This window comes from Okeania sp., from assembly GCF_035285525.1.
In the GTDB taxonomy this organism is placed as follows: Bacteria; Cyanobacteriota; Cyanobacteriia; order Cyanobacteriales; family Microcoleaceae; genus Trichodesmium.
In genome coordinates this window covers 1-52,670 of record NZ_JAYKGW010000186.1, presented here as the reverse complement: position 1 = coordinate 52,670, position 52,670 = coordinate 1, and the positions used below count along the sequence as shown (strand labels likewise).

General features: G+C 35.1%; 50 protein-coding genes and 2 pseudogenes. 31 read left to right on the top strand and 21 right to left on the bottom strand.

What is annotated here, in order from left to right:
- The first annotated feature begins 208 nt into the window (after window positions 1-208).
- The 5 genes from VKJ25_RS18400 (at window position 209) to VKJ25_RS18380 (ending at window position 3,624) form a co-directional block, all read left to right on the top strand.
- Window positions 209-1,114 (top strand): ATP-grasp domain-containing protein, encoded by a 906-nt coding sequence (locus VKJ25_RS18400; protein WP_324238089.1) that lies wholly within the window; start codon window positions 209-211, stop codon window positions 1,112-1,114.
- Window positions 1,115-1,136: 22 nt separating this feature from the next.
- Window positions 1,137-1,703: a Uma2 family endonuclease gene (locus tag VKJ25_RS18395; protein WP_324238088.1), complete on the top strand. Its 567-nt coding sequence runs from the start codon at window positions 1,137-1,139 to the stop codon at window positions 1,701-1,703.
- Between the two features lie 44 nt (window positions 1,704-1,747).
- On the top strand, window positions 1,748-2,971 hold the full coding sequence (locus VKJ25_RS18390) for an AAA family ATPase (protein WP_324238087.1): 1,224 nt from the start codon (window positions 1,748-1,750) through the stop codon (window positions 2,969-2,971).
- 92 nt (window positions 2,972-3,063) lie between these two features.
- Window positions 3,064-3,240 carry a hypothetical protein gene (locus VKJ25_RS18385; RefSeq protein ID WP_324238086.1) on the top strand — a complete coding sequence of 59 codons (177 nt, stop codon included), beginning with the start codon at window positions 3,064-3,066 and terminating at the stop codon, window positions 3,238-3,240.
- Window positions 3,241-3,624: a DUF4276 family protein gene (locus tag VKJ25_RS18380; RefSeq protein WP_375340347.1), complete on the top strand. Its 384-nt coding sequence runs from the start codon at window positions 3,241-3,243 to the stop codon at window positions 3,622-3,624.
- Window positions 3,625-4,094: 470 nt separating this feature from the next.
- On the opposite strand, the gene VKJ25_RS18375 is transcribed toward VKJ25_RS18380, so the two are convergent.
- Together VKJ25_RS18375 and VKJ25_RS18370 are read right to left on the bottom strand one after the other, a co-directional pair.
- Window positions 4,095-4,385: a hypothetical protein gene (locus VKJ25_RS18375; protein ID WP_324238084.1), complete on the bottom strand. Its 291-nt coding sequence runs from the start codon at window positions 4,383-4,385 to the stop codon at window positions 4,095-4,097.
- A gap of 167 nt (window positions 4,386-4,552) precedes the next feature.
- Complete coding sequence (locus VKJ25_RS18370) at window positions 4,553-5,884, bottom strand: hypothetical protein (RefSeq protein WP_324238083.1); 1,332 nt, start codon at window positions 5,882-5,884, stop codon at window positions 4,553-4,555.
- 250 nt (window positions 5,885-6,134) lie between these two features.
- On the opposite strand from VKJ25_RS18370, the gene VKJ25_RS18365 reads away from it, so the two are divergent.
- The 3 genes and pseudogenes from VKJ25_RS18365 to VKJ25_RS18355 all read left to right on the top strand — a co-directional run.
- Window positions 6,135-7,688: an NAD(P)/FAD-dependent oxidoreductase gene (locus VKJ25_RS18365; protein ID WP_324238082.1), complete on the top strand. Its 1,554-nt coding sequence runs from the start codon at window positions 6,135-6,137 to the stop codon at window positions 7,686-7,688.
- 215 nt (window positions 7,689-7,903) lie between these two features.
- Complete coding sequence (locus VKJ25_RS18360; RefSeq protein ID WP_324238081.1) at window positions 7,904-8,467, top strand: Uma2 family endonuclease; 564 nt, start codon at window positions 7,904-7,906, stop codon at window positions 8,465-8,467.
- 483 nt (window positions 8,468-8,950) lie between these two features.
- Window positions 8,951-9,232: pseudogene (locus VKJ25_RS18355) on the top strand (DUF4276 family protein); the annotation flags it as partial.
- A 138-nt stretch (window positions 9,233-9,370) separates the two neighbouring features.
- Here the strand turns inward: VKJ25_RS18355 and VKJ25_RS18350 are convergent.
- On the bottom strand, window positions 9,371-10,054 hold the full coding sequence (locus tag VKJ25_RS18350; RefSeq protein ID WP_324238094.1) for a M41 family metallopeptidase: 684 nt from the start codon (window positions 10,052-10,054) through the stop codon (window positions 9,371-9,373).
- A gap of 255 nt (window positions 10,055-10,309) precedes the next feature.
- On the opposite strand from VKJ25_RS18350, the gene VKJ25_RS18345 reads away from it, so the two are divergent.
- The 3 genes from VKJ25_RS18345 to VKJ25_RS18335 all read left to right on the top strand — a co-directional run bounded on the left by VKJ25_RS18345 (window position 10,310) and on the right by VKJ25_RS18335 (window position 11,161).
- Window positions 10,310-10,462, top strand: coding sequence for a hypothetical protein (locus VKJ25_RS18345; protein WP_324238080.1), 153 nt, complete (start codon window positions 10,310-10,312; stop codon window positions 10,460-10,462).
- Between the two features lie 275 nt (window positions 10,463-10,737).
- Window positions 10,738-11,046 (top strand): HNH endonuclease, encoded by a 309-nt coding sequence (locus tag VKJ25_RS18340; RefSeq protein ID WP_324238079.1) that lies wholly within the window; start codon window positions 10,738-10,740, stop codon window positions 11,044-11,046.
- Complete coding sequence (locus VKJ25_RS18335) at window positions 11,033-11,161, top strand: hypothetical protein (RefSeq protein ID WP_324238078.1); 129 nt, start codon at window positions 11,033-11,035, stop codon at window positions 11,159-11,161. Before VKJ25_RS18340 ends, VKJ25_RS18335 begins: the two co-directional genes overlap by 14 nt.
- A gap of 1,494 nt (window positions 11,162-12,655) precedes the next feature.
- On the opposite strand, the gene VKJ25_RS18330 is transcribed toward VKJ25_RS18335, so the two are convergent.
- On the bottom strand, window positions 12,656-14,065 hold the full coding sequence (locus tag VKJ25_RS18330) for a UDP-N-acetylmuramoyl-tripeptide--D-alanyl-D-alanine ligase (RefSeq protein ID WP_324238093.1): 1,410 nt from the start codon (window positions 14,063-14,065) through the stop codon (window positions 12,656-12,658).
- 826 nt (window positions 14,066-14,891) lie between these two features.
- On the opposite strand from VKJ25_RS18330, the gene VKJ25_RS18325 reads away from it, so the two are divergent.
- The gene (locus tag VKJ25_RS18325) at window positions 14,892-16,187 is read left to right on the top strand and encodes a hypothetical protein (RefSeq protein WP_324238077.1); all 1,296 of its coding nucleotides are present in this window, start codon (window positions 14,892-14,894) and stop codon (window positions 16,185-16,187) included.
- A 230-nt stretch (window positions 16,188-16,417) separates the two neighbouring features.
- Complete coding sequence (locus VKJ25_RS18320; RefSeq protein WP_324238076.1) at window positions 16,418-17,863, top strand: GTP-binding protein; 1,446 nt, start codon at window positions 16,418-16,420, stop codon at window positions 17,861-17,863.
- Between the two features lie 146 nt (window positions 17,864-18,009).
- Here the strand turns inward: VKJ25_RS18320 and VKJ25_RS18315 are convergent, their stop codons facing one another.
- Window positions 18,010-18,747 (bottom strand): hypothetical protein, encoded by a 738-nt coding sequence (locus tag VKJ25_RS18315; protein ID WP_324238075.1) that lies wholly within the window; start codon window positions 18,745-18,747, stop codon window positions 18,010-18,012.
- 122 nt (window positions 18,748-18,869) lie between these two features.
- On the opposite strand from VKJ25_RS18315, the gene VKJ25_RS18310 reads away from it, so the two are divergent.
- Window positions 18,870-19,109, top strand: a complete 240-nt coding sequence (locus VKJ25_RS18310; protein ID WP_324238074.1) for a hypothetical protein — start codon at window positions 18,870-18,872, stop codon at window positions 19,107-19,109.
- Window positions 19,093-20,091 carry an RNA-guided endonuclease InsQ/TnpB family protein gene (locus VKJ25_RS18305; protein ID WP_324238073.1) on the top strand — a complete coding sequence of 333 codons (999 nt, stop codon included), beginning with the start codon at window positions 19,093-19,095 and terminating at the stop codon, window positions 20,089-20,091. The genes VKJ25_RS18310 and VKJ25_RS18305 overlap by 17 nt, the downstream gene beginning before the upstream one ends.
- 332 nt (window positions 20,092-20,423) lie before the next feature.
- Here VKJ25_RS18305 and VKJ25_RS18300 read toward each other — a convergent pair whose 3' ends face one another.
- Window positions 20,424-22,061: a mechanosensitive ion channel gene (locus tag VKJ25_RS18300; RefSeq protein WP_324238072.1), complete on the bottom strand. Its 1,638-nt coding sequence runs from the start codon at window positions 22,059-22,061 to the stop codon at window positions 20,424-20,426.
- 89 nt (window positions 22,062-22,150) lie between these two features.
- Here VKJ25_RS18300 and VKJ25_RS18295 point away from each other — a divergent pair, with 89 nt between their 5' ends.
- The gene (locus VKJ25_RS18295; RefSeq protein ID WP_324238071.1) at window positions 22,151-22,606 is read left to right on the top strand and encodes an SRPBCC family protein; all 456 of its coding nucleotides are present in this window, start codon (window positions 22,151-22,153) and stop codon (window positions 22,604-22,606) included.
- A 132-nt stretch (window positions 22,607-22,738) separates the two neighbouring features.
- On the opposite strand, the gene VKJ25_RS18290 is transcribed toward VKJ25_RS18295, so the two are convergent.
- From VKJ25_RS18290 to mutL, 3 genes are all read right to left on the bottom strand, one after another.
- Window positions 22,739-23,386, bottom strand: a complete 648-nt coding sequence (locus VKJ25_RS18290; RefSeq protein WP_324238070.1) for an alpha/beta hydrolase — start codon at window positions 23,384-23,386, stop codon at window positions 22,739-22,741.
- 260 nt (window positions 23,387-23,646) lie between these two features.
- A complete protein-coding gene (locus tag VKJ25_RS18285; RefSeq protein WP_324238069.1) occupies window positions 23,647-24,471 on the bottom strand; it encodes a SirB1 family protein in 825 nt (274 codons plus the stop codon).
- Window positions 24,472-25,145: 674 nt separating this feature from the next.
- On the bottom strand, window positions 25,146-26,909 hold the full coding sequence (gene mutL, locus VKJ25_RS18280) for a DNA mismatch repair endonuclease MutL (RefSeq protein WP_324238068.1): 1,764 nt from the start codon (window positions 26,907-26,909) through the stop codon (window positions 25,146-25,148).
- Window positions 26,910-27,040: 131 nt separating this feature from the next.
- Between mutL and VKJ25_RS18275 the strand changes: the two genes are divergently transcribed.
- From VKJ25_RS18275 to VKJ25_RS18250, 6 genes and pseudogenes are all read left to right on the top strand, one after another.
- On the top strand, window positions 27,041-27,262 hold the full coding sequence (locus VKJ25_RS18275; protein WP_324238092.1) for an element excision factor XisH family protein: 222 nt from the start codon (window positions 27,041-27,043) through the stop codon (window positions 27,260-27,262).
- 423 nt (window positions 27,263-27,685) lie between these two features.
- Window positions 27,686-27,820, top strand: a pseudogene (locus VKJ25_RS18270) (fatty-acid synthase); the annotation flags it as partial.
- A 70-nt stretch (window positions 27,821-27,890) separates the two neighbouring features.
- Window positions 27,891-28,022, top strand: coding sequence for a hypothetical protein (locus tag VKJ25_RS18265; RefSeq protein WP_324238067.1), 132 nt, complete (start codon window positions 27,891-27,893; stop codon window positions 28,020-28,022).
- 73 nt (window positions 28,023-28,095) lie between these two features.
- On the top strand, window positions 28,096-28,212 hold the full coding sequence (locus VKJ25_RS24705; protein WP_375340346.1) for an element excision factor XisI family protein: 117 nt from the start codon (window positions 28,096-28,098) through the stop codon (window positions 28,210-28,212).
- A 605-nt stretch (window positions 28,213-28,817) separates the two neighbouring features.
- The gene (locus VKJ25_RS18260) at window positions 28,818-29,135 is read left to right on the top strand and encodes a hypothetical protein (protein WP_324238066.1); all 318 of its coding nucleotides are present in this window, start codon (window positions 28,818-28,820) and stop codon (window positions 29,133-29,135) included.
- Between the two features lie 337 nt (window positions 29,136-29,472).
- A complete protein-coding gene (locus tag VKJ25_RS18250; RefSeq protein WP_324238065.1) occupies window positions 29,473-29,715 on the top strand; it encodes a HigA family addiction module antitoxin in 243 nt (80 codons plus the stop codon).
- Window positions 29,716-30,024: 309 nt separating this feature from the next.
- On the opposite strand, the gene surE is transcribed toward VKJ25_RS18250, so the two are convergent.
- Window positions 30,025-32,124 carry a 5'/3'-nucleotidase SurE gene (gene surE, locus VKJ25_RS18245; RefSeq protein WP_324238090.1) on the bottom strand — a complete coding sequence of 700 codons (2,100 nt, stop codon included), beginning with the start codon at window positions 32,122-32,124 and terminating at the stop codon, window positions 30,025-30,027.
- Window positions 32,125-33,419: 1,295 nt separating this feature from the next.
- Here surE and VKJ25_RS18240 point away from each other — a divergent pair.
- Window positions 33,420-36,155, top strand: coding sequence for a valine--tRNA ligase (locus VKJ25_RS18240; protein ID WP_324238064.1), 2,736 nt, complete (start codon window positions 33,420-33,422; stop codon window positions 36,153-36,155).
- A gap of 182 nt (window positions 36,156-36,337) precedes the next feature.
- Here VKJ25_RS18240 and VKJ25_RS18235 read toward each other — a convergent pair whose 3' ends face one another.
- From VKJ25_RS18235 to VKJ25_RS18225, 3 genes are all read right to left on the bottom strand, one after another.
- Window positions 36,338-36,829, bottom strand: coding sequence for a PIN domain-containing protein (locus tag VKJ25_RS18235; RefSeq protein WP_324238063.1), 492 nt, complete (start codon window positions 36,827-36,829; stop codon window positions 36,338-36,340).
- Complete coding sequence (locus VKJ25_RS18230) at window positions 36,826-37,155, bottom strand: hypothetical protein (protein ID WP_324238062.1); 330 nt, start codon at window positions 37,153-37,155, stop codon at window positions 36,826-36,828. Before VKJ25_RS18230 ends, VKJ25_RS18235 begins: the two co-directional genes overlap by 4 nt.
- 119 nt (window positions 37,156-37,274) lie before the next feature.
- Window positions 37,275-37,430, bottom strand: a complete 156-nt coding sequence (locus VKJ25_RS18225; RefSeq protein ID WP_324238061.1) for a hypothetical protein — start codon at window positions 37,428-37,430, stop codon at window positions 37,275-37,277.
- On the opposite strand from VKJ25_RS18225, the gene VKJ25_RS18220 reads away from it, so the two are divergent.
- Window positions 37,424-37,666 (top strand): DUF4160 domain-containing protein, encoded by a 243-nt coding sequence (locus VKJ25_RS18220; protein ID WP_293086702.1) that lies wholly within the window; start codon window positions 37,424-37,426, stop codon window positions 37,664-37,666. The two genes, VKJ25_RS18225 and VKJ25_RS18220, sit on opposite strands and share 7 nt — an antisense overlap.
- On the top strand, window positions 37,641-37,916 hold the full coding sequence (locus VKJ25_RS18215) for a DUF2442 domain-containing protein (RefSeq protein WP_324238060.1): 276 nt from the start codon (window positions 37,641-37,643) through the stop codon (window positions 37,914-37,916). The genes VKJ25_RS18220 and VKJ25_RS18215 overlap by 26 nt, the downstream gene beginning before the upstream one ends.
- Here the strand turns inward: VKJ25_RS18215 and VKJ25_RS18210 are convergent.
- Entirely contained in the window at window positions 37,895-38,041 is a 147-nt protein-coding gene (locus tag VKJ25_RS18210; protein ID WP_324238059.1) for a hypothetical protein, read from the bottom strand. The two genes, VKJ25_RS18215 and VKJ25_RS18210, sit on opposite strands and share 22 nt — an antisense overlap.
- 63 nt (window positions 38,042-38,104) lie before the next feature.
- On the opposite strand from VKJ25_RS18210, the gene VKJ25_RS18205 reads away from it, so the two are divergent.
- Complete coding sequence (locus VKJ25_RS18205; protein WP_324238058.1) at window positions 38,105-38,386, top strand: type II toxin-antitoxin system ParD family antitoxin; 282 nt, start codon at window positions 38,105-38,107, stop codon at window positions 38,384-38,386.
- Window positions 38,387-38,451: 65 nt separating this feature from the next.
- Here the strand turns inward: VKJ25_RS18205 and VKJ25_RS18200 are convergent, their stop codons facing one another.
- The 5 genes from VKJ25_RS18200 to VKJ25_RS18180 form a co-directional block, all read right to left on the bottom strand.
- Window positions 38,452-40,581, bottom strand: a complete 2,130-nt coding sequence (locus tag VKJ25_RS18200) for a DNA methyltransferase (protein ID WP_324238057.1) — start codon at window positions 40,579-40,581, stop codon at window positions 38,452-38,454.
- Between the two features lie 90 nt (window positions 40,582-40,671).
- Window positions 40,672-41,484 carry a hypothetical protein gene (locus VKJ25_RS18195; RefSeq protein WP_324238056.1) on the bottom strand — a complete coding sequence of 271 codons (813 nt, stop codon included), beginning with the start codon at window positions 41,482-41,484 and terminating at the stop codon, window positions 40,672-40,674.
- 135 nt (window positions 41,485-41,619) lie between these two features.
- A complete protein-coding gene (locus tag VKJ25_RS18190) occupies window positions 41,620-41,826 on the bottom strand; it encodes a type II toxin-antitoxin system HicB family antitoxin (protein ID WP_324238055.1) in 207 nt (68 codons plus the stop codon).
- Window positions 41,823-43,565 carry a DUF262 domain-containing protein gene (locus VKJ25_RS18185; protein WP_324238054.1) on the bottom strand — a complete coding sequence of 581 codons (1,743 nt, stop codon included), beginning with the start codon at window positions 43,563-43,565 and terminating at the stop codon, window positions 41,823-41,825. The genes VKJ25_RS18190 and VKJ25_RS18185 overlap by 4 nt, the downstream gene beginning before the upstream one ends.
- A gap of 136 nt (window positions 43,566-43,701) precedes the next feature.
- A complete protein-coding gene (locus tag VKJ25_RS18180) occupies window positions 43,702-47,691 on the bottom strand; it encodes a magnesium chelatase subunit H (RefSeq protein WP_324238053.1) in 3,990 nt (1,329 codons plus the stop codon).
- 301 nt (window positions 47,692-47,992) lie between these two features.
- Between VKJ25_RS18180 and VKJ25_RS18175 the strand changes: the two genes are divergently transcribed.
- Window positions 47,993-48,262 (top strand): hypothetical protein, encoded by a 270-nt coding sequence (locus tag VKJ25_RS18175; protein ID WP_324238052.1) that lies wholly within the window; start codon window positions 47,993-47,995, stop codon window positions 48,260-48,262.
- Window positions 48,263-48,768: 506 nt separating this feature from the next.
- On the opposite strand, the gene VKJ25_RS18170 is transcribed toward VKJ25_RS18175, so the two are convergent.
- Window positions 48,769-48,942: a hypothetical protein gene (locus tag VKJ25_RS18170; protein ID WP_324238095.1), complete on the bottom strand. Its 174-nt coding sequence runs from the start codon at window positions 48,940-48,942 to the stop codon at window positions 48,769-48,771.
- Window positions 48,943-49,326: 384 nt separating this feature from the next.
- Here VKJ25_RS18170 and VKJ25_RS18165 point away from each other — a divergent pair, with 384 nt between their 5' ends.
- The gene (locus VKJ25_RS18165; protein WP_324238051.1) at window positions 49,327-49,881 is read left to right on the top strand and encodes a Uma2 family endonuclease; all 555 of its coding nucleotides are present in this window, start codon (window positions 49,327-49,329) and stop codon (window positions 49,879-49,881) included.
- 402 nt (window positions 49,882-50,283) lie between these two features.
- Here the strand turns inward: VKJ25_RS18165 and VKJ25_RS18160 are convergent, their stop codons facing one another.
- The gene (locus VKJ25_RS18160; protein ID WP_324238050.1) at window positions 50,284-50,502 is read right to left on the bottom strand and encodes a hypothetical protein; all 219 of its coding nucleotides are present in this window, start codon (window positions 50,500-50,502) and stop codon (window positions 50,284-50,286) included.
- A gap of 52 nt (window positions 50,503-50,554) precedes the next feature.
- On the opposite strand from VKJ25_RS18160, the gene VKJ25_RS18155 reads away from it, so the two are divergent.
- From VKJ25_RS18155 to VKJ25_RS18145, 3 genes are all read left to right on the top strand, one after another.
- Window positions 50,555-51,097 carry a Uma2 family endonuclease gene (locus VKJ25_RS18155; protein ID WP_324238049.1) on the top strand — a complete coding sequence of 181 codons (543 nt, stop codon included), beginning with the start codon at window positions 50,555-50,557 and terminating at the stop codon, window positions 51,095-51,097.
- 102 nt (window positions 51,098-51,199) lie between these two features.
- A complete protein-coding gene (locus tag VKJ25_RS18150; protein ID WP_324238048.1) occupies window positions 51,200-51,472 on the top strand; it encodes a XisI protein in 273 nt (90 codons plus the stop codon).
- Window positions 51,473-52,113: 641 nt separating this feature from the next.
- Window positions 52,114-52,670, top strand: a 557-nt coding sequence (locus VKJ25_RS18145; protein ID WP_324238047.1) for a serine/threonine protein kinase, incomplete at its 3' end; no start/stop codon positions are given.

Sequence of the window (52,670 nt, the reverse complement as noted above, 5' to 3'; positions counted from 1 at the left end):
CAATCGGGAGATTTAATTGCGATTATAGAAAACTTACCATCTCTAGATAATTTGAGGATTAATTTTGTTTAGTTAATTGGGTGGATTTCATATTTGCCAAAATACTTGATTTCTTCTATATCTATTTTTTTCATACCTGTTCCCGGTTCCTTAATAGCAATAAATCTTGGCTTTAATTAAAATTGAGATGTAGCCAGTTAATTAAATTATGAAAATTTTAATTTTGAGTAGTAGTGAAGATATTCATGCTGCTCATTTAAAACAATCTCTGATAGAAAAAGGAATAACTGTTGAATATTTAGATACTCGTTTATTTCCGACTAAATTAAAAATATCTTGGCAACCTATTATTCAGACAGGATGTTTAACATTTCCAGATGGTAAAAAATGGGATTTAGCAGATATCAATAAAATTTTCTGGCGGACTTTTTCTGGAGTAAATGTTCCTAAATCAACTAATTCATATCCAAACACAATAGCAATAAATGATTCTATTAGTTTGTTACGTTCTTTTATGCGCTCAAAACCAGAGAAATGGGTGAATGATTGGGAAGCTTACCAATTTCATAAAGAGAAACCATTGCAATTAAGTTTGGCTAATAAAATAGGTGTGAATATTCCAGCGACATTAGTAACTAATGATGCGGAGGAAATTCTCAATTTTTATCAATCTTATTCGGAGGTAATTTTTAAACCTGTTTATGGTGGTTCTCATGCTCAGTTTTTAACGAAAGAACATTTAGAAATTAATCGAATGAATTTAGCTTTAAGCATTTCTCCTGTAACTATTCAAGAATATATTCCTGGTACAAATATTCGCAGTTACGTTATTGGGGAAAAAGTTTATTCTGCTGAAATTAGGAGTAGTTCTTTAGATTTTCGGGAAGATAAACAAGCAAAATTAATCTATTTAGAAACACCGAAGGATATTAAAAAACAATGTTTAACTATTACTAAAGCATTCGGTTTAAAATGGACTGGTATTGATTGGCGATTGCAACCTAATGGAGAATATATTTTTCTAGAGGCGAATTTTAGTCCGATGTTTCTTCATTTTGAAAAGCAAACAGGTTGTCCGATAACTCAAAATTTGATAGAGTTATTAACAAGTTAAAGTTATTTTCAAGGAGTCTGTAATGTCTGTAGAATTATTGCGACAACTATTTACTGTAGACGACTATTATAAAATGCTGGAAGCAGGAATTTTAACTGAAAATAAACGAGTAGAACTAATCCGAGGAGAAATTATCAAAATGTCCCCAGTTGGTATTCGTCACGCAAATTGTGTGAAACATCTTGCCGAACTTTTCATTTTGGGTTTAGCAAAGACTGTTACTGTTGGGATTCAAGATCCTATAAGATTGAACGATAATTCTGAACCAGAACCAGATATCAGTGTGCTGCAACGAGGGCCAAGTTTGTATCGGACTCAACATCCTCAACCAGAAAATGTATTTCTCCTGATAGAGGTTTCAGATACAACAATTAAATATGACAGAGAAGTAAAAGTTCCTTTGTATGCTGAGAATAATATTGTTGAAGTTTGGTTAGTAAATCTAACTCAAGAATGTCTGGAAGTTTACCGAAAACCTACTGCAAATGGTTATGAAATTGTGCAGAATTTTCAAAGGGGTGAAACTGTGAAAATTCAAGCTTTGCCTAATGCAACTTTTACTGTTGATGAAATATTGGGAGAATCTTGAGCCGTAAAAAAATCGGATCAAAAAAGTAAAGTTAAACTAAAATAATGGCTAAACAATCTATTCCCAGAATTGAATATCTACGAGTGCAAAACTATCGCGCTTTGCGTGATTTAGAGCTAAAAAAAATAACTCCATTAACTGTATTTTTAGGTCCTAATGGTAGTGGTAAATCTACCATATTTGATGTCTTTGCATTTTTATCGGAATGTTTTACAGATGGACTCAGGAAAGCTTGGGAAAAAAGGGGTAGATTTAGAGAATTAAGAACTAGAGATTCTGAAGGAAATATAGTATTTGAACTTAAATATCGAGAAACAAAAGACTCTCCTTTAATTGTATATCATCTTGCCATTGCGGAAAGAACAAAAGGTCCTTATGTTGCCGAAGAATGGCTACAATGGAGAAGAGGAAAAAGAGGAGGAATTTTTAAGTTTTTAAACTTTAAAGAAGGGGAAGGAAAAGTAATTACTGGAGAAATGCCTGATGAAAAAGATGAACGTATAGATGAAAAGTTAGAATCTGCTGAATTTTTAGCAGTAAGTACCCTCGGACAATTTGCTAAACATCCTCGTGTTAGTGCCTTGAGAAAATTTATTACAGGTTGGCATCTTTCCTATTTAAGTGCAGATAATACTCGCACCACTCCTGAAGCTGGTGCCCAAGAAAGATTATCATCAACAGGTGATAATTTACCTAATGTTATTCAATATCTTAGTGAACAGCATCCAGAACGACTCGAAAAAATTCTTAATATTCTTTCTTGTCGAGTTCCTCGTTTAGAAAATGTTGAAGCTTCAATGATGCAAGATGGCAGACTTTTATTACAAATAAAAGATGCTCCTTTTGCTACACCAATCTTAGCAAAATTTGCCTCTGATGGTACTTTAAAAATGTTAGCTTATCTCACTTTTTTACATGACCCAGAACCACCACAACTTATTGGTATTGAAGAACCAGAAAATCATTTGCATCCTCGTTTATTACCGGAACTTGCTGAAGAATGTCGTGCAGCTTCAGCTAATACTCAACTTATGGTAACAACTCATTCTCCATTTTTTATTGATGGGATTAGATCCCAAGAATTATGGATACTTTACCGAGATGAAAATGGTTATACTCAGGCTAAACGTGCTAGCGAAATGCTAGGTATTAAAGAATTTATTGAGCAAGGTGCATCTTTAGGTAATTTATGGATGGAAGACCAATTTGAATTTGGAAATCCTTTAAAAAATCAAGGCGCACCGCGTAAAAATCAAGCTAGAAATTAGTGATTATAGGAGTAACTAACGAGTGCATATTGAATTTCTAGTGGAAGATTTTTTCAACGAAGCAAACTCTCTGTAACTTATTACCAAAAATTATGGGTGATTTGATAAGTTTTGATACCCACTCTTTTCAGGGTAAACAAGATTTACTTTCTAAGCTACCAGGACGGTTAAAAGGATATAAAAAATGGATACCTAATGATTGGATAATTATAGTTTTATTAGATAGAGATAATCAAGATTGTCAAAAATTGAAACAACAGTTAGAATAAATTGCTATCAAAGCTGGATTTTTCACAAAATCTCTGGCAAATAGTCAAAGTAAAAATAAATATCAATTAATTAATAGAATTATGATTGAAGAATTAGAAGCTTGGTTTTTTGGAGATATTCCAGCTTTGACTAAAGCTTATCCTAAAGTATCTAAAAGTCTCAGTCAAAATGCTAAATATCGTGACCCAGATGACATTAAAGGTGGTACTTGGGAAGCTTTAGAAAAAGTGCTTCAAGGAAAAGGTTATCATCAAGGAGGATTAGAAAAATTGAGAGCTGCTAGAGATATTTCACCCCACATGAATCCTACAGAAAATACCTCAAAAAGTTTTCAAGTTTTCTATCGTTGTTTATTGGAAATAATCGAATATGAAAAAAATTAATTTGATGGATTTGAAGAAGCGATCGCCTGTAACTTTTACTGTTTATGAAATATTAGTAAATTAATACAAATTTCCAACATTAATTACTGAATACTATATAAATGTCTTCTATTTTGTAACCATACTTTTAAGTCAAATCCTGTAGTTTTATTTATGTAATTAAAGGTATCATTTCCTGACATTACTTGCCAACCTGCTATAGAACAAGTATTGATAGTTTGCCTCAAGCTATCATTTCTGAGTATTAGTAAAACAGGATTATATCCTAGAGTATTTAGTCTAGCTGCATACTGCCTGAATTTCTTGAGAGTTCCTGAATCTCCTGAACCAATTCTATATTTTGTATCTATTGTATCTAACCCAACGATAAAGTCACATAATTCATCATTATCGAAAAATTTGGTCTAAAGTCTCCCCTTTTAAGGGAATGAAAAAAAATTAACTTCAGTATTTCAAGTTTCTGGCAACAACTACGAGGTACTGATAACTGATAACTGATAACTGAAATGACCATCTCGAATAGCTTCATTAAAATGATAGCAAGTTTGTCTACAAATTTCTTTAACTATTCTTTCCCAACACATTCCTAGTTCTCTTCCCCAATATTGTTTATTTCTAGCTTTAATTTCTTGATTTAATCCAAATACAAGCATCAAATCATCTGCCTCTAAAGACTCTTGAGGAAATACTTTGCTGGCAAAAGATTGGCTATATTTTTGTAAAATTATATCTAAAGAATTATTAAGTTGATTATTATTCATTATAAGCATTCAGCAGTAAGCATTTAGCCATCAGCTATTTATTTTAGTTTTAGATAAAGGCTTTATTAATTAAGTCAAATTAACAGCCTCTCCTTGTCAATGGGAAAAAATTTATTTTTTTTTCCTTTTAGTCAATTTTATCCTTTTTAGAGATAGGCAATTATCAATTATCCATTATCCATTAATGAAAGAGGTTTTTCTAAAACAACTATCGTATCATGTTTGATTGTACTTGCCCAATTTACATTTCTAGGAATATTCAATTTGCGGTTTTTCAACAATAAATGAAAATGAAATTCTTCCTGAAAACCAACATCACAAGCAATTTCTGTTAAAATACTGGCAACTGGAATATCAACTCCACAAATTTTACTCAAATCGCCGATGGAAAAACAATAATATCCTCCCGGTTTCAAACAGGAAAAACAGCTTTTAAAATGTTGCTGCATATCCATAAAATATTTGTATACAACTCTTGCTCTAAGTTGATTTTGTCCTTGAGAAGCTTGATACTTTTTACCAAAGAAAATATCTTCTATTAACTTATCGAGATATTCATAACCAGTTTTACCAAGCTCTTTACATTCTTGTTTGGGTATTCTTTCTGTACCTATTTCTTGAGAATATAAATTAAGTCTCTCTTGATTACTTTTTACCATACCTAACCAGTGCAGTTCAAATTTTGAAGCCCACACATAATCTATGGCATTTATATAAGGTGGAGAGGTAATTATTGCATCATATTTATCTCCTGTAATTTTTCTAGCATCTGCTATAGCTAATTGTTTTACTAGAGAAATATTTCTCTTAATAAAAGGATGCCATTCAATAACTGCATCTATTGCTTTATTGCCATAAAATTCAAAATATTTAAACACATCTGAACTAGATAAATTTGGTATTTCTTTAATATGCGATCGCCTAGCTGCTAGTAACATTCCATCGTTCATATTTGATGTTTTTCTGACAGTAGAAGCGAATGCTAACCACAGAATAGGTTCTATAGTTTTGGGAGAATTTAAAATATAATATCTGAGGATTTCTAAACCTTCTTGTACTCCCTGTTGAAACCAAAAATCTTTATTGGCAAAGTCTATAGTTTCTGGTGCTTTTTGATGGTTATAAGCACTCTGAAGGATTTTATTTATTTCCTCTTTAACTTCGGTTACTGAAAATATAGTTGTTTTAACTTGGCAAATTAAACGACTCAGTGGATGATAATCTAGCCAATCAATTGATATTCCAGATTTAATTGATTCTATGATTGTGGTTCCAGATCCGGCAAAAGGTTCTAAAACTTTAAATGGAAAAGAGGCATATTTTTGCAGAAACCAACGAGGTATTTCTGGTATTGATTTTGCTGGTTGAAACCCTAAGTTATAAATTTTCATTGGGGTACTTCTCTGTAATGAAATTAAAGTACCTTTCTTTAAACCTTGAGGTATATCTCCGTCTATATGTAAATATAAATTTTGCTTTTGTTCGAGTTGATTTATCATAAAAAACTAGCTAGTAGAGAACCAAGGTTATTTCAGTTATCAGTTATCAGTATCTCAAAAAAATATTCTCCATAAATAGAATATTATTTTTATTATAGTTGATTAATTAGGACTTACACATAAAATAGGTTGATCCACGAAATTTATTGTCGGTAAGTTCTATTAACAAGACTTGATATAAATGATAAAATGCTAAGTACATAAATACAACCAAGTTTAATAACTAATATTATTAATAATAAAAAAAATTATGTCTTTAACAGAACAAATTCTTTCTCAAATTCCCGGAAACCCTTTAGAAACTCTACGACGAGTCGATAAAATTTGGCAAAAACTTCGAGCCGAAAATATACCTATTCCTACTACTGTTAAAACTGAATCTAAATTATTAGAAACTTCTGACTGGGATGTAATAATTTGCGGAGGAACTTTAGGTATTTTAATTGGTGCTACTTTGGCAAAAAAAGGTTGGCGCGTTGCCCTTTTAGAAAGAGGCATTCTCAAAGGTAGAATCCAAGAATGGAATATTTCCCGCAAAGAAATAGAAACATTTGTAGAATTAAATCTCCTCTCTTCAGAAGAACTAAAAAAAGCGATCGCTACTGAATATAACCCCGCTCGCATCAGTTTTCCCAATACTCCTGACATCTGGGTAAAAGACGTTCTCAATATTGGAGTCGATCCTGTTTATTTATTGGAAACTCTGAAACAACGATTTTTAGAAGTAGGAGGTCAACTATTTGAAAATACAGCTTATCAAACAGCAACCATTCATCCAGATGGAGTCAATATCCAGACTAGCAATGGGCGATCGTTCAAAACTCGACTACTCCTGGATGCCATGGGGCATTCTTCTCCTATTGTGCAACAAGCAAGGAAAGGCAAAAAACCTGATGCTGTCTGTTTAGTAGTTGGTACTTGTGCGACTGGATATCCGAAAAATGATACGGGAGATATTTTTGCTTCCTTTACTCCGATAGAAAATCAATGTCAATATTTTTGGGAAGCATTTCCTGCCAGAGACGGGCGCACTACTTATTTATTTACTTATTTAGATGCTCATCCAGATAGATTTTCCTTAGAATTTTTCTTTGAAGAATATCTACGTTTATTACCAGAATATCAAAAAGTCGAACTTAGTCAACTTACATTCCAACGTGCTTTATTTGGATTCTTTCCTTGTTATCGTCAAAGTCCTCTGCAAACTCCTTGGAATCGTATTTTGCCAGTGGGCGATAGTAGTGGCAGTCAGTCACCTCTGAGTTTTGGCGGTTTTGGAGCTATGGTACGTCATTTGCCACGTCTAACTTTGGGTATTGATGAAGCTTTGCAAACTGATAATTTATCATTAAAATCTTTGACACTTTTACAACCTTATCAACCTAATGTATCAGTTACTTGGTTATTTCAACGTTCTATGAGTATAGGGGTAAATCAAAAAGTTGCATCAGAGCAAATTAATCAATTATTAGCAGGTGTTTTTCAGGTAATGGAACAGTTAGGTGAACCTGTTTTGAAACCTTTTTTACAAGATGTCGTAAAGTTTCCTGCTTTGGCAAAAACTTTATTTGTTACTTCCTTAAAACAACCAGGTTTAGTAATAAAAATTATCCCTCAAGTTGGAGTAGGAAATTTATTAGACTGGATGAAACATTATGTTAATTTAGGAGTTTATAGTTTGTTATATCCTGTAGGGGGAAAAATGGAAAATTTGATAGCAAAAATGTCAGAAGAACAGAGATATTTTTATCGTCGTTTAATGGAACAATGGAAATATGGTTCAGGAGGAGATTATGTTGAATAATTTGTAAGCATTTAGCTGTCAGCATTCACCTAGAAGAAAGATGAGAGCTAACTACTTACAATAATTTTATCAACTTAAAAAAAAACTAAGTTTTACATTATTAATAGTAACACAAGCATCTTGCTTGTTACAGCCTTCTAGGCTGTGTTACGATTAGAATAAATATAAATTTTCACACTCAACAAATTCATGTAATTATTCTCAAGGAGTTAATAATGGTTGTACAATTATCACGAAAACTATTCACTGTAGATCAGTATAATAAAATTCTGGATGCAGGAGTATTTACTGAAAACGAACGAGTAGAACTAATTAGAGGAGAAATTGTCAAAATGTCCCCTATGGGTATTCATCACTCAGCTTGTGTGAAATGTCTTGCCGAACTTTTCATTTTGCGTTTAGCACAGACTGTTACTGTGGGAATTCAAGATTCTGTAAGATTGAATAATACTTCTGAACCACAACCAGATATAAGTTTGCTGCAACGACGACCAGATTTTTATCGGACTCAACAACCTCAACCAGAAAATGTATTTCTCCTTATAGAGGTGTCAGATACAACAATTAAATATGACAGAGAAGTAAAAGTTCCTTTATATGCTGAGAATAATATTGTGGAAGTTTGGTTGGTAAATCTGAATGAAAAATGTCTGGAAGTTTATCGACAACCTAAAGGAAATGGTTATGAGAATATGCAGACTTTTAAAAAGGGTGAAACTATGACTATTCAAGTTTTCCCTAATGTGACTTTTACTGTTGATGAAATATTGGGAGATTAACAGAAATTTTCGACATGAATTACTAAATACTATATAAATTTATTCTATTTTGTAACCATAATTTCAAATAAAATCCTGTATATCGTTCAACCCAACAAAAGCTTACTATTGTTGGTGTTGTGTTGGGTTTCGGTTCCATGCTGCGCAACCCTAACGGGAACAACAATGGCCTACGCTTGTTGATGAAATATTGGGAGATTAACAGAAATTTTTAATTAGAATATTTAGAATAAATATAATTTTTCACACTCAACAAATTCATGTAATTATTCTCAAGGAGTTAATAGTGTCTGTACAATTATCGCGACGATTATTTACTGTAGATGAGTGTTATAAAATGCTGGAAGTAGGTGTAAAAAATTAAAGAAAGACTTAGAAGAAATTGCTATAGAAGCTGGATTTATGACAAAAACTCTGGCAAAAAGTAAAGCTAAAAAGAAATATCAATTAATCAATAAAATTATGATTTAAGAATTAGAAGCTTGGTTTTTTGGAGATATTCTAGCTTTGACTAAAGCTTATCCTAAAGTACCTAAAAGTCTCGATAAAAAATCTAAATATCTTGACCCAGATAACATTAAAGGTGGTACTTGGGAAGCTTTACAAGAGGTGCTTCAAAGAAAAGGTTATCATCAAGAAGGATTAGAAAAATTGAGAGCTGCTAGAGATATTTCACCATATATGAACTCTACGGAAAATACCTCAAAAAGTTTTCAAATTTTCTATAGTTGTTTATTAGAAATAATAGCATCTGAAAAAGATTAATTTGATGAAGTTGAAGAAGCGATCGCCTCAACAAAAGTTTTTTTATTTCAGTGTCGTACTGTCAGACAGAAGTAAGCTACAACCGAACCTACATTTTTAGTTAGATGTGCAGCACACCTCTCTCTGCCCCCCTATTCTCTACTCTTCACTCCCTGTATTCTGAATAACTTGATAGCAATCAGAAACAGACGCTCTTTCTGTCATTGCTTTCACTAAAGCTTCATAAGCAGAATGATTATTTTCTAGTAAAGTACGAGCTTGGGCAGATGCCCAACTTTGCTTAATTTTAGATTGTCCAGGACGTTTTAATTGTGTCAAAACTGCTGTAATTTTAGTTCTATCTTCTGCTCCACCTTGAGAGTTACCATAAACAAAATCTTCTGCTGCCATACCTGCCATCCAGACAGTAAAATATTTGTTCAAGAGTTCCTCGGAAATCATACCTTTATTTAATTGAGCAGCTAACTTTTCGTCCTCGAACCTAACTCCCCCTTGAGCTGACTGTCCTTGGCGAAATGCTTCCCATGCACTCAAAGCATAACCACTAATAGGAATTTCTAACAAATAAGCTACTAAAAAATGTCCTGCTTCGTGACGAACGATCCGCTCCCGTCTTTCTGAAGATGTTCCTTCTACTAAATCTACAATAATTGTACCTCCCTGTCCTTGCCATCCCAAAACATCTATAGTTGCTAATACCAGGATAGAAAAAGTAGCGATCGCTGGTATTACTGGAGATACATTAAACATTGGTCCAAGTAGACTAAACATGGTCAGAACAAAAATACCAATGGCAATAATATTAAGTGAAGTTTCTCTCATCATTAAATTAGTTTTTTTTGTATTATAGCGCTGCGCGCAGGGAACAGGGAACAGGGAACAGGGAACAAGGAGAATAAAATTGCCGATGATAGAAGGAAGAAGCAAGAAGCAAGAAGCAAGACAAGGGAGACAAGGGAGACAATCTAATGCACAGTTTTAGATGAAACAGTCTACTACAAATTTTACTGGATTAATATTATCAGATTTAATATTGTACCATTAGTTAATAAAAAAGATAATTTCTGACTAAAAAATATGCAAACACAAACAGTTACTTTAGAAATTCCAGAAGCAATTTATCAACGTTTAGTTAACACTGCCATAGGAATGAAATCTTCTGTGGAAGATATAGTAATTCCTACTTTTAAAGTAGAAAATACTACTATTAATGAGGATATTGCAGAGTAATTTTTAGTAGATATTGCTGGATTATATAGACTAGATGATGATAGTTTATGGCGGATTATTTACATTCAAAAACAGACGTATAAATGAAAAAAATATAATAGTTTACTTGAGGCTAATTATAGTAGATGATTAACATAAAATGAACAATTAGAATTAAGAAAATGAGACAGGAAGCAGATTTATTTATTTTAAAAAAAAGCCCAGGCAGTAGCTTTACTTCACTGGCGGAGATATAAAGTTTAGCGTCTTAATTAATTAACGAAAAATCAAGAATTATGTCTTCTTACATTTCTCAAACTCTACGACTTCAGATAGCAGAAAGCGATCGCCACTCTTGCTGTTATTGTTTAACCAGTGAAATAAATAGTGGTATTCGTATGACATACGACCATATTTATCCTCTTTCAAAAGGTGGAGAAACCAACTTTGAAAATGTTTGTTTAGCTTGTCAAAGCTGCAATGAATTTAAAGGTAATACGATTGAATGTATCGATCCTTTGACTGGGGAAAAAGTATCTTTATTTAATCCACGTCAACAAGAATGGTCGCATCATTTTAAATGGAGTTCTGATGGAAAAAAATGAAGGTATAACTGCTGTTTCCAGAGCTAGAGTTACAGCTTTAAGAACTAATAATCTAGTTATAGTTGCTGCTAGAAAACCTTGGGTATATGTTGTTTGGCATCCTGCTTTAGATTAGACTTTTCCCAAAATCAAAAATAAAATTAATTATTATTTATAAGTTATCAATAAAGTTCCATAGTTTTTAGTAAGGTATGAGCGATCGCCTTAGCAATTTGCTATTAAACTGGTACTAAAATAGTAAAGTATTTGTTAAATTCCATTCAACCATAAATATTTAAACATTAAAATAATAGCTCGTAAATATTATATATTTGTCGCACGCAAAATACGAAAACCAAAATGAATAACTTGCAAAAATTAGAATCTGAGTTTTCTTCACTTATTTCTGAAAAAAAAACAAATAGAAAATGATATATGGCATTTAGAATGTAAAAGAAATCCACCATTTGCTATTAATGAAAATTCTCCTGAAAAAAATTATGAAATAGAGCAAGAAATAAACCATTGGAAAGGACGACTTCATCAGGTTGATTTAAAAATTCACAGAAAAGAAGCTGAAATTAAAAAAGATGAAGAAAAGCAAGAAGAAAAGCGAGAACAAAAAAGGCAAGAGCAAAAGCGAGAACAAGAAAAAAAGGCGAGAACAAGAAAGAATAAATAGATTAAATAAAATAGCAGAAGATAGAAAAATATCTTCAAGAAACCTGACGATAGGGGAAATTTGGGAAAGAATAACGTTAACGATAACTTGGCAAGTAAAAGCTTTTTTTCATCATTTTATTTGTTTATATTCTAACAGGGTTTATTTATGTATTTATGCAATCTCCTGACATCGTAGCTACATTTCCCAGTAGCATTATAAGTCTTTCAGAAAATTTGTTCTTTATTTCATTAATTATTTTCTCATTATACCTGGTTTATTTTTTCTTCTACTCAGCAATAAATCTAATAAAAGCAGTTATCGGAACAGTACTTTTATGTGTAATATCTTATTTTGTGCCATTTCTATTATTAACACCACTAAATTCAAGAAATCCTTCAATTCTTGATTTGTTGGGGGATAGCCCTCAAATATTTTCTCAAAGGATTATAATTGGAATAATTTTTGTTAGCATAATCAGATTTTTTTATATTCTAGGGCAAAATAAAAACACAAGAAATAGCAGATTTTTTTGGGCTATAGTTACACATATACCTCTAATTTTGATGATGTGTTGTTTTACAGGTATTTACAGTTCTTTTTACCAAGAAAAAACTGCTGATGTTTTTTTATGCTTCACATGGCAATATTTATCTATTATTTTTATATTAATACGGTAACTTTTGTTATGTGTTATTTCGATAACTATTCTATTTTTGATATTCCAGAATATATTTTACGTTTTTATACGATAATTGGAGGTTCTTATGGTACTGGACTTGCAATGTCATATATAAATTATAAAAAATATGACGGTGCATTTAAGCGAACTTACACAATAATTTTGGTGATACAAGTGTTATTTTTGATGATGTTTTTTCTTATATGATTTAATGGATTTAATGTTGCAGGGTGTTTCAGATAAGATACACCCATGACAGGCAAGATGCCTGTGCTACAGAAAATATATTACTTATTAATTAAAAGTTCGACTACTTTATTTAACCCTACAGCATTAGAAGCTTTAAAAAGAACTCGATCGCCTGCTCTTAAAAACTCTTGTAAATGTCTAGCTAAATTCTGGTGAGCATCATCAGCAGCAATATTTTCTACTTCTATAAATTTTAAACCAGCAGCACCTTTAACGATTGCTTTTCCTTCTTCAAAATCAGCTAAAATAAATAAACCATCTATCTTTAAATTTCTCACAACATTGCCAACTTGTTCATGGAATAAAACTGATTGATCTCCTAATTCTTTCATAGTTCCCAAAACAGCAATATGACGTTTACCTGGAGTTTCAGCTAATAAATTTAAAGCAGCTATCATTGATTCTAATCCAGCATTATAACTTTCATCTAAAATCACAATATCATTGTCTAAATCATATTTTTTTGCCCTACTTCCTGGTAACTGAACTGAGAAATTATTAGTCAAAGGTTCAAATAAATTTTTTGTCGAAATATTTTTTCCATGCAAAACTTTCAACACTGCTAATGCTGCTAAATAATTAGAAGCATTATGACTGCCAGATAAAGGTAAAGGTAAATCTAAACCATCAACATTTATAGTTTGAGAATCAATTAATTTTCCTTGTAAATCTCCACCTTCTAAACCATAAGTAAAAGTTTCTCCAGACCAAAATTTAGCAGCAGTTTCTATCAACCTTTTATTATCATAATTTAGAATCGCAATACTATCCTGAGACATTTCTCTTAATAACTCACACTTAGCTTTAGCGATCGCTTCCACAGAACCTAAACGACCAATATGAGCAGTACCAACATTTGTAATTAAACCAATAGTTGGATTAGCAATATTTGTTAATTCTGCAATTTCTTCAGGTCCTCGCATTGCCATTTCTATCACCGCATAATTATCATTATCAGAAAGTCGTAATAGAGTTTTAGGTACACCTATTTCATTATTATAATTAGCTTCAGTTTTGATAACTTGACCTTGAGTTCCCAAAACTGCAGCGATTAATTCCTTAGTAGTAGTTTTACCTACAGAACCTGTGATAGAAATTACAGGAATATCAAATCTATCTCGCCACCAACGAGCAATTTTTTGATAAGCTTTTAAAGTATTTTCTACTTGTAATATAGGTATATTCTTTGATAGTTCTTTAACTTCATTATTTAAGATATATTCTTGTTCAACAATTATACAACCAGCTTCCTTTTCGATTGCTTGCTTAACAAAATTATGACCATCAAAGTTTTCACCCTGTAATGCTAAAAATCCTTCACCAGATTTTAAACTACGAGTATCTGTATTTATACCTGTAATTAATGTTTTTTCTGGAACATCAAAACCTGTAAGTGTTGTAGAAGTTAATATTTTAGTCAGTTGGAGTAAAGTAATATGACAAACCATAGTTATTGGTAGTTCTCCTGAAATATTTGTCATAATTATATAAGAATATTTGTTATTGTTGAACTCAAATTATTTTTTGGGGTTTAAAGGCAAAATTAAAGGGTAAATCTCAATTTTACAGAAAGCCAAAAATTTATCGCTTTTAGGGAAAAGCGGTCGAAAGATGGTCAAGTTTCCTGACCATATCTAATCGACCAAGACAGGGAATAGGTATGGAGGGAATAGGGGATAAGAAAAAAAGTATTTTGGCACGCTATGACATACACCGAAATCAAAAGTTCTAGAGAATATTTTTGGTGCTGGTGGCAAGTAGGGAACAGGTGCTAGTTTCCATAAGTCAGGAAAACTTAGAAAACTTTGATTAACCACTTGAAATAAAATTGCGATATAATTTCTTTTGAGGAAGAAACTATCTTTAGTAAGTAAAATAGCCCTGTTTGTAAGAAATCCTACAGACAGCTATCTCAAAACTCAATATTAGTTATTTTTCCTATATATCAGGGTAATGGAATACAACAAAACCTAAGTAATCAACTATTACTTGAGCTGCTATTAAGATTAACTTAAATCTTACTACAAAAGCAAAGTTTTATTTTTGAGAACTGACGGTTAATATAGCAATCCTAAATAAGTTGTAACGTAAGGATTCAGCAGGAAATACTTATGTAACCAATTAAAAAGTAAATAAAAAAAACTAAAATTCCCGCCTATTCATTTTTCACCATTTCCTTTTGCCTATCCTAAAAGCAACGAAATTTTGTAAACGACTTAAATGGGATTGCTATAGCTAAATGCTGATAAAAAACTAAATTCCAACATCTATAAAATGAAAAACTCTCTAGATGAATATAAACAAAATAAATCTCATTATGAGCAATATATCTATAACCATTTTCTTCAGTTAATAGATATAGAATCATCAGAAGAAATAATTGAAAGATTTAGGATTTTATTTCTTAATAGTTCTGGATATCCCGATCAAAAAGTAGCTAAAGCACTAATAAAAATTATCCCATTATTACAAAATCAAGAAGAATTTAATTTCATTCTAAATCGCTGTTGTTATATTGTTATTAATAGAGAGCGCTATATCTATAAAAAAGATGTATTGCTAGACTTAATTAAATTATTTGATAAAATCAGTAATAAATCAATGCCACCTTACTACGGTTCGCGGAATAGTAAAAAACTATTTGACCTAGTTCAAACATTCACAACAAGTCAGCAATATTTAGCTTTAAAACGTTTAGCAGAAGTAATTAACCAAGAAGGAAGAAGTTATAGAAATAGTCATAGTGCTTTAGCTCAACCTTTAAGAACTCTAATTCCACGTTATCCTTACCTATACCAACATTGTTTAATTACTTCAGACAATAGCTATGAACATCAAAAAGCTATTAGAAAAATCCAACGACAAGAGCAGAAAAAATTTGAAATAGACTTATCCCACTATGTGACTTATCAAATTAGACATGGGATAATAACTACTTCAGAGTTGACACAATCTAGTTGTCAAAATCTCAACAAAATTCAAAATCCTACTCTTTTAAACGATCGAGAACTCTTATCAGCTATTAAACAATTTGTCGGCAAAGTTGAAAATGGTTATAACTACCAAGATTATGCTAAAAGTTTCATAACTTATACAAAACAAATTCAGTCCTATAGTTGCTTTAAAGATAGTTTTTATCAATACTTGAGTACATCATTTAATGCAGATTCTAGGAGCTTTAGTTATCAGTTTAAAAACAAATTATATAAACAATTAAAAAATACTATGCCTCATAATAATGATAAACCATTTAACGATTTTTTACTGATGAGAACCTGTGACCAAATATTAGGGTTTTTAGTTGTCGAAAGCGTTCAAAAACCACAGCATTTTTTATTTCTTAATCTAATGTCGAATATAGGTCCCATCGCAACTACTTGTCTCCTTCTAAAAATAGTTTTGGTTTGTCATAAAGTTAAGCCATACTTGGAAAAGAGATTTGCAATACTATTTAATCATTATGAAAGCTCTACCAGAGATGGAGTAATTTGGCTGGTGAAAGCATTAGAAAATACACAAGTTGCTTTAAGTACAAATTTTGGCAAGATTGATTTATCTTTTCTTCATTAAAAAGGGAGTAGGGAGTAGGGGTTTAGTCTCCAAACCCTCTACACTCTGCTGTAGTGGGGGCGGGTCTAGCTACCTTAACATGAAGACTCGTTAACTTACTGACCAGACCCGCCCCTACAGGGATGCTGAAATCCGCCCTTTTTCAGGACTAAAAAAAGTCTAAAACCTTTATCTTTTAAGACTGTTAAATTTAATCAGCAAGCCCTAATTATCCATTATTAACTATTAAAATGAATTTAGATAAAGAACTAGAAAAAACAATCTCAAGTTTTACTGATATTCAAGCCGAACTTAATATCTGTGACGCTAAAGATGCTCTGAAAGAAATAGTAACTAATCTCGATTTAACTCCAGAAGAAAAAGTAGGTTTAGACTCAGAAATTTCTGGGTTAGAATCAATGTTAGAAAAGTTAGAAAAAGCTTCTGTTTATATTGCTGTATTTGGCATGGTTGGTAGAGGTAAATCTTCTCTTCTTAATGCTTTATTAGGAGAAAAAGTATTTGCCACAGGTCCGATTCATGGTGTGACTAAAACCACTACAATTAAACAATGGGAATTAGGAAAAAATAATTTAACTGAAATAGAATCACCTTCTACAAATTCTCTAACTTCCTATAGAATATCTCAAGTTGAATTAATTGATACTCCTGGTATAGATGAGGTAGATGGAAAAACTAGAGAATTAATGGCTCGCCAAGTTGCAAAACAGGCAGATTTACTTTTATTTGCTGTAGCAGGAGATATTACTCAAGTAGAATATGAAGCTCTTTCTTTCCTGCGAGATGCTGGTAAACCAATTTTACTGGTGTTTAACAAAATAGACCAATATCCAGAAGCAGATAGGTTAGCCATATATAATAAAATTCGTGATGAACGAGTCCGTGAGTTACTTTCACCAAATGAAATAGTTATGGCTGCTGCTTCTCCTCTCGTCGCTAAAGCGGTGCAACGTCCCGATGGTAGTCTTAAGGTAGAGATGGTAAGAGGCGAACCTCAAATAGAGGATTTAAAACTGAAAATATTAGAAATTTTAGAACGAGAAGGTAAGTCTTTAGTGGCACTCAATAGTATGCTCTATGCTGATGATGTGAATGACCAGTTGGTACGCCGGAAAATGGAAATTCGCTCCCAAAGTGCAGATGGGGTTATTTGGAGGGGAGTAATGACTAAGGCAATGGCGATCGCTCTTAATCCTGTAACTGTGGTAGATATTCTCACTGGGGCGATAATTGATGTGGCTATGATATTGACTTTATCTAAGTTATATGGTATCAAGATGAGCCAAACTGGAGCAGTAGATTTATTACAAAAGATAGCTATTAGTATGGGTGGTATAACTGCTGGTGAATTATTAGCAAATTTGGGATTAAGTTCTGTGAAAGGATTATTGGGTTTAGCTGCACCTGTGACTGGTGGGTTATCTTTAGCACCCTATTTGTCTGTAGCAGTGACTCAAGCAGCAGTGGGAGGTTTATCATCTTATGGAATAGGGCAAATAACTAAAACATATCTTGCTAATGGTGCATCTTGGGGAGAGGAAGGTCCGAAAGCTGTGGTGAATAATATCTTGGAATCTTTGGATGAAAATTCGATTATGAGTCGGATTAAAGATGAGTTAATTAATAAGTTGAAAATTAAAGATTCTAGTTTTGAAAAAGGCAATAGGCAAGAATAAGTAAGGAGGATAAGAAATCTTTCTATATCTTTGGTGTAAGTTCTGTACAATTTGAATATCTAGAAGTATTATTATCTCCAGAAACTTTGAGTATTTCTTGAGAATTACAACATTTTTTATTTACTGACATTTTTTATTTTTATGAACTACGAACAATTTGAGCTTTGGCTAGAAAAAAAGACTTGACTAGGTTGCTTTGTCTGTGTTGATTTCTTTGTATCTCCCTGACTAACTGAAGGTTTAGCGGATTTAGAGGGGGGTTGAGAAGGTTGAGAAGATTTGCTAGTACCTTGTTGACTTTGATCAACTCCTTTTTTGAGGTTCTGACCTTGTTTTGGCTCTTCTTTGCCTTTAGAGCCATTTTTTTGTTGTAATTGTCCTTCACTCTTTTGCCTTTGCTGATAACTTTGATGGGTATTCTTGGCAAGTTCTCGCATGGTTGTTGGATTTTGTTCTGGATGATATCTTCTTAAATCGTTAAAAATACCCATCTCACTCTTACCAGCTTTAGCCGAACGAAAGGCTGTTATTTTGGGTTGGTCTTGACCTTGACTTAGATTAGCGTTTATACCTTTTGGTGATTGAGAATTTTTAATCCCAGATTGAGACGGAGATGTAGGAACATAACGTTGGCCTCGTCCTACAGCTTTCGGTGGAGTCCAACCCTCTCTTGCAGTTCTTGGATCGTACCACTTATGTTCTCCTGCGTGTTTTCCTGAAACGACTTTACTATTTTGCTGTCTTTCAACTGGATTTATATTGTATGCCCGCTCTTGAGGGCTATTTGGATTGATGCGTGGTCCTTCTCTTTTCTGCGTCCAAGTTATTGTTTTTTGAGCTTCTCCATCACGGGATGGATGATTTTCGTCATTGTTATTTCCCATTTGATTTTTGACAAAACACTATTCACAATATTACCCTAAAGATACGAGTTTTTACCTTTTTATGGAATCAGAAGAAGAACAAGGAAAACAGAATAGCTCGTTAAATGTTTAAAGGAGGGATAATGCAGTTAGTAGAACGTACTATTATTAAAAAAAATCATCCCAATTATAAATCACTTGATGCTCTAGCTTTCTTGTCGAAAAATCTCTATAACATGGCTAACTACATAGTTAGACAAGAGTTTATTAATAAAGGAAATTATCTAGATTATAAAAAAGTTCAAAAATTATTACAATCGGGAGTAGATTATCAAGCAATACCAGCCAAAGTTACGAGCGCAGGTTTTGATTCTTTTAGATAAAAATTGGCAAAGTTTTTTTCAAGCGATAAGAGCTTATAATGAATGCCCAAGTAAGTTTAAAAGCCGTCCCAAACTGCCAAAATATAAAGATAAAAAGAAAGGAAGGAATATTCTAGTCTATACAAAACAGGCGATTAGTAAACCTCAATTAGTTAAAAATAAAAAGATATTACTATCAAAAAGTGAGCTATTTTTTGACAGTAAAATAAATTATGATTCTCTGCAACAAGTAAGGATTATTCCTAAGCTGAATTACTATGTGATAGAAGTGGTTTACGAATGCCTTGAAGTCAAATTAGATTTATCAGAATATCATGTAGCTTCTGTAGATTTGGGAGTGAATAATTTGGCGACTGTAACATCAAATAAAAAAGGTTTTCAACCCTTTATTATTAACGGCAGACCAGTCAAATCAATTAATCAATTCTATAATAAGAAAAAGGGTAAACTACAATCAGAATTAAAAGAAGCTAAAAGTAGTAACCGAATCAAAAGATTATCGACAAAAAGAAATTTAAAGATTGATGATTATTTGCATAAGACTAGCAGATATATTATTAATCGTCTCATAGAGAACCAGATAGGAATTTTAGTAATAGGAAATAACCCTAACTGGAAACAAGGTATAAATCTGGGAAGAAAAAACAATCAAAATTTTGTTCAAATTCCTTTTTTCAAGTTAATTGAACAACTAAAATACAAAGCTAAATTAGTAGGAATCAAAGTAATAATCAATGAAGAAAGTTATACGTCAAAAGCTAGTTTTTTAGATTGGGACGATTTACCAGTTTATCAAAAAGGTGTCAAACAGAGATTTAGTGGTAAACGAGTGAAAAGAGGACTTTATCAAGCTTCAAATGGTGTCAAATATAATGCTGATGTCAATGGCAGTTTAAATATATTACGAAAAGCAGTCCCAAACGCTTTTAGCAATGGGATAGAGGGTGTTGTAGTTCACCCCATTAAGGTAACACTTAATTAAAACTAAGTCAAAGAATATTTTTCTATAGATTTAGTAACTATAGAGGTAGCGATAAATCCTGACTTACACGGTAGGTACTATATATAGAGTCAAAAAACTAGATCGTTACAGTTTTAAGCGCTATATTTAGTGGTATCATTCCTATTGATATAAAAATAGGGAGAATAGGTTACATTTTAAAATTTCCCTATTCTCCCAGAGTTAAAATTTTGACAGAACTTTGAACTAGCTATTAGCTTTTAGCTATCAGCTATCAACTTTTAGTGGAAATTTCCTCCAAGGGCTTCTGCCAAAAAAATTATGCTGACTGCTGAACGCTAACTGCTGACTCCTTATTTCTTCGTCTTAAACTGTTCTAACCAATCTTGAATTTGAGAAGAAGCAATATCTCGTCCTCCCAAACCAAATGCCAAAGCAATAGCTACTGCCATAGCTCCCATAAACAATCCAAAAGCTAAATTAACAATACTAGGAGCAATACCCATTTGTTGCAGAGCCATAGCTGAGACTAAAACAATAATTCCAATCCGAGCAAGTTGGCCTAAAAGTTTAGCCTGAGAATTACCAGAACTGGTAATTAAATTATAAGCAAGGTTAGCCAAATATAGACCTATAGCCAAAACTACCAAACCATAGAAAACCCGACCACCAATTCCAATTACTACATTGACTATTAAAGTCAAAGCTTCAAGCTGCATAATTTGAGTAGCTGAAACTGTAGCAAAAAGAATAATACCTACAAAAGCTACTAGACCAGCAATTTCTGAGGGAGTCCGTTGAGTAGTACCTTCTTTCTGAAGTACAGTTGCACTTGGATCGCTAGATGGGGTTGAATTTAAACCAAGCCAATTGAAAAGATTATTAAAACCAACACTGGTAAGAAGATTGGTAATTAAATCTTGCAGAAATTGACCAACAAAATAAGCAATAACCAGAACTACAGCAGCCGCAAAGATTTTAGGAACAAATGTCAGAATATTGTTAAGCATTGCCACTGCTGGAGTAGTAATAGCCTCAATATCCAAAGCACTCAGAGCAGCGATCGCTATAGGAATTAATATCAATACATAAACAAAAGTACCAATAATCCCAGAAAGATTTTGACTACCACTCTCTTGACTCATACCGAACTTATTACCCATTTGGTCTAAACCAGTAGCAGCAAGTAAATTAGTAACAACTTTCTTGACTACAGTAGCAATTAACCAACCAACTGTAACTAGGATAACAGCCTTGAGAATCTTAGGTAGAGCTTGTAAGATTTGGTCTACAATGTTTTGCACAGGTTGCAGAGCAACTTGTAGTTGTAAAGCTTCTAAGATTGCTGGTAAAAATAGCAAGAAAATCAGCCAGTAAATAGCATTAGCAATGGTATTGCTAATATCTACTTGACTGTCTAATTGTCCATCACTAACTTGTTGACTCAAACGGTCATTTAGACCAAATGTTTTAAGTCCTTTGTTTACTGCTAATTTAGCTATAGTTGCTATTAACCAGGCAATACCTAGCCAAATTAGGGCAGCAGCTATACTAGGTAAGAAGCTAGTAATTTCTGTAAGGAAAGCATTTAGAGGTTCAGAAACTGCTGTCAGGTTCAGTTTGTCAAAGAAAGCAATCAGAACAAAGATCATTACGATCCAGAACACCAAAGAGGATATCCATTTCTCTACAGCTAGACTTTGAGCTTGTTCCTGATTACCTGAAACCCAACCAGCAATTTTATTGTCAATATTGGTCTTCTTGAATAGTCCACCAATTATGCTGGCAATAATCCCAGCAACTATCCAACCTATAACTAAAATTACAATAGCTGCAACTGTGTCCCAAATTCTAGCTTGATTAATACTTTGGGACAGTTCTAGTGGATTTAGATTAGTTTGTGCCAAAAAATCTGAAACTAAGATCGAATTAGCTTGGATTGGCTCCATAATATTGATTGATTTTGCAATAATTTGCCAAGTGCCATTCATGGTTTTTTTGAGTTAATGTAAGTTTTAATTAGCAATTATTTAAAGTCCACCTAGAAAGGCGAGACTTTACACCCAATTTTTCGGTAACTATGCCATTTAGTCAAGTTTTCGAGCAAAATATTTTTATCCATGCTAGTGCCACGACTGTAGAGCGTTGTATTACAGATAACATTCTCATGCACAAGTGGTTAAATCCCATGCTACGTTGTGAAGCTATAGGTAGTTGGAATACTTTTGTCGGGAGTCGTAGTAGATTTATTATTAATATTCCTTTTTTGGAACCATCTTTATATAGTATCGTGGTGGAACGAGAACCTGGTTTAATTGTTTGGGAATTTCAGGGTTTTTTCCAAGGTCGTGATCGCTGGGAATGTCAACCTGAACTTGAAGGTACTCGTTTATTCAATCGTTTTGAATTTGAGATACCTAATTCTATAATCAGATTTGGTTTTAATCAGTTTGCTGCTTCATGGACTAAAGCAGATATGGAAGCTCAACTACGACGTTTGAAGAGAGTAGCAGAAGAGCAGTATTTTTATAATTAGGGAGTAGTCGAGGAGTGAGGGAGTAGGGAGTGGGTAGGAAAGTTATATACAAAATTCCTAGATAGTCAAGATAAAATAGTTTCTACCAGCACTTCCCACAGTCATTATACTTCCCACACTACTTAAAATAAGTTATTCACAGATAACTTCTTGTACTTGTGGTTGTTCTTTCAAAAATTCTACTCCTCTTTTGGCCAATTCTATAGCTTCTACAAAGAATGTTTCAATACCTTTAGCATTAATGACCACTTTATCAGTCCACTTAAACTTTTGTACCAGTTCTAAAAACGATACTTCTCCATCATCAATAATTTCGTCAATTGTAGCCAAAATATCATCGGTTATTTGAGAGACATCACTATCTGGAGCAAAATAGCGACTAAATTCTACAACAGCAAGTCCTCCATAACGTGATTCTAATAAATTCGTTATAAAATCAGGTTCAACCTTTAACTTATAAGTTAAAATTTGCCGGACTGTTTTAATATTTTCCTGGGTAGCATCCGCTGTTAAAAATAGTGATTTTAATTGCTCGGACTGTTCTCCTGTATCGGCAAATTTCTCTAAATCAGCAATAGCTAAAGGTATATTAATAGAGCCATAGGTAATTTTAATTTCATCTATCGCATTTGCTGGTTGAGAAGTAAAAATTAAAATACTAGAAATAATTGTTAAAAATCCTGCTAAAGAAATGTATAACAATTTGGATGATTGTTTACTGAAACCAGCAAATTGAAATAATTTTTTGATAGATGCTCCTAAATTTAAAAGACTTTTCATGGTGTTATTCCTCACAATTTTAATGATTACATTACTGTTCAATAGTTTTTTTTGGTAAGCATTCAGCCGTCAGCTATTAACTATCAGCTATAAGTTATTAACTCATTATCCTGGTAGAAGGAATTAGTAGTCAAGGTGTGAATAATAATGAAACATTTCTGTCAGCTAACCTTCGAAAATTAAAAGTTATGTTTGCGGAAAGCGTAGCATCCCGTAGGAAAGTATTCCGCAGAAAATGCTGATAATAAAAGAGGTTAAAATCAGCTATCAGTTATCATTTTAGCCAATAATTGCCTAATTATCTCTGCATCCTCAGCTTGAGGAATATTAACTACATAACTTTCTAAATCTTGACGAGCTTCTGCCCAAAAATTTAGCTGACAATATAATACGCCTCGGTCTCGCTTTTCGACAACTGCATTTGGAAATAATAGTAAAATTCGGTCAATGGCTGCAATAGCTTTTAACCCTTCATTTCTGTTTAAATATATTACCTTAAGATTTGTCAAAATTCGTGCTAGAAACTGCTTATTACTTATAGTTGCGAAAAACTGAGGTTGCAGTTCCACTGGTTGACCATAAATTTGGGCCAATCTTTCTTGACAATCTTGAGGAAAAAGAATTTCTCCTTGGTTAAAAGCATCTACAAATATACCAGCTTCTTCAAAATCAGGTTGAATTAAGAAATGTCCTGGCATTCCAATACCAACCATAGGAAAATTAATTCTTTTAGCAATTTCCAGATAAACTAGGGATAAAGTAATTGGGATGCCAGTACGTCTTTCTATTACTTGATTGAGGAAACTATTTTTAGGGTCGTAATAATTAGTTGTATTTCCAGTCAAGCCTAAATCATTATAAAGATACTTATTTATACTTTTAATAATTCGTAAAGGATAGAGAGATTCTGGCAATGTTTCTTGCACTTCATTTGCCATTGTATCAAGAGCGTTTAGATATTCATCGGGGTCAAATTCTCTATCATCTTCTAATGCTAAATAAAGAGCAGCTTTAGCTAAATCTATTTGTTCATCAGATTGATTAATTTCTGAATAAAATAACTGTCGATATGGAGAATCATTCATATTTAGTACCCAATTATAATTAAAATTATTTTTGACTAGGTTATAATCAAGCTTTAGCGTAAATTTACAGTCAGCTAATTGTCTTACTATAATTTTATAATTACATCATTTATCAAACTACCTAATTATGAAATCGTCAGAATTATAATTGTACCATGAAGCGATCGCTAATACTATTAAACCTTATTGTCAGCATTCAGCCGTCAGCTATTAGCTATCAACCATTATTTTTGTTTGAGATTTCAACCCCTGTTTTAAAACTATACTTTAATAAACATCTCTATTGACATAGAACTTTATAATCGATAGCTTTAAGACAGAATATTATTGCTGACCGCTAATAGCTGAATGCTTACCTTCTTACTTTGAGTTTGGTAAGGAAAGCCCTAAGAAAAAATCTGACAAATTTCTGACTTATTCTCCATTATTTCTGTGGATTTGGAAATCAAAAATATATAAAAAAATTTGAAAGTTTTTTAATTTATTCTACTAGACTGACACAGTTAAAAATGTGCATGAGGGCGGGTTTATATAAATCTGAGATTAACCATTAAAGTTCTAGCAAAAACCTGCCCCTACTATTGCACTATTACTGACACAGTTAAAAATGTGCATGAGGGCAGGTTTATATAAATCTGAGAGTAACCTTAAAATTACTGATAACTGATAACTGTTTAAATGCCATGACTTTTTCCAATTACCCAATTTCTTCTAAAGAAACGAGCTAAAGCTGATTCTTCTAAAGATAAATAAATTGGTCTACCATGAGGACAAGTACGAGGGTTTCGAGTAAGTTGCCATTTATTTAATAAACTTTGCATTTGTGGTAGGCTTAAAGCAGTTCCATTTCTAATAGCACTACGACAAGCTGTAGCTACTTTAGCTGATTCTAAATCGCCACCTTTACTAAGTTCAATTAAAGCATCGGCACAGTCATTTCTTTTAGCTAACATTGCCGGAGCAGTACGAGCAGCCCAAAGAAAATCTCCAAAGATTTCTACTTCTATATTTAACCGTTGAAGTTGTTCTATTTGAACAGAAGATAAATGATGTAAAATAATCGGAGTTTCTAAATAAATTATTTGCCAAGCATCGCATAATTTTTCATATAAAATTCTTTCATGGGCAATATGTTGTTCTATCAACCAAATTCCATTGGGATGTTCAGCTAATATATAAGTTTTGTGTAATTGAGCGATCGCTTTTAATTCTATTAATCCTAATTCTTGATTTTCTTGTTCAGAATTATCTGGTGAATTTTCTAGAACTCGACGACTTTGATAATTGCCTGTATTTTCTGAGACTTTTAAGATTTTTTCCACTCTTTCTGATAAAGGAAATTCTGGCATAATCTGTGAACTAAATTGTAATGCTTTCCCAATTGTTAGATTGATTTGTTGTTGCCAAAATTTCAAATTATCTAGATAAATTTCTGTTTTTGCCGGATGACGGTTCCAGTTAATTTGATAGGGAAAAATTTGTAAATGAATAAAACAGACAGGATAGCGATCGCGAGGACAAGTCCGCGCTAAAGAACTAATAATTGTTTGTTCTAATTCTGGAACTTTTACTACCCTATTATTAATAGCAACTTTTACCCAATCTGGTCTTCGGCGATGACATCTATCAGGTAAACCTAAGACTAATTCTAATGATTGTCTATCCAAAATTTGAGAATCTTTATATTCGGAAAAATTTGATATTTCGGCATTTAATTCTTTTGGTTCTTCCTCATCAATTTCTTGTTGAATATATTGTAAATCATTCAATCTTACTGTCGATAAAAATTGAGGTAAAATTTGTTTTGCCGTAGCGCCAGGACTAATTTGTATCCATAATTTACTACCCTGCCAAACTTGCCAAGTCACATCAGGATAACAAAGAGATATTTGCTGAATAATTAATTGTATGCCGCGCATTTGTTGTCCTGGAGAAGGCATTGCATGACGACGTACAGGCCATTTCCCAAAGAGATTAGAAACTTTGACAATAGTACCAGGGGCAATAGCAACTCTTTCAGTTTTAATAGCTTTTCCTTGTTGATTATAAAGAACTCGCCAACCTTCATTTTCCTTTTCCGAAATAGGTAATTTAGGACGACTTAATATTTCTAAATTGGAGAGATTTGCTAAACTATGAAGTGCTTCTCCCCGAAATCCTAAACTGGTAATTTTTGTCAGGTCTTTAAGATTAGTAATTTTGCTCGTACTGTGAGGATTTGCTGCTTGTTTTAAATTAACTAAATTCATACCCATTCCATTATCAGAAATTTGGATTCGCCACTGTTCAGAAAAGATAGAAATTATGATCCGAGTTGCACCAGCATCCAGAGAATTTTCTACTAATTCTCGGACTACCGCTGCTAAAGAATCTATCACTTCTCCAGCAGCAATTAAATTGACAACTTCTTTTGGTAAGGTTTGAATTTTAGATTGCATTTATATCAAAGCAGTAACAAAAAGCTATAATTAATCATAGCTAATTACTGTTAAGGAAAATAGCCATAATGCCAGCCCGCGATTATTATCATAATACTGTTAAATCTGCTCTTTTAAAAGATGGATAGACAATTACTCACGATCCATATCGTCCTAAACTTACAAGGGGCAAAAATTTATTTGTCGATTTAGGTGCAGAACGTCTCATTGGAGCAGCAAAAGGACTAGAAAAAATTGCTATTGAAGTCAAAAGTTTTCGGAGTGCTTCGGAAATGAAGGATTTAGAACAAGCTATTGGTCATTTTGTGTTGTATGAACATATTTTAAATCGTTACCGAATAATTAATAATTAATAGTTAATAATTAATAATTCAAAGTTGATAGTCAATAATTATTCATTCAACAATTCACGCCTGGAAGCCTCCCCTTTTAAGGGGATAAAAATTTTCCTGATTAGTCAATCCTCTTCTTTGAAGAAGGGGTAATATAATTATTAATTAAGGTTTGCTGAAAAAGTATGAGTGGTAGGGGGAGGAGTCAGAATCCAGCAATCCAGCAATCCAGGAGGAATGGGAATTACAGAAGAGGTAGGAGGAAGACTTATCCCTGGATTTTCTGTCACAATTAGCCAAAAATACTAGACTTTTTAGCTTTCAAGACCTAAAAGCTGGTACTTTTTCCGGACTAAAAAAGGCACTTACCTTTATCTGTTAATGTTGTCATATTTAATCAGCAAACCCTAATTATTAATTGCTGAATAATCTGAGGGAAAATTATATTTAGCTGTTTCTGAAAAAGTACGTCAATCAGTTTTTGAAGAAGAAGCTGGAATAATGTTAATAGAAGATCGAATATTACGTCTTTTTAGTTTTAATCCTACTGAAGAGGTAATTGTTAAATGGATACGTTAAATTCAGTTATCAGTTATCAGTACCTCAATCAAATATTACATCTTTTTAGCTTTAATCCCGTTAGATGGATATGTTAAATATTGAACTTAAGGAAGTAATTATTAAAGTCTTAGAAGACTATATTGAATATATTGGAAATGACCCAGAAATGCAATGTCAATTAGTTATAGATGAAACTCGAAATCATTACTTACTAATATAAATAGGTTGGCAAAAAAGTAGACGATTTTATAGAACTTTAATTCATCTTGAGATGATCAACCAAAAAATTTTAGATACAACAAGATGGTGTTGATAATGAACTTGTTAATTTAGGTGTACCTCATCACCAAATTGTACTTGCTTTCAAAACACCTGAGGGACGTAAGATTACTGATTTTGCTGTTTATTAATAGGTAAACATTTAGCTATTTAGCAGTGAGCTATTAGCTATCAGTTTTATTACCTTTAGTTGACAACTAGAATTACTTTATTCTTGTGGTACTATTCTTTGCTGAAAATTTCGTCACACAAACAAGACTTACTATTGCTAGTGGCGCATCAAGCTTGAAAATGTAGGTTAAAAAACCTAACCCCCCAACCCCCTTCCCTGCAAGGGAAGGGGGAGAGAACCCCCCTCTCCTCGCAGGAGAGGGGTTGGGGGAGAGGTCTTCGCTTGTTGCTTGCTTCTAAACCAGAATTTTAGTCTTGACGCGCCACTAGGGTTTGTTAGCCCAGTTCGTAACGCACCAAGGCTCTATATATAGATTATAGCTGCCCATTCATCCCTAAACATTGAGCACAATTTTATTTTTTCCCTCAGTTCTCTAGGTATTAGAAATAATAGTTTATAGTCTATTCCGATTTTTCTGCATAATTAATCGTACAGTAACCTGATTAATTATATAGGTACAATTTACTTATTTTGGAGGCTATTATGGTGCATTTAATTCATAAAATTATGCAAGGAGGTGGGATAAAGATTGTTCCAATACTTATCTTTGTATCCTTGTTAAGAATGGCAAAGCCAAGTTTTTCTCGTCCTGTAAATTGCAAAAGATTTAATTATTTAGAAGTTGATCTAATAGCTAGAAACGGTCATAGGACTCGATACTGTTTGATCGGTAGAGAGCGCAATCAGAATGGAGCTATTTACAAAGTTGGTGTTCCACATACAGATGAAGGAGCAACTATTTATGCAGGTAAAAGCGGTGATGCGATTATAGAAGTTTATCAAGGACGTTATGTGGATAGAATTGACGGTTCGTGGAGACGAGTTGGAGATGAGTTTTACTTCCAGTTTTCTGGTGCTAAGGTTTATATTCCTGTCTTCTAAAGGTTGAAGTTCTCAGTTTAAATAAGAGTTATAATTAGCTCCTATTTTTCATGTAAGATAATAATGATAATTAACTTCAAGCATCGTGGTTTAGAGCGATTTTTTGAATCGGAACTCGTGGTATTCAAGCTAAATATGTTAATCGCATCAGACTGATTTTAGCACGTCTGAATGTAGCAACTTGCCCACAAGATATGAATTTGCCTGGATTGGCACTTCACGAATTATCTGGCTAACGTAAAGGAACTTGGTCAGTCAAAGTATCTGGAAATTGGCGTATCACCTTCAAATTTAATGAAGTTGATGCCTTTGATGTTAATCTTGAGGACTACCATTGATGAAAATGTACAACCCACCCCACCCAGGGGAAGTGCTGAAAGAACTCTGCATTGAACCTTTGAATCTAACCGTTACTGAGGTTGCAGAAGCTTTGGGCGTAAGCCAAGAAACATTGTCTGCCATCTTGAATGGTAAGGCAAACATAACCCCTGAGATAGCCATACGACTTTCTAAAGCTTTTGGTACATCCGCTGAAAGTTGGCTTAAACAGCAAACCCAGTACGATCTCTGGCAAGCATAAATGACCATTGGTGATATTGAAGTCAAGCGTTTGTCTGCTATTTGATTTGCCTTGATCCAGTCTAATAATTCAGTGCAGCAAACAGTAGGGGCGAACCGCCGTTTGCCCCTACATTTTGACTTTATTAGCAGTTTGACAGATTGACAATTTTGTAGCAGATAAGCGATCGCTAATACTCCTGATATTTAGCATAATAATTTGTCAATTTTCTTTAGTCAGAATAATATAGACTCTGCTTCCAGGAAAGGAAGACAGATAAAGTAGGAGAAATAATTTTTCCTTGATTTTTCTGTCTTCCCTTCCCTCAAATTATCCTACTGCCAAACGGTTCTCGTTTTCTCCAAATAAAACAAAGTGTTGGAGACCATTGCCAAATTCCCGACCCGCAACAGCAGCGCTAACATCGGGATTGTTCTCTAAATAGAAACCTTCGTCGAAACTAGCACTAGGGGAGCGACCTTCCGATTCGCCAAAATTGACGAAATGATTAACCGCAGTCGTTTCTCCTGCTGCTATTGCTGTCGCTACATCTATATTATTAGCTAAATAAAAATCCGTATTGAAGAAAATGCTCGGATCGCGACCCTCAGCTTGACCGAACTGAAGAAAATGAGTCAAACCATCAGATATAGTTCCTTCATTTACCGCAGAAGCAACGCTAGGGTTGTTACTCAGATAAAACTCATCGTTATAGAGTTCCTCCACGGAAATGCCAGTCACTGGATCGAAAGCGGTATCAGGCAGTTGGGGAACATTAAGAGCAGCGAGACGATCGCTCGTCGCTAAACGTAGATCGTCGGGAGCTGTCCAATCTCCATCTAAGGGAGATACAGTAATAAACCCAGACAAAAACTGCCCCCCTTCCGAGAGTGGCGGAATGTTAGTAATATCATCTGGTGATGTAGTAGCAATGCCTAATCCCACGCCACCACCAAAATTTTCGGGAAGAGGACCGAAAGTAATCTCAAGGGGAGTAATAGCATCGGGTAAAGTCAATACAGCACCCTGTATTTCCTCGACTCCCTCTGGGAAATCTACTGGAATATTAACACTGAGGGCAGTTCCTGGAGGCAAAATCCCAGAATCGCTTCCCTGAGTTGCTTGTAATTGAGCGATTGTGTTTGCCACAAAGTCTGCGCCGATTTGATAAGCAATTTCTGTACTAGGGCGACTGTCGTCTTCCCCTAGATATGCAATTGATGGTACTCCCCGCAAAAGAGCCGTAACAGCAGCACTCACAGTTCCTGAAGAAACCGCACCCCCAGGACCGATATTTTGTCCTTCATTGATACCGGAAATTACTAAATCTGGTGGTTGGTCGGCGAGAATGAAATCCAAAGCTGCCCAGGTAACGGTGCGGGGACTACTATCAACAAACCATTCGTTTTCGGAAAAGTTACTTATTTCTACAGGTTGTAAAATGGCGTTTACATCCAGACGAGTTCCCTGACCACTTTGCTGCTCTTTGGGAGCAACTAAAGTAACATTGTGACCATCAGCAATTAAGGCATCGCGCCAGACTGCTATACCAGGAGCGTCAAAACCATCGTCATTGGTAATGAGAATATTGAGGGGAGTGACAGTAGGATTAGCGGGTGCAGCAGCAAAGCGATCGCTCAAGTTTTGTAATACAGTTTCTGATGAACTCCAGTTGCCATCAATGGGAGTAACAGTTATTGCACCGGAGAGAAATTGTTCTCCTTCGGAAGTCGGGTCATTGATAGCACTAGGTTCTATAGGCTCGACACCGCTCACCAATACCCCTGCCCCCTCTCCAAAACTGGAGGGAAGTTCGCCAAAAAAGATATTAAAAGTTGTAGTTTCGTCTAACCTGGTAAATGCTACATCTCGCACGCCCTCTATTCCTTCCGGAAACTCCCCTGGAATGTTGATGTTCAACCCTACACCTTCTGGTAGTAGTTCTTCTCCTGGGGTTTGAGTGGCAATCAACTGGTCGATTGCATCTACTACAAACTGAGAACCAATAGTGTATGCTCTATCGGTAGCTTCTTCATCACTTCCTCCAGCACTGACTGCAATCGCCGGAATACCTCGACGGATAGCAGTGGTAGCAGCGCTAACAGTGCCAGAAGAAATAGCAATATTAGTACCGATATTTGCTCGTTCATTGATACCGGATATCACTAAATCTGGTTCTTCGCCGTCGAGAATAAAATCCAAACCTGCTTGAGTTGTTACGACAGGGGTAGCATCGACGAACCATTTATTAGGAGCAATGTTGACTGTTTCGATGGGTTGAAAAATGCGATCGGCATCAATGGCAATACCAGTACCACTTTGTTGTTCTTTTGGTCCTACCATCGTCACATTATGCCCCGCTTCAGTTAATTGACCGAAGAGAATATTAATACCTGGGGCATCAAAGCCGTCATCATTGACTAAGAGGATATCAAGGCGAGCGCTATTTTGGGAGGCGTCGCGGAACTGTTCCGTAGTCTCTAATATATAAACACCCTTTTTTTTGATATGACACTAGCAAATTAGAAGCAGTGCTGATACTAGCAGATTTTTTTGACAACAGCAAGGGGCTTAAACAAACTTTAACCGTTGATAAATTTGTCTTAACATTTGGCTCTTTATTTCTTAAATATCTCCAAAAATAAAAAGTAAAATCAATTATTACAGGACTTACTGAAAGACACTATAGAAGGGATTTGGTATCTTTGCACCCGCTGGGAGTTTGTGGCAAAGTAGACAGGACTCAACCTACCCCTGACCCCTCCCAAGAGGAGATATTGAAAAATAGAATAGGGAAAAAGGTAGAAAAAAGCCCCATATTCACTATCTCCCTACCTAATTTTATAAATCCCAAATGGGTTCTATATAGCGTCTACCAATTTAGGCGATCGCCATAATTTTTTTAAGCGATCGCCTCAAGGTTTTTGCTATTTAAAACAAGAGTCAGAAAACACCTACAGCGCTTTCCTTTACCCGTGAGATAAACTCCCATATCGGCTTTCCGGCCAGCAGTACAATATTTTCAGCATTTATCCTGTACCTCATTATCCCGAAATATACTGGGACTTAAGCAAAGGCACTAGATATGGGGTATTGGTGCGTTTTGCGTTGCGCCCTTTACATGTCGCGTAGTGTTTCGGCGCTTGAGCCGACATATAAAGCGGAGCTTTGCGGAACGCAAAGCTCCGCCTACCAATAGCGTTCATGGCTTTAGTCCTATGTATAAAATAGACATCTCCAAAAATAAAAAGTAAAATCAATTCTTATCTAGAAATTATCCATTATTCTTCTCTGTTCCCTGTTACCTCCATACCTGTTCCCTCTTTTCTGGAGATATCTAATACAAATCGCCCTGAATTTTATTGTAGGTTTTTGCAGCTCTTGGATCGGATAATTTGAAAGTAATTCGTGTTTTACCTGATAAATAGTTTTTCCTGTTTTCGCACTCTATCTTTTTAAGAAATTCCAGACTAACATAGCACATGAATTTTGCCCTTGACAACCCTATCTACAGACTAACTTGACTACAGAATATTAAGGAAACTTTGAATTTCCAGCCTCCTGATTAATTAGAAGGTACTGTTAACTAAACTCCTCTATTGGAAGTTAACTAATCAGGACTTACGCAGCGACCATAGATATAGTGTTTAAAACTATAGCGCAATCGTTTTTTGACTCTATATATAGTAGCTTTGCGTAAATCCTGCTAATAATTAATAACTGAAATGACCAAAACCATACCTGAACTACCAAGCAAATATGACCCGTTTGCCACTGAAGCTAAATGGCAAAAATATTGGGAAGAAAATAATACATTCCAAGCCAACCCTGACCAACCGGGAGACCCTTACTGTATCGTTATTCCTCCACCAAACGTTACAGGTAGTCTCCATGCAGGTCATGCTTTTAATAATTCTCTGATTGACACTTTGATCCGTTACCATCGAATGCGGGGTGAAAATACCCTCTATCTCCCTGGTACTGACCACGCTAGTATCGCAGTTCAAACTATTCTGGAACGTAAACTGAAAGCTGAAGGCAAAACTCGCTACGATATCGGACGGGAAAAATTCCTGGAACGTGCTTGGGAATGGAAAGCGGAGTCTGGTGGTACTATTGTTAATCAACTGCGTCGTCTCGGAGTTTCTACAGACTGGACGCGGGAACGTTTTACTCTGGATGAAGGTTTATCTAAAGCTGTGATTGAAGCATTCATGCGTCTCTATGAACAAGGTCTCATTTATCGCGGTAACTATTTGGTGAACTGGTGTCCTGCTAGTCAGTCTGCGGTTTCTGACTTGGAAGTGGAAAATAAGGAAGTTCATGGCAACCTCTGGCATTTCCGCTACCCCCTCACTGATGGTAGTGGTTATGTGGAAGTTGCTACAACTCGTCCAGAAACAATGTTGGGAGATACTGGTGTTGCAGTGAACCCCAATGACGATCGCTACAAAAATCTGATTGGCAAAACTCTGACTCTACCAATAATGGGACGGGAAATACCTATTGTTGCTGATGAGTTGGTAGACCTTGAGTTTGGTACTGGTTGTGTTAAAGTTACTCCAGCCCATGACCCCAATGATTTTGAAATGGGTAAACGTCATAATTTGCCATTTATTAATATTATGAATAAGGATGGCAGTTTGAATGAAAATGCCGGAGTGTTTGCCGGACAAGACCGTTTTGAGGCACGGAAAAATGTTATCAAACGATTAAGAGAAGAAGGGTTTTTGGTTAAAATAGAAGAATATAGTCATAGCGTTCCTTATAGCGATCGCGGGAAAGTACCTGTAGAACCTCTACTTTCAACTCAGTGGTTTGTCAAAATTGAACCATTGGCAACGAAAACACTGGAATTATTAGATGAACACAATCAACCGAAATTTGTTCCGGAACGTTGGACGAAAGTTTATCGCGACTGGTTAGTAAAAATTAAAGACTGGTGCATTTCTAGGCAACTGTGGTGGGGTCATCAAATTCCGGCTTGGTATGCTATCAGCGAAACTAATGGCGAAATTACTGATGGCACTCCTTTTATTGTCGCTCGTTCGGAAGCGGAAGCATTAGAGCAAGCAAAGGCAAAATTTGGAGATGATGTAAAAATTCAACAAGACCCAGATGTGCTTGATACATGGTTTTCATCAGGTTTATGGCCGTTTTCCACATTAGGTTGGCCGGAAAACACTCCCGACTTAGCTAAATATTATCCGACTAGCACTCTTTCAACTGGTTTTGATATCATCTTTTTCTGGGTTGCTAGAATGACAATGATGGGAGTACATTTAACTGGGGAAATGCCATTTGAAACTGTATATATTCACGGTTTAATGTTAGATGAAAACGGCAAAAAACAATCTAAATCTGTTGGTAATGGAATAGACCCATTATTATTAATTGAAAAGTATGGAACTGATGCTTTGCGTTATACTTTGATGCGAGAAACTGCCGGAGCAGGACAAGATGTAAGGATGGATTATAATCGAGAAACTGATGAGTCAGCATCGGTAGAAGCGTCTCGAAATTTTACTAATAAAATTTGGAATGCTGCTCGATTTGTAATGATGAAATTAGAGGGGAAAACTCCTCAAGAATTAGGAGAACCAGAGGCGGATAAATTAGAGTTAGTTGATTGTTGGATTTGGTCTCGTTTCTATCAGACTGTACAGCAAACTTGTAATTATTTAGATAATTATGGTTTGGGGGAAGCTGCTAAAGGTATTTATGAATTTATTTGGGGAGATTTTTGTGATTGGTATTTGGAATTAGTGAAGTCTCGTTTGCAGGGTGAGGATGAAAATTCTAAGTTAGTGGCACAGCAAACTTTGGCTTATGTTTTGGATGGATTTTTGAGATTATTACATCCTTTTATGCCTCATATTACTGAGGAAATTTGGCATACTTTAAATCAGGTTGGAGAAGAAAAATGTTTGGCTTTGGAGTCTTATCCGAAGTTAGAGAAATCTTTAATTAATTCCGATCTAGAAGAGGAGTTTGAATTATTAATTGGGGTAATTCGGACATTGAGAAATTTACGGGCAGAAGTTGATATTAAACCCAAGGTGAAAATCACAGCAATTTTGCAAAGTGAGAATGAAAAAGAACGAAAAATTTTGCAAAAAGGAGAGGTTTATATTCAGAATTTAGTCAAGATTGAAAAGTTAGATATTACTGCTAAGATTGATGAAAAAATTGGTCAAACTATTGCAGGTGTGATTGGAACCGTACAAGTTTTAATTTCTTTATCTGGAGTAGTAGATATTGAAGCTTTATCAGCTCGGTTAGAAAAGAAATTAGGAAAGTTAGAAAAAGAAATTTTATCTACTTCTAAAAGGTTAAGTAAACCTGCTTTTGTTGAGAAGGCAGATCCTAAATTTGTAGAAGAAACTAGAAATAATTTAGCAGAGGCAGAAAAACAGGCAGAAATATTACGCGATCGCCTGAATCAGTTAAAGTCAAATTAGGCAGATATATCTGAAAATTATTGATATGAAATAGCAGGTATTTTTAGTTTAATTATAGTAGCGATCGCTCTTTTTCTTAGGAAGGCGATCGCGAAGCGGAACGGAGTTCTATCGCTTGTTTTATCTATGTCAATATTGACTGTATTTTAAGCCTTTGGACTGAAGATTTTAGTTTTTTTCAACTACCATTGATAATCAATCAAATAGTTAAAATTAACTGTATCAACTCCAATGCTTTGTAAATAATTTGCTAGTGGAAAATCGTCAGTTAATACTAAATATTTTCCTTGTACTAGACTGATAATTCCACTGTCAGTTAAACCAAATTTAGTAAATTTTTCCTCTTGACTGACAGTGCTACTTTCAAGATAAAATTCATCTAGTTTAGTAACTTCTTTAGCTAAAATACTGAGGCATTTTGAGCGGTCTGGTTCGCCCATTTGATTAATTAAACTATTAACTTCTGTCAGAATATTAGGGGTGGTAACAACTTTGGCAAACTTTAATAGTCTATCTAATAATTGATAATGTTCTGGTAGAAATTTTTTAGTGCGATTAAATCGAGAAATGCGCTTTTGATTAACTCTACCAACAAACCATAAAAGCAAAATATTTGTATCAACTAAAATACCTTTGCTTTGATATTTTTTTAACAGTTGAGTTTCAATTATCATAATTCGCGGATTTTCATAGATTCAACTACACCTGTCTGAGCATTAACTGTAAAAATTTTATAATCTCGTTCTATGCCAATAAATTCGGGAGATAAGTCGCTATAATCAACTTCATCAGGTAAAGCAAGGTCTTTTCTGCGGTTATATCCAAGTGTAATTAACCAAAATTGTTCGTTTTCAGATAATTCAACTTCTTCTAGTCTAATATCTTGTGTTCCTCCTAATAAATCTTTCACTGAAATTAAGTAATTCTTGGCCGCAGACACAGCAGCACGAATATCTATTCTAGTAGCTGCTTTTGCCATTTTTTCTATTGGGTTTTCCATGATTTTCACTCCTTGATTTGATTATTTTTAGTAGGCAATATCTACTTTAGGATAGCACAAAAAGTTGTAATAAAAAAAGGTAGTGATCGCTCTCTTTATGAGGAAGGCGATCGCCTCTTCTATCTAGCCAATATTAACCGATTTTTTGGTGTAGGAATTTCTCGTCCTAATTCTTGAGCAGTTTCTATCCATTCTTGCATAATTATTTCTACATTTTGCCAAGCTTGACAATATATGCTATTAATAAAGTAAATTTTAGTAGTAAAAAATGCCAACTGTTCTTAGATTTGAAGCATATCGCTTTTACTTCTATAGTCACGAACCAAATGAACCACCACATATTCATGTTGATAGAGATAATCTTTCTGCCAAATTCTGGTTATCTTCTGTATCTCTAGCTAAGAATATTGGGTTCAGTCCTAAAGAGTTAAGAAAAATTCAATCAATTGTCGAATTAAATCAACAAAATTTTTTGGAGAAATGGAATGAGTACTTCAACACCTCAAGCTGATGAGCGAGTTAAAAATGTACAAATACAAGAGGATACTTTCAGTGTTGAACTGATGGATGGACGTACTATTACTGTTCCTTTAGTTTGGTATCCTCGTCTATTAAAAGCAACTCCCGAACAACTACAAGCATGGGAAATATGTGGTGGTGGTTATGGTATTCATTGGGAAGAAATAGACGAAGATATTAGTACGGAAGGATTATTACGAGGCGCACCTGCTCCTGGTAGTCAAGTACATTCTTTGGTGTAAAAGTAGCAGGTATTTTTGGTTTGGTTATGGTGGCGATCGCTCTCTTCATAAAAAGAGCGATCGCCTGCTTTATCTATATCAATATTGACCGTATTTTTGTGCGGATAATTCTGGAAATTATGCAACTTGCTATATTTTCCTACTAGGGTTATAATTTTAATAATTTGACAATTATTTAGGTCGTTTTTATGAACATATCTTTAAGTCTAGAAGCGCGAAAATTTATTGAGGAACAAGTTAATAGTGGTAGGTATTCATCCGCTACAGAAGTAGTAGGAGAAGCATTGCGACTTTTATCAGAAAAAGAGAGTATTCGTGCTAAACATTTTGTTGAGTTAAAAGAAAAAATAAGAATGGGAATAGAAGAACTAGATCGTGGTGAAGGAATTGATGGAGAAGAAGTATTTGCAGAATTAGAGGCAGATATTAACCACATTGAAACTGAAATGAAACAAGGAATAATTAAATAATGATAGGAATTTCTCGTCCTAATTATTGAGCAGTTTCTATCCATTCTTGCATAATTATTTCTACATTAGGAAGCCACTTTAGAATTCCAAGATTTTTGAGCAACTTGATGTATTTGTTGTAAAGTATTGCACACAAAATTAAAGTCTCTTTTTTGTTGAGATAAAGGGATTAACATCTGTGAGGCAAGAATTACAAAACGATCTGCTTCAGAAATAGATATTCCGCCCTCTTCGAGTTGTTTAGCTAAAGTTTCAGTCTTACTTATTAAAGTCTGCTGGTCTAGACGTATATTAAATGAGGAATATTTCTTACAAACTAAGATTGCATCTAGGCAAATCCGGCTTTTAGCTGCTGTCTTTGAGGTTCCTGTGCGGAACTCACTATAAACTGGATGTGTTGCAACAACAAGCATTCCAGCAATTGTAATAGCTTCGCAAATCGCAGCCCATCCTTCAACTTTGGAGTGATGAAAACTGAATACCAATACTCCATCATCCTTAAGTACACGGCTACACTGAGAAAAAACTGAAGCAAGTTGTCTGGCAAATATGAGGGGACTTTTATCTTGAACTTCTCCCTGGTTTGATGAATTAGGTTTGGCAAACTCTGGATAGCGATCTTTGAGAACAGGAGACAGCCAGGCAAAAAAGAAATCACTTAACTCGCTGTAATGGATGAAATCGAAATAAGGGGGATCGGTAACAACTGCATCAACTGATTTTGCAGGTAAGGGTAAGTAGGAACTATCACCATTGATTACCATCAGGCTATTTTCCCTATTATCAAATTGCTCCCATGTTTTTACTTTCTGAACGTTAATACTTTGACTTGCTACAGGTTTTTGGGATGCTTTCTGCTTAACAGTGAAGTTACGTTTAATTTCAAAAGGATAATCCAGATAGCGTTTTGCTCGCATCAAGCGCGACTCAAACAGGCTACTGAAAGTACCACTGCTCTTATCCGTTCCCCATACTGAGTTTTCTAAGGGAGTACGCTCTGGCTTTAATATATGATTTGAAAAGGTATGTCGCACAGCACCAGTACCCTCACCTTTGAAACTACAAAACAAACTATTGAATTCCAAAGTGCTAGAAAAGAGACATAACATTTGCTCCTGAATGGCTTGATCTTCTATTTCAAGGATACTGCGCAACAGGAGTCCAAGACATAATAACTGTCTAGAATTAAAAAAGTCGCGCCAGTAGGTGTAATTATAACTACGAGCTTGGTTGGTATTATATCCATCTCTAATTTTCAAAGTTGGTAGTGGCAAAGTCTCAGATTTTAGTCTGGCTTCAGCCTCAGTATACAATGATAAATCTTCCTCTCTCACTGGAAGGTAAACTTTCTCACCATTTCGACGTAACGCCATAATAGCATATAGCCGATTTACTGGTGGGTTGCCATTAGATGGTAAAAGGTCTTTAATACGGTAGCGAGTACCATCTTGTGCAGTTATGTATTGACCCGATGCAGGTCCTTTTTGAGGATTGAAGGAATGCTGACAATGAGGACATATCAGGTTGGTGGTGTCATACCTATTTTCAATTACACTCCAACAGTTGGGACAAATAATCTGAGCTTTCGGCTTTTTCTTAGGGTAAGCATTCTGTGAAAATACATACCTAGAAAAAAGTGGAATCGTTTCCAACGTGGGTGTGACGACAGTCTTAACCCAGAAAAAGTAAAGCACTGGTATCAATTCGCCAGTATGTGGGTCTCTAGTCTGATAATAATGACGAATATCGGGAGCAACTTTCTGTTCAAGACGAGTAAATGCAGCCCGAAGTTCTGTTTCTGGAACTCTAGTAAATGCTTGACGAACCAGAAAAGTGCTGATGGGGTTGATATCGCAACCTATTGCCTTAGCTCCTAGTTTAACTGCTTCCCCTAGGGTTGTACCACTACCCATAAATGGATCGAGTACGACTTTGTTCGTGAATTGGTGACTTTCATAGAAATTGTTCCAAATATTAGTACCAGGGCGACTCAAAGCTGCTAAAGTAATGGCACGAAATACTGTTCCCAAGCGTGTCGCCCACCATTTGTGAATGTGATATATTGGGCGATTAATTTCCTTACGCCAACTCTCTCGCTCTGCTAATTGGCTAATTTCAAGAATCGGGAAATCACATTCAATTGCAGTAGTTGCATCGGGTGGAATCAATGGATGTTGTTTAATTCTTGGATTCATTACTCATCTCCAGAAAATAGGGAACAGGGAATAGGGAACAGGGAACAGGACGAAATAATTGATTTGATTTTTGATTTTTGGAGATGTCTATTACTCATTACTTTCCATACTTTCATCAATAGCTGGAGTAACACCTGCCATTGTGACAAACCTTGAGCCTTGGTTAGTGAGCCTATATGCTATAAATTTATGTTCGTTTCCTGCATTGGGATTAGGACGCATCTGGGCTTTAAGTTCGTTAGTCTCCAAGTCAAAGGAGTAACCGACTACTAGACTGTCTGCTTCAAAACGACTTAATCGACCAACTTCTTGAAACCTAGAGTCAGCATCCATACCTTCGGGAACAATGAGAGTCATTAAACCGGTTGTTCCTTCGGTTAGTGCAAAAGGTGTTGGAGCAACATACATTTTGCGATCGCGAATCATAATATCTCCATAACTGCCAAAACCTTTGACACTTTTATTCTTGTGAACGTAGTTATGTTCTGCATTCAGAAAATCACCGTGACAGATTACTAGATCGATTACTGGATACTGTCGGTTTCCGTTCACTTTGTCTGGATAAACTGACAGATCGGCAGGATAACGACCAAAAACATAAAATATTTGCCTGCCGTTATGATAACCTGTTGGAACTTGGCTATTGCAGTCGTAGTCACGTTCGCGGCCAGGCCAAGCCAAACCTTTAACCTCATAACCTTCAGTTGACTCGACTAAACAGAAATCTGGGTATTTATTTCTCCCTGATTCTTCAAAATGAACTGGAATATTTTGTAAACGTTTTTTAAACCAGTTTTGAAAATGAAACTCTTTGTCTTTACGGCTGACAGATTCAATGAGTTCACCTCCCTGGACAGCTAATACGCACTGCTCAAAAATATCAAAGCAGGTTTTATTTGTCATCTAGATTTTCCTTTTCTCAAATTTTTTCAAAAACAACTTCACTTAATACTTTACTACAAATTTAATCTAATTGCTATGTAAATTTTTATTATGTCTGATTGAATATATAATTAACTAGAGAATCGCCTATTTTATCTATGTTAAGATTAACCGATTTTTTGGTGTAGGAATTTCTCGTCCTAATTCTTGAGCAGTTTCTATCCATTCTTGCATAATTATTTCTACATTTTGCAGTGCTTGTTGATAGGTTTCTCCATCAGCAATACAACCTGGTAATTCTGGAACTTCTTCTATAAATGCTCGGTCTTCTTGACTCCAGTAAAGGATTATTTCGTAAATCATGGGTTGCTATTATTCCACATAGAATTGTAACAATATTCAGCCAGATCATTTGTTCTTTTTCTAATTTCTTCCTTTCCCCATTTTTGAGGAGGAGTTTGAGCAAATTCTTGTGTTAGTGCAAAATTTGATTTCTTATATATCTCTATTTTTTTATGAACATCTTTATCCGCAGCTTCTTCATTTAATTTTTGTCCCAAAGGTAATAAATTACCAATAGAAGCTACAAATTCTTTATCTTTCTTATAAGATTGGGGTAATATATGCTCTAATGTCATGCTATTAGGCTTAAACTCATTAGTTGTTTGTTTGCGTGATTCAATATAGCTAAAAATATATTGAATTAGTTTTTTATGTTTAGGCTCTTTACTGGTATACTTTAATCGAGAGAAGTTCTCTACGAAAGTGCTTCTCGCAGGAATTCGTGGTTCAAACCGTTGTTTTAATTCCTTTAATACTTGGTTTGATTGTCGTTTGTTATTTGCTTTAAGTAGTTCTCTTGCCGCTGTAGAATAACTTCTTTCAATACCTAAAGAACCCAAAGAACAGATTGCATTCAAAGAGAAGTGAAATTTTTCAATAAAAGTAAGAATGTCTTTTACTTGAGCTAATGTTATTTTCTTATTTTCTAAAGTTTTGAATAGGCTTAGTATGAAAGGTTTTTGTTGACTAACATTAAAAATTTTTAATGCCACTAAAGATTTATATAGGTCTTTTTCTTCCTGCTGCTTAAAGTCTTCTGTAACAGGAGATGATATTTTCATGTACAATTTAGCATCATTTACTAACTCATCTAAAAAATTTTCACCTATTTCCCCACTATTCCATCGCTTTTTAAAATGTTTGTAAATATTATCTTTACTCGTATAATCATATTTAGATATCCACCAGTGTCTTACAAAAATTTCTAGACTGCCTACATCATCTCGTGAATCTATTATATTTCTCAAGTTTGTCCACTTAGTTTTGGTAAAATCATCGGGGTGAGTTGTTGTTGAGCTTTTGAAGACTTTATTTTTTATTAAATCAACAAAAGTTAAGTCCATTCCTCTAGCATTTAAAGTTTCAAAGATTGTATAAGCATCATCTTCTTCTTTAACAGTTATAAAAATCACTTTCAAATACGTAACGACTTGATCTCTAATTGCCTTCAAAAGATTTTCATATAAACTTTCATCTAGACGATATTTTTTAAATTTCTGCTTGAGAGATGTTTTAGAGGTGTAAGAATAAAATTCATCATATGAATTTAACAAAGTTTGTTCTTCCTCAGAAGATGGGAGACATTGTTTTTTACTAACTTTATTAATATCTTGAATAACTGTTTGAAAAAAAGGTTTTGGGGTCTCATTTTCTAATTTAAAATAATAATTACCGTCGTCATCTTTTCCGGCAATATAGTTTTCATAGATAGATTCAGCTATATTTTTTTTATCAATCTCTAGAAACCTTTGACAAAGGGTAGAAAGTAGAATAGTCAATGTTGTTAAGCGTTGTTGTCCATCAACAATTTGCATCTTTACAGACTTATCATCACCTACAAGAACAAGTGAACCAATAAAATACTCTTCATAACTAAAGGTATTATCATCATTGATGGAAATATTTGAAACTATATCATCCCATAACTCAGATACCTTATCTTTATCCCATGAGTATGGTCTTTGAAATCTAGGGACAATATACTGCTTCTTTACAGAAAATAGCTCGGAAATTGTTTTAGTGTATGCGTGTAGTTCCATTTTGAGATAAAAAAGATATTTTACAAACTGCAGTAATATGAAATAGGGCGGGCAAATATTCACCCACCCTACCATAGATAATTAATAATTAGAGATACTTCTCATTATCCATTATCAATTATCCATTATCCATTAATTACTCTATCCCCTCTATCCTATCCTCCACTTGCTGATACAACTCTCTTAACCGATCCAAATTACTCTCACTTGTCTCCCAATAACCACGTCCGTTCACTTCCAACAATGTCGTCACCATCTTCCGGAACGAATGCGGATTCAAATTCAACAACCGCTGCTGCATCTGCTCATCCTTTATAAATGTCTCATTCACATCTTCATAAACCCAGTTATCCACAGCACCAGCAGTCGCACTCCATCCCATAGTATTCACGAGACGCTTTGACAACTCCCGCACTCCTTCATAACCATGAGACAACATTCCCTCATACCATTTCGGATTCAACATTTTTGTCCGCGCATCTAAACGTACCGTCTCAGATAATGAACGCACCTGAGCATTGGCAGTCGTCGTATCCGCAATATAAGAAGATGGTTTTTTACCATCTTTCCTCAGACTCGCCACAATTTTTGTCGGATCGGAATCAAAATAATGACTCACATCGGTTAAACTAATTTCCGACGAATCTAAATTCTGGAATGTGGCATCGGCAGTTTTCAATGCTGACTCAAACACTTTCCGGTTATCTTCCATCATTCCTGGGTTATCAGAATTAAATGCAAACGACTTGCGCTTCAAATACATTTCCTGTAATTCTGACTCATCTTCCCAGGTACTATTCTCAACTGCCAAATTAACGTTCGCAGCATAGGAACCGGAAGCATTAGAAAATACCCGCGTTGCAGCTTGACGTAAATTTACTCCTAACTCTTCGGCTTGCTTGAGAGCGTGCTTCCGAACAAAGTTCATCTCTTCCGGTTCCTCTGCTTCTGCTGCCATTTTCACAGCTTTATCCAAAAGGTTCATTTGATTGATAAATAAATCTCGGAATACACCGGAACAGTTAATCACTACGTCAACACGGGGACGACCTAATTCTGATAATGGAATTAATTCTAACTTATTCACCCTACCTAAAGCATCAGGTACAGGTTTCACACCTACCATCCACATTACTTGAGCAAGAGATTCACCATAAGTCTTGATATTGTCAGTTCCCCACAACACAACAGCGATAGTTTCTGGATACTGCCCACCATTTTCTTGCATTTGTCGCGCCAATAAACGGTCAACTACAATTTTTGCCGACTTAACCGCAGCAGCAGTGGGAATAGACTGGGGGTCGAGAGCGTGCATATTCTTACCAGTCGGTAACACATCTGGGTTGCGAATGGGGTCGCCACCAGGTCCCGGTAAAATATATTCTCCTTCCAACGCTCGCAACAGGGAACCTAACTCGTTATCAGCACAAACCTGCTCTAAGCAAAATTCCAAATATTCAAACAGAGGTTTAATAAGTTCGGCATCAACATCGGGAAAGCCTGCTGTTTCCAGAGCTTCTATCCAAGGTGCTTTTTTCATCATGTTGAAGAAATTGAGTTTGCTCACCATCGAAACTCGGCCGTCAGCATCGGTTTGTTGGTGAACCAACGCAGCAACAGCAGCACGAGTCGCTTCCGTAATACTCTGAACTAACTCCACATCTGCCAAAATACCCTGATTATTATTTTGGTAAAGTTCCTCAATATCCCGGTTGAGACTGTTAGCAATAATTCTAGGTAAACCAGTTATTCCTTCCTCTTCTCTGTCGAGACTAGCAATATTTACCAAAGTAGCGATCGCTTCCTCAGCACTAGGAGGTTTACCAATAATGTGCAAACCACAAGGCAATAACCGAGACTCTATTTCCATCAGTCGGCGGTAAACATCACCGACAATTTTATCCCGTTCCTCAGCAGTCAACTCCTGAGCATCTTTTTCTGGCAGCGTCACATCCTGGTCTAAGTTCACCATCCGACACTTATCCATAATAGTGTTAACAATGGGAACACCCCGTCCGCTATCTTTCAAAGTTTGATAAGAACCGATCAACTCGTTCAACTCCTGCAAACCTTTATATAAACCAGCATTTTCGGCAGGGGGAGTCAAATAAGAAATAGTCTCTGCATAACTCCGACGTTTAGCAATAGTCGCCTCACTAGGATTATTCGCTGCATAATAATAGATGTTGGGAATATTACCGATCAGATTATCTGGATAACAGTCTCCAGACATTCCGATTTGTTTACCAGGCATAAATTCGAGAGAACCGTGAGTCCCGAAATGTAGTACCGCATCAGCTTGCCAAATTTGTTCTAAATAAGTATAGTAAGCAGCAAAACCATGATGAGGACTAGCGGAACGAGAGAACAATAACCGCATAGGATCGCCTTCATAACCAAATGTTGGTTGGACTCCGATGAAAACGTTGCCGAAACTCTTACCGTAAATTAATAAATTTTCGCCGTCGCTATTCAGGTTTCCTGGAGGCGGACCCCAGTTTTCATGCAACCTTTCGGAGTATGGAGTCAGACGTTCATATTCTGCAACTGACATCCGGTGAGCAATATTCAACTCAGGACTTTGATATTGAGCAGTGGCATCGTGAATAACTTGCTTCATCAACTCTGCTGCGGAGTCTGGCAAGTCTTGAATATCGTAACCGTTGTTTTTGAGTCCTTTGACAACTTCATAGATGGAACCGAATACATCTAAATATGCAGCAGTACCAACATTTCCTTTATCTGGTGGGAAACTGAAAATAGTAATGGCAACTTTTTTATTCAGTTTAGGTTTGCGTCTCAGACTTGCCCACTTCAGCGCCCGTGTAGCGACTGCTTCGATCCGGTCTTGGAGAGCGATCGCTTTTCCGGTTGCTCCATCTCGCCCAGACATAATAATAGGTTCGATCGCTCCGTCTAGTTCGGGAATAGCTATTTGCAAAGCGACTTGTATGGGGTGCAGACCAAGTTCGCTTTCTTCCCATTCTTCGGTGGTTTGGAAAACTAGAGGTAAAGCTACCATATATGGACGGTTCAACCGTTTCAAGGATTCGATGGCTTTCGGATGGTCTTGTCTTGCAGGTCCGCCAACTAATGCAAAACCAGTCAAGGAAATAACTGTATCTACTAATGGTGTGGGTGCAACTCCTTTGGCAGCGGTTTCCCAGAAATAAGCATCGACTGGTTTGGAAAAATCTAATCCTCCAGCGAATACGGGAATAACTCTAGCTCCCAATGCTTCCAACTCTTGCAACATGGCAACGTAGTGAGCGTCGTCTCCGGTAACTAAGTGGGTGCGCTGCAAAACTAAACCAACACAAGGAGCGAGGGGGTCTTTCAAATCTTCGGAAATATCTTGGCGCTGGTTGTACCAGTTGAGATATTCTTTGACGTCTTCAAACATTTTGGGGGCGAGGGGATGCCAAACACCCATGTCTGGATAAACTACTGGATCGACATATTTAAAAGAACTTTTTTTCTCATCTTTGAAAACATATTTATCTGCCAACATCAGTAAGAAGTTTTCCAAGTTTTCGGAGGAACCCCCTAACCAATATTGGAAACTGAGCATAAAGTTCCTAGCATCCTGCGCCTTATCAATAGGCATATATTTCAATACTTTCGGCAGAGTTTGCAGTAACTTCAACATTCCATCTTGGAAAGAAGAACCAGATTTTTCTTTGCGCTTCCGCATAAACTGAGCTATAGCACTTTTGCTCTGACCTAGTTGCGCCATGGAGAATGTACCCATTTTATTCAGGCGCATCACTTGTGGCATGGAAGGGAAAACTACCGCAGCATCGAGTTTGTCGCGGTGGGGTGTTACAGCTTCTACTACTTTTTCGGCCAAGTCTTCAATGAAAATTAGGGAGGCGATAAAAATGTTAGCTTCAGAAACTTCTCTTTTAAAGTTTTCGTAGTTTTGGGGGTCGCGGAGTTCTTCTATTAAATAGCCACTTATTTCTATGGCCAAATTAGGATTTTTCTCGTTAATAGAACGTACTGCTCCGGAAAGGGCACTTTGATACTGTGCTTCTAGAACTATATATACAACCTTTAAGAGCGATCGCCCCTTCAAGTCATCTGGGACAATGTGGCGAATGGTAGGTTTAACGGATGTGAACATTTTAAGTATTACTCCTTGGGGATAGTTGCTGATGCTCAATTGAGTATATATACCAGAAAATTTGCCAAAAAGGTAGAGTAATGTATTGATTTGATACAATTCTATAAGAAGTTGGAAATTTTTTGTTACATCTATTGACAAAAAATCAGGTATATACTCTCAATATTTGTTAAGAAAATTTAAGGGGATTTGTGTACAAAATTAATTTGGGATGAGGATATATTAATGGATCATTACCTCTTTAATCTGAATTAATGATTCGGTAATTAGTTTTGGTTATGAATATAAGAAGTCTTTTGTTATGTCAAACTTACGTTCACAACTTTCTCGAATCGCCAATTTAATGTTATTGCCAACAACATTTATTTTAGCTGTAGGCTTCAATAACAGTGCCATTGCCCAATCCCAACTTTATAGCCGAGATGGGGAACTGAAAGTTCAGCAGTTGCGCTCAGATCAAAGTGCTTGTGCTACTGGAAAATCAAGCGATTCTTATTACGTCAAAAATGGCGCCACTGGCTTGTTGTATCCGAGTAGGTGCGGCAGGAATGGTAGTGAGACTGCATTCTAGAAGTTTGTTGATACCAGTATGTAGCTAACGAAAGATGTAGGGGAGAAACTGTATTTACTGTTGTTGGTAGAGGTGATATGATCACGACTGGGAAAATTGAAGGTGCAGTTCTGGGTTACAGGTGCAGTACCGTAGGCGAAACTTATGAAGTACAAATGTAGTAGTCAGGACTTATGCAAAGGCACTATAATATAGCGTATACTAAATAGTATTTGTAGGTTGGGTTTCGTTACCTCAACCCAACATGACAGCAGTTTTCATTTGAATATACTTTAGGGACCTTGCATGCAAGGTCCCTACAGAGTTATCGCTTTTTTCTTGTGGTTCATTGATCTGAAAAGGGCTGTAACCGCAAGCGTCAAGGTGTTGTTGGGTTGAAAAAAGTGAAACCCAACCTACTTTAATTAAAGTAATCTTTACTTCAACCAAACTATCAATAATAACTGATAACTGATCTGAAACCCTTCGCAACATAAAAGACAGAGCAAGTGCGGTAGCTATATCGCCTATTCCAAAACAGCCAAAATTGTTTTCATAGGGATCAAAAGCGAAAGTGGATTATCTTCCAAAGGAATGAAGCCATATTTTAAATAAAAAGCCTTAGCATCCTCATTAAAAGCATCAACCGCGATGGCAAAGTCCCCACCTCTGAAGAAAGGCGAACAGCTTTTTTCAAGCATTTCATCAATAACGTCTTACCCAAACCCCTACCCTGCATAGTTTTATCTACAGCTAACTTCCCTATTTTTATTGCTGGTAAAGGATAACTGTAGGGAAGTTGCATAACAAAAATGCGCTGCATGTCGCGCAGCGATACGTCCCTACTGATAACCGATAAATGAAATGACACTGCTATCCAAAGGCAAAAAAAATCGAACTCAACAGTGGCAAATGCTCTATAACAAATATTTATGGAGTTGAAAATAGCAATCCTAAATAAATTGAAAAAAAACAGTAGAGACCTTGCATACAAAGTCCCTAGTGGGTTATCATTTTTTATATGTGGTTGATTGAGGGTGAAAACTGCTGTCAGATAAAACTATCAAATCAAAGGAGCGATCGCTATGACTATGACTACTGCCAAGTGGACAGTTACCGAATATCATCAAATGATTGCAGCAGGAATATTAGTGGAACGCTGTGTGGAATTATTAAATGGAGAAATTGTGGAAATGGCGCCAGAGGGAGAATTTCATGCTTATACCAGTGATGAAGCAGCAGAATATTTGATATATCTGTTAGGGGAACGCGCTAAAGTCCGTCAAGGTAAACCTATTACATTACCACAAAGTAATTCTGAACCCGAACCAGATATTGCAATCGTACAACGCTTAGGTAGAAATTATCGCGAACATCACCCCTATCCAGAAAATATATTTTGGTTGATAGAATATTCTAATTCTACTTTGAGTAAAGATTTGGAGGTAAAAAGTAAGATTTATGCTGCGGTAGGTATTCCAGAATATTGGGTGATTAATTTGCAAAATTCGGAAGTTGTGGTATTTCGTTCTCCTACGAATACAGATTATAAGTCTCAAGAAACTTTCAGTCAGGGCGTAATTGTACCGTTGGCGTTTAGGGAAGTGGAGGTTTCTGTCGAGAGATTATTTGGAGAGTAGTTTGGGAGGCGATCGCTTCTCAACTTTAGGGAATGTTTTTTTTATTCAAAACTTTGTACTGTTATATCTAGTAAGGGCGTTTCATGTCGCGTAGCGTTTTCCTGACGGAATGCTCCGCAAACATGTCGCAAAGCGTTAACGGAGTTATGCGGAGCGCAAAAATGCCATTTCCTGACCGAATGCTCCGCCTATGCAGTTAACTAAATCTATAAAAAATTACTAATAGTACTTACACAGAGACGCTATATATAGAGTTTAAAACTATTGTACAACAGTTTTTTGAATCTACAGATAGTACCTTTGCGTAAGTCCTGTAATAAATTAGTATTTGTAGGTTGGGTTAAGGTAACGTTTCGCTGCGCGACATGAAAAGCGCAGCTTATCCTTCGGATAAACCCAACATTAACTCCAAACGTCAAGCTGTTGTTGGGTTTCCCTCCGGGAAGCTCCGCTAACACTTCGTTCAACCCAACCTACTTTAATTAAAGCAATTTTTACTTCAACCAAACCATCAATAATAGCTGATAACTGATATGAAACGCTGCCCAAGAAGAAAAGCAGAGCAAATGCTGTAACTATATCGCCTATTCCAAAACAGCCAATATTGAAGACACTAATCAATAATCCATCGAATATTGCTATAATATAAGAAAATTAATAGTTAAAATATACCATGATTACTTTAGCTAAATGGTCAATACAAGACTATCATCAGATGATTTCTGCCGGTATTCTGAGCGATCGCCATGTAGAATTATTAGAAGGAGAAATTATTGAAATGTCGCCAGAAAAATCTTGGCATCGGAAAATAACTGATTCTATTGCGGAATATTTGCGAGAAAAGTTTCGAGGTATGGCAAAAACCTACGAAGCACATCCAGTTACTCTTTCTAACTCAGAACCCGAACCAGATATTGCTGTTGTCAAAATGCCAGAATCTTTGTATGATTCTCGTCATCCGTATCCTGAAGAAATTTATTTATTAATAGAAGTTTCTGATACAACTTTAGAAAAAGATTTAGAAAAAAAACGACTTGTTTACGCCCGTGCTGGCATTTTAGAATATTGGGTTGTGGATGTCAAAAATGAACAACTTATCGTATTTCAACAACCATCGCAAGGTGATTATCAAGTTCAAAAAAACTACAGCAAAGGAACTATTTTTACAGTTGTTTTTCCCGATCTTGAAATATTAGTAGAAAAGTTATTAAAATAGGGATTAAACATGGGCAGGGAGGGGGCGCCGATAGGGAACAATTTATTCAATTACGAAACTATCGTCAAATAATCCAAACTCTGATTAAAAAAACAAGCTTCTTTGCAAAAGTCTGGTGATGTTCGGGTAGAAACTATTTTCGATACTCAGCATCACCATTACCTTTTAGTACAAGTTGGTTCGGCAAAAAATCACTGGGTATATGGTTCTATTTTTCACCTAGATATTATTGATAATAAAATATATATTCAACAGAATAATACCGAGGAATCTGTGGCTGAACGTTTGGTTGAATTAGAAGTTTCTCAAGAGAATATAGTAATTGATTTTTATTCTCCTTTCAAAAGAAAATTTACAGATTATGCAGTTAACTAAATTTTTCAATTCAAGAATAACATTACAGTCATCGGAAAGATGACTTCAGCTATGAGCCAAGGATTGAAATCCTTGGCGGTTCTGGAGATTGCTTCCTATCGTCGATAGGGACAAAGGTATTAATGTGATATAAATCAATAACAAATTTGCAATTTTTGTTTGTATTGATTAACAAAAGAGTAAGCATATAATCTCAATTTTAGCTAAAAAAAGTTAAGTTTATAGTTTGTATAAATATAATTGAGGGTATGGCTATAAATCGTCAGTCAGTTAAAGATTTTGAAGTTTAATCAGCAAGTGGAAATTAATAACCTAAAAATTAGTTCTCCAGCTTTCTTTTTTACCATATTTTTTCTATTTTGTCAAGTTTTTGGTTCAGAAATGATGTTGATCAAGAATGGTTTTTAAAGAGGATAAAAAGCAGTCATTTTTGCCCTCCACAAAGCTTTCCTACGAAATGCTGCGAAACACTTCTCATAGAGTAGGATGGGGAGGAACCCCTCATATCTAATCGACCAAGATCAAAGAAAATTGAGTATTTCCAGGCTGCCTATTTTCATAAGTAATGATACTGATCACTGACGAATAGAATAATATAAGCTTTGATCAATAAATGGTTTAATAAAATTCATAAAATAACTATGAACTTAAACATAATATCCCTAACTAATTACAAAATCAGGGACTTATTATATGAAAGTGAGCAAACTTTCGTCTATCGTGGGGTTACTAAAGGAAATGGTCAACCAGTAGTTATTAAACTGATGCGCAATAATTTTCCTTCTTTTAATGAATTAGTCAAATTTCGGAACCAATATAATGTTGTTAGGAATTTGTCTATAGAAGGTATTGTTAAACCATTAGCTCTCGAACGTTATCAAAATGGTTATGCTTTAATCATGCCAGATTTTGGGGGTATTTCTTTAGCTGAATATTATCAAAATTTCTCATCTGGTACAAGAGGTATATCCGAGTTTTTAGACATAGCTATTCAAATAACTGAAGTTCTCTATCAACTACATCAAAATCGAATTATTCATAAAGATATTAAACCAGCAAATATATTAATTAATCCAGAAACTAAGGAAGTTAAAATTATAGATTTTAGTATTTCTACTTTATTACCAAAAGAAACTCAAACGATTCAAACACCTAATGTTTTAGAAGGAACTTTAGCTTATATTTCACCAGAGCAAAC

What these genes read in the sequence shown, in the direction of transcription:
- VKJ25_RS18240 (WP_324238064.1), top strand. Translation starts at nt 33,420, where the DNA reads ATGACCAAAACCATACCTGAACTACCAAGCAAATATGACCCGTTTGCC.
- VKJ25_RS18320 (WP_324238076.1), top strand. Translation starts at nt 16,418, where the DNA reads ATGAATTTAGATAAAGAACTAGAAAAAACAATCTCAAGTTTTACTGAT.
- VKJ25_RS18220 (WP_293086702.1), top strand. Translation starts at nt 37,424, where the DNA reads ATGCCAACTGTTCTTAGATTTGAAGCATATCGCTTTTACTTCTATAGT.
- VKJ25_RS18385 (WP_324238086.1), top strand. Translation starts at nt 3,064, where the DNA reads ATGGGTGATTTGATAAGTTTTGATACCCACTCTTTTCAGGGTAAACAA.
- VKJ25_RS18400 (WP_324238089.1), top strand. Translation starts at nt 209, where the DNA reads ATGAAAATTTTAATTTTGAGTAGTAGTGAAGATATTCATGCTGCTCAT.
- VKJ25_RS18260 (WP_324238066.1), top strand. Translation starts at nt 28,818, where the DNA reads ATGGCAAAGCCAAGTTTTTCTCGTCCTGTAAATTGCAAAAGATTTAAT.
- VKJ25_RS18205 (WP_324238058.1), top strand. Translation starts at nt 38,105, where the DNA reads ATGAACATATCTTTAAGTCTAGAAGCGCGAAAATTTATTGAGGAACAA.
- VKJ25_RS18190 (WP_324238055.1), bottom strand. Translation starts at nt 41,826, where the DNA reads ATGATTTACGAAATAATCCTTTACTGGAGTCAAGAAGACCGAGCATTT.
- VKJ25_RS18250 (WP_324238065.1), top strand. Translation starts at nt 29,473, where the DNA reads ATGAAAATGTACAACCCACCCCACCCAGGGGAAGTGCTGAAAGAACTC.
- VKJ25_RS18315 (WP_324238075.1), bottom strand. Translation starts at nt 18,747, where the DNA reads ATGGGAAATAACAATGACGAAAATCATCCATCCCGTGATGGAGAAGCT.
- VKJ25_RS18230 (WP_324238062.1), bottom strand. Translation starts at nt 37,155, where the DNA reads ATGGAAAACCCAATAGAAAAAATGGCAAAAGCAGCTACTAGAATAGAT.
- VKJ25_RS18310 (WP_324238074.1), top strand. Translation starts at nt 18,870, where the DNA reads ATGCAGTTAGTAGAACGTACTATTATTAAAAAAAATCATCCCAATTAT.
- VKJ25_RS18370 (WP_324238083.1), bottom strand. Translation starts at nt 5,884, where the DNA reads ATGATAAATCAACTCGAACAAAAGCAAAATTTATATTTACATATAGAC.
- VKJ25_RS18360 (WP_324238081.1), top strand. Translation starts at nt 7,904, where the DNA reads ATGGTTGTACAATTATCACGAAAACTATTCACTGTAGATCAGTATAAT.
- mutL (WP_324238068.1), bottom strand. Translation starts at nt 26,909, where the DNA reads ATGCAATCTAAAATTCAAACCTTACCAAAAGAAGTTGTCAATTTAATT.
- VKJ25_RS18155 (WP_324238049.1), top strand. Translation starts at nt 50,555, where the DNA reads ATGATTACTTTAGCTAAATGGTCAATACAAGACTATCATCAGATGATT.
- VKJ25_RS18340 (WP_324238079.1), top strand. Translation starts at nt 10,738, where the DNA reads ATGTCTTCTTACATTTCTCAAACTCTACGACTTCAGATAGCAGAAAGC.
- VKJ25_RS18295 (WP_324238071.1), top strand. Translation starts at nt 22,151, where the DNA reads ATGCCATTTAGTCAAGTTTTCGAGCAAAATATTTTTATCCATGCTAGT.
- VKJ25_RS18165 (WP_324238051.1), top strand. Translation starts at nt 49,327, where the DNA reads ATGACTATGACTACTGCCAAGTGGACAGTTACCGAATATCATCAAATG.
- VKJ25_RS18200 (WP_324238057.1), bottom strand. Translation starts at nt 40,581, where the DNA reads ATGAATCCAAGAATTAAACAACATCCATTGATTCCACCCGATGCAACT.
- VKJ25_RS18375 (WP_324238084.1), bottom strand. Translation starts at nt 4,385, where the DNA reads ATGAATAATAATCAACTTAATAATTCTTTAGATATAATTTTACAAAAA.
- VKJ25_RS18195 (WP_324238056.1), bottom strand. Translation starts at nt 41,484, where the DNA reads ATGACAAATAAAACCTGCTTTGATATTTTTGAGCAGTGCGTATTAGCT.
- VKJ25_RS18185 (WP_324238054.1), bottom strand. Translation starts at nt 43,565, where the DNA reads ATGGAACTACACGCATACACTAAAACAATTTCCGAGCTATTTTCTGTA.
- VKJ25_RS18350 (WP_324238094.1), bottom strand. Translation starts at nt 10,054, where the DNA reads ATGAGAGAAACTTCACTTAATATTATTGCCATTGGTATTTTTGTTCTG.
- VKJ25_RS18395 (WP_324238088.1), top strand. Translation starts at nt 1,137, where the DNA reads ATGTCTGTAGAATTATTGCGACAACTATTTACTGTAGACGACTATTAT.
- VKJ25_RS18180 (WP_324238053.1), bottom strand. Translation starts at nt 47,691, where the DNA reads ATGTTCACATCCGTTAAACCTACCATTCGCCACATTGTCCCAGATGAC.
- VKJ25_RS18345 (WP_324238080.1), top strand. Translation starts at nt 10,310, where the DNA reads ATGCAAACACAAACAGTTACTTTAGAAATTCCAGAAGCAATTTATCAA.
- VKJ25_RS18390 (WP_324238087.1), top strand. Translation starts at nt 1,748, where the DNA reads ATGGCTAAACAATCTATTCCCAGAATTGAATATCTACGAGTGCAAAAC.
- VKJ25_RS18325 (WP_324238077.1), top strand. Translation starts at nt 14,892, where the DNA reads ATGAAAAACTCTCTAGATGAATATAAACAAAATAAATCTCATTATGAG.
- VKJ25_RS18290 (WP_324238070.1), bottom strand. Translation starts at nt 23,386, where the DNA reads ATGAAAAGTCTTTTAAATTTAGGAGCATCTATCAAAAAATTATTTCAA.
- VKJ25_RS18365 (WP_324238082.1), top strand. Translation starts at nt 6,135, where the DNA reads ATGTCTTTAACAGAACAAATTCTTTCTCAAATTCCCGGAAACCCTTTA.
- VKJ25_RS18330 (WP_324238093.1), bottom strand. Translation starts at nt 14,065, where the DNA reads ATGGTTTGTCATATTACTTTACTCCAACTGACTAAAATATTAACTTCT.
- VKJ25_RS18175 (WP_324238052.1), top strand. Translation starts at nt 47,993, where the DNA reads ATGTCAAACTTACGTTCACAACTTTCTCGAATCGCCAATTTAATGTTA.
- VKJ25_RS18300 (WP_324238072.1), bottom strand. Translation starts at nt 22,061, where the DNA reads ATGAATGGCACTTGGCAAATTATTGCAAAATCAATCAATATTATGGAG.
- VKJ25_RS18285 (WP_324238069.1), bottom strand. Translation starts at nt 24,471, where the DNA reads ATGAATGATTCTCCATATCGACAGTTATTTTATTCAGAAATTAATCAA.
- VKJ25_RS18170 (WP_324238095.1), bottom strand. Translation starts at nt 48,942, where the DNA reads ATGCTTGAAAAAAGCTGTTCGCCTTTCTTCAGAGGTGGGGACTTTGCC.
- VKJ25_RS18235 (WP_324238063.1), bottom strand. Translation starts at nt 36,829, where the DNA reads ATGATAATTGAAACTCAACTGTTAAAAAAATATCAAAGCAAAGGTATT.
- VKJ25_RS18215 (WP_324238060.1), top strand. Translation starts at nt 37,641, where the DNA reads ATGAGTACTTCAACACCTCAAGCTGATGAGCGAGTTAAAAATGTACAA.
- VKJ25_RS18265 (WP_324238067.1), top strand. Translation starts at nt 27,891, where the DNA reads ATGTTAAATATTGAACTTAAGGAAGTAATTATTAAAGTCTTAGAAGAC.
- VKJ25_RS18335 (WP_324238078.1), top strand. Translation starts at nt 11,033, where the DNA reads ATGGAAAAAAATGAAGGTATAACTGCTGTTTCCAGAGCTAGAGTTACA.